Below are 56,288 nucleotides of genomic sequence, written 5' to 3'. Positions count from 1 at the left end.
CGCAGGCAGGCTTACGCGCCGCGCCGCTCCGCCCCGCCAGAGAGGCGGGGCGGGCGGTCTTCGCACCGGCTCGCACCGGCTCGCACCGGTTCGCGCCGGTTCGCGCCAAGAGGAGTGGCGCCGCCCGGGTCCGGGGTGTGGTCAGCCCAGGACCATGTCCCTGACGGTCTTCAGGGACGCCTCGTCGCGGGGGCCCATGACCAGGAGGTTGCTCACCGGGCTCTCGCGCCACAGCTGCAGGCGTTCGCGGATGCGGCCCACCGGGCCGACCAGGGAGATGCCGTCGGCCAGCTCGTCGGGAATCGCGTTGAACGCCTCGTCCCTGCGTCCGGCCAGGTAGAGGGCCTGGATCTCCTCGGCGGCCTCGGCGTAGCCCATCCTGCCGATGATGTCGGCGTGGAAGTTGCGGCTCTTGGCCCCCATGCCGCCGATGTAGAGGGTCAGCATCATCTTCACCCCGTCCAGCGCCGCCCTGACGTCGTCGGTGATCACGGTCATCACCATCGCGGCGATGTCGAAGCCGGGGCCGGCTCCGGCGAGCGAGGGGCCGTACATCCGCTCGATCTTCTCGGGGAACACGAACAGCGGCAGCCAGCCGTCGGCGATCTCGGCGGCGAGCGCGACGTTCTTCGGGCCCTCGGCGCCGAGGTAGAGGGGGATCTCGGCGCGTAGCGGGCGGGTGATCAGCTTCAGCGGCTTGCCGAGGTTCGCCCCTCCCGGGTAGGGGAGGGGGTAGTGCTCGCCGTCGCTCGTCACCGGCCCCTCGCGGCGCCACACCTTGCGCATGATCTCGACGTACTCGCGGGTGCGGGCGAGCGGCTTGGGGAACGGCGTGCCGTACCACCCCTCGACGACCTGGGGCCCCGACGCGCCGATGCCGAGCAGCAGCCGCCCGCCGGTGAGATGATCGAGCGTCATCGCGGTCATCGCGGTCGCCGCCGGGGTTCTCGCGGAGATCTGCACCACGGATGTGCCCAGTTTGATGCGGGACGTCCGCGCGCCGTACCAGGCCAGAGGGGTGAAGGCGTCGCTACCGTAGGCTTCCGCGGTCCAGACGGACTCGTACCCCAGCCGTTCGGCGGTCTGGACGAGTTCGGTGGCGTCGTCGGCGTTCCGTTGCCAGTAGCCGAGGTTCAGGCCGAGCTTCAGGTCGGTGCTCACGGGGGTCTCCTCGCGACGTGACGCCGGACGGGCTCCGCAATTAGAACACGTTCTATATTGGTCGGTCGAGTGTGAGGTGTCGAAATTCGGTCTCCCGGGAAGCGTGCACATGTGCTCAATGCCGCTCGCAAACTCCTCTCCCTGATCTCGCTCCTCGCCCTCGCCGCGATCGGAACGATCCCGGCCGTGGCGCACGCGGCGGGACGGCCCAACGTCGTGCTGATCCTCGTCGACGACCTGGAATCGGGTGATCTACAGAAATTTCCCAATATCTGGAGCCTGCTCGCCCAGGGTGGCACCAGCTTCGACAGGTTCTTCGTGCCCAACTCCTGGTGCTGCCCCTCGCGCGCGTCGATCATGCGGTGCCAGTACGTGCACAGCCATGGCGTGTACACCAACACCGCCCCCGAGGGGGGCTTCACCAAGTACTACACATCCGGCCTGGAACGTTCCAATATCGCGACGTGGATGAAGTCGGCCGGATACCGCACCGGGCTGATGGGCAAATACCTCAACCACTATCCCGGCGGCGCCACCTCCGCCACCCACGTGCCTCCGGGCTGGGACGAGTGGGACGTACCGGTGCGCAGGCTGTACGAGGAGTACGGCTACACGCTCAACGAGAACGGCATGCTGCGCGACTACGGCTTCGCGCCGCAGGACTATCTGACCGATGTGCTCAGCGCGAAGGCGGCGGCGTTCGTCTCCCAGCCCAGCCAGGATCCGTTCTTCCTCTACCTCGCCCCGGTCGCCCCGCACAACCCGGCCAACTACGCCCCCCGGCACCAGGCCGCCTTCGCCGGGGTGGTGGCCCCGCGCACCCCGTCCTTCAACCAGCCCGACGTCAGCGCCGAGCCGCTCTGGCTCAGGTCGCTCCCGCCGCTCGACGCCTCGAAGATCCGCAGAATCGACCGGCACTACCGGGACCGGCTCCGGGCGATGCTCGGCGTGGACGACATGGTGGGCACCCTCGTCGAATCTCTCAGGGCCTCCGGCAAGCTGGATGAAACGTATATCTTTTTCGCCTCCGATAACGGGTTCCACCTGGGCCAGCACCGGCTTCCCCACGGCAAGACCACGCCCTTCGACGAGGCGATCAAGGTGCCGCTGCTGGTCAGGGGGCCCGGTGTGCAGGCGGGCCGCGTCGTGGGGGACATGGCCGCGAGCATCGACCTGGCCCCGACGTTCGCCCAGCTCGCCGGGGCCACGCTCCCCGACTTCGCCGAGGGCCGCTCCCTGCTGCCGCTGCTGCGGGGCGAGAGACCTCCCTCGTGGCGCCAGAACGTGCTGCTGGAGTTCTACCGCCCGACCAGCCCGAGCTCGGCCCGCCAGACCCCGGTCCCGGCGTACCAGGGGATGCGGACCGCCCAGCACACCTTCGTCCGCTACTCCACCGGCGAGTACCAGATCTACGACCTCCTCAGGGATCCCTACCAGCTCCGCAACCTCGCCGCCGAGACGCCGCTCCCCGTGATCGCCGAGTTCAACCGGCAGCTCGACGCCCTGGTCTCCTGCTCGGGCGCCACCTGCCGCTCAGCCGACTCGGTCACTCCGCCCCTGCTGCCCTTCAAGCCCCTCGTCGTCCTCAGCCCCTGGGGGACGTGAGATGCCGGGGTAGGCCCGCCGCAGGTGGTCCTCGACGGCGGCCGAGGCCTCCGCCGCGTCCCCGGTGGCGATGGCCCGGTGGATCCGGCGGTGGTCGGCCATGAGCCCGGCCGTGCCGCCGAGGCGCTCGACCGCCTCGACCGCGTAGCGGCGGAGCGAGTCGCGCAGGGAGAGCATCATGGCGGTGGTCAGCCTGTTGCCCGACGCCTCGGCGATGGCCACGTGGAAGGCCGTGTCGTGCTCGACGAACTCCTCGGCCGTCGTCGTGGCGTCCATGCGCTCCAGCGCGGCGGTGAGTGCCGACAGGTCGGCCCCGTGGGCGGCGGCGTGCGCGGCCGACCACTTCTCGATCATCAGCCGGGCGTCGACGACCTCCTCCAGTGACAGGTTCGACAACCCGAGGTGGAGCCTCAGCAGGTCGCTCAGTGCCTCGGCGGGCCTGGAGATGAGGAAGGCCCCCGCGTCCGGACCCCGTCCGACCTGCGACGACACCACCCCCAGGGTCTCCAGAACCCGCATCGCCTCGCGTACCGACGACCGGCTCACCCGCAGCTGCTCGGCGAGCTGACGCTCGCCGGGCAGGCGGTCCCCGACCCGGAGCCCGTCACCCGCGATGCGCCGCTCGATCTGGGCGATCACGTCCTCGAACGCCCGGGTGCGCCGGACCGGCTGCCAACCGCTCAAGAGGACCTCCTCTTGTGGGGAAATGTGGTCAGACCATACTGTGGTCGGACCATTGAAAGGAAGGAGTGCCGTGCGCGTCGCCCTCTTCATCACCTGCGTGAACGACACACTGTTTCCCGGTACCGGGCGGGCGGTCGTCACGCTGCTGCGCCGCCTCGGGTGTGATGTCGAGTTCCCGCGGGCGCAGACCTGCTGCGGCCAGATGCACGTCAACACGGGATACCCCGAGGAGGGCAGGCGGCTCGCGCGGCACTTCGTGGACGTCTTCGCCGGGTACGACGCGGTCGTCGCGCCGTCGGGATCGTGCGCCGCGATGGTCCGCGAGCAGTACCCGAGGCTCGCCCGCACTTCCGCCACCCGCACTTCCGCCACCCCCGCCATGGCCGGGTCCGGCACCCCCGGGGGCCTGATCACCGGGACCACCGAGGCCGCCGCGGCCGGAGAGGCGCCCGGTTCCTTCGCCGCCGAGGTGGCCGAGATGGCACCCAAGGTTCACGACCTCTCCGAGTTCCTCGTCGACGTCCTCGGTGTCACCGACGTCGGCGCCTACTTCCCGCACCGGGTGACCTACCACCCGACGTGCCACTCGATGCGCGTCCTCCGGGTGGGCGACCGGCCCACCCGGCTGCTGGAGCAGGTCAGGGGGCTCGAGCTGGTCCCGCTCCCCGGAGCCGACGAGTGCTGCGGCTTCGGCGGCACCTTCGCGGTGAAGAACCCGGCGATCTCCGCGGCCATGTGCGCCGACAAGGTGCACAACGTCGCGACCACCGGCGCCGAGGTGCTGTGCGCCACCGACAACTCCTGCCTGATGCACATCGGCGGCACCCTGAAGCGCCAGCGCGCCGGCGTGCGGATCATGCATCTCGCCGAGATCCTCGCCGCCACGGAGGCCACCCGATGAGCGGCACGTTCCTGGGCATGCCCGCCTTCCCGGTGAACGCCGCGGTCGCCGTGCAGGACTCGCAGCTCAGATACAACCTCCGCAAGGCCACCCGCACGATCCGCGGCAAGCGGGCCTCCGTGGTCGGCGAGCTGCCCGACTGGGCCGAGCTCCGCCGGGCGGGCAAGGAGATCAAGGACCACACCCTGCGCAACCTGGAACGCTACCTCCTCCGGATGGAGGAGGCCGTCACCGCGGCGGGCGGCCACGTCCACTGGGCGGCCGACGCCGAGGAGGCCAACCGGATCGTCGCCGGCCTGGTCAAGGCCACCGGCGAGACCAGCGTGGTCAAGGTCAAGTCGATGGCCACCCAGGAGATCGGCCTCAACGAGGCCCTCCTGGAGGAGGGCATCACCGCGTACGAGACCGACCTGGCCGAGCTGATCGTCCAGCTCGGGGACGACTGGCCCTCGCACATCCTGGTCCCGGCGATCCACCGCAACCGCTCGGAGATCCGCGAGATCTTCCAGGACAAGATGGCCGACTGGGGCCGCGCGGCGCCCGAGGACCTGACCGACGAGCCCCGCGCCCTCGCCGAGGCCGCCAGGCTCCACCTGCGCGAGCGCTTCCTGTCGACCAAGGTCGCGATCTCCGGCGCCAACTTCATGATCGCCGAGACCGGCACGCTGGTGGTGCTGGAGTCCGAGGGCAACGGGCGGATGTGCCTCACCCTGCCCGAGACGCTGATCAGCGTGGTCGGCATCGAGAAGCTGCTGCCGAGCTGGCGGGACCTGGAGGTCTTCCTCCAGCTGCTGCCCAGGAGCTCCACCGGCGAGCGGATGAACCCCTACACGTCCACCTGGACGGGCGCGGTCGAGGGCCAGGAGTTCCACCTGGTGCTGCTCGACAACGGCCGCACGAACGTGCTGGCCGACGAGGTCGGCCGCCAGGCGCTGCGCTGCATCCGCTGTTCCGCCTGCCTCAACGTCTGCCCGGTCTACGAGCGCGCCGGAGGCCACGCGTACGGCTCGGTCTACCCGGGCCCGATCGGCGCCATCCTCACCCCGCAGTTGCGCGGGACCGCCTCGGAGCTGGACGCGTCGCTGCCGTACGCCTCGACCCTCTGCGGCGCCTGCTTCGACGCCTGCCCGGTCGCGATCGACATCCCCGAGGTCCTGGTCCACCTGCGCGGCAAGGTCCGCCACGCGCGTGCCGAGCGCATGGGCATGCGTGCCGCCGGGTGGGTGTTCGACCGCCCCGCGCGGCTGGCACGCGCCCAGCGGCTCGGCGGCCGCCTGCGCAGGTTCGTTCCCGGGCGCCTGCCGGGACCGCTGTCGGCCTGGACCGACACCCGCGACATTCCCGACATCCCCGCCGAGTCCTTCCGCGACTGGTGGAACCGTACCGACGGAGGTGCCCGATGACCGCCGGAGCAGCCACCCCGGAGCCCGGACCCGGACGCTCGTCCGGTGCGGGCGGCGTCTCCGCCGGTACCGGCGGCGTCTCCGGCACGGGCAGCAGGGAGCGGATCCTGTCGAGGATCCGCTCCGCCGTGGCCGGAGCCCCCGACGTCGAGATCACCCGGGCCTACCGCACGTCACCGCCGGCCGATCCGGAGGGCGTGGTGGAGTTGCTCGCCGAGCGTGTGGCCGACTACCGGGCCGTCGTGCACGTGGTCGAGGCGGCCGAGGTGGCCGCGACGATCGCGGCGGCGCTGGCCCGCCGGGGCGCCACCCGGCTGATCGTCCCGGACGGCCTGCCGCCGGAGTGGGTTCCGAACGCCCCGGTCACCGACGACCCCCCGCTGAGCGCGGCCGAGCTGGACGGGGCGGACGGGGTCGTCACCGGGTGCGCGGTCGCCGTCGCGGAGACCGGCACCATCGTGCTGGACGCCGGGCCAGGGCAGGGCCGGCGGGCGCTGACCCTGGTCCCGGACTACCACCTGTGCGTCGTACGGGCCGGGCAGATCGTGGCCGGCGTCCCGGAGGCCGTCGGCAGGCTCGACCCCTCCAGACCGCTGACCTGGATCAGCGGCCCCTCCGCGACCAGCGACATCGAGCTGAACCGGGTGGAGGGCGTGCACGGTCCGCGCACGCTGGAGGTCGTCATCGTCCGCTGAGCTCAGGCGTCGCTTGCGCGGGCGGGGCCGCTGGGATGAGGTTGGGGCCACACATCCCCCGGTCCCCGGCAAGGAGGGCGCGTGACCGCCTTCACCCCCGATCCGCCGATCCTGACCGGCCGGCTCGTGATCCGGCCCTTCCGGCCCGCCGACGCCGCCCGCGTCCGCTCGGTGATCAAGGCGCGTGCCAGGTTCCTGCCGCCCGGCGCGCCCGGTCATCCGTCGGGTGTCTCCCAGTGGCTCTCCCACGGTGTGCACGAGCTGGGCCGTTCCGGCCAGGGCGTGCACCTGGCCATGGAGGCCGGGGAACTGGTCGTGGGGGCGATCAGCCTCTTCAGGACCCTCTGGGGCGCCGGGACCACCGAGGTCGGGTACGGGGTGCACCCGCTGCACCGGGGCCGGGGCTACGCCACCGAGGCCCTGCTCGGCGTGGCGCGCTGGGTGTTCGAGACGACCGAGATGCGCAGGATCGAGCTCCGCGCCGACCTGACCAACACGGCCTCCCTCCGGGTCGCGGAGAAGGCCGGTTTCGTCAGGGAGGGCGTGCTGCGCGCCGCCGAGCTGGGGGAGGACGGACCGCGCGACATCGTGGTGTTCGGAATGCTCAGAACGGATCTGTCCTGATACACGCCGGATTTTCGTGTCGCGGGCGGCGCGATGGAAGACCTGCCTGGTCGGGAGAGGTGAACGGGCCGGGCGGGGTGCGCGGGGCGTGAAACACCGGCGTGGCCGTGCTGGACGTCTCCCGCGAGCCTGGCTACCGTGCCATGGCGTGTGATCCAGATGGCCCGGCCAGTGAGGGAGCATCGCCCGCCGCCGTCGGCCCGATCCTCGCGGCCCGTCACACTCGCGCGAGAAAAGACGGAATTTACCGATCCGTTACCTGTTCATGTGGTGCCGTCATCGGATATTGTCGCGAGTCGCCACTGCGTAACCCCAGGTCAAGGTCATTGGAGTCCTGTTTCCGTCAACGACCCCCTCCTGAAGGAGAGGGCTTGAGGTGTAGCGATGCGCTTCGAAGTCCCGCGTTGACCAGCCCGAGTCGATCATTGAGGAGGTGCATTCGATTGACTACGTTTCATGTGGGCCAGCAGACCCACCAGCGGGTGCTTCCTCAGCCCGCTGCTCTGGAATCCGCGTCAGCAGACACGCCCGAGGGTGGGCACGAAACGGGACGCGGACACCGCCTCGCGGCGGTAGCCGGCATGGAACATAGGCGAGGGGAGATCGGATCGGACGGCACCCGTCCGCTCCGGCGTCACCCCGACGGCGCCACGGCGCCCGAGGGAGTCAACCGTGAGGTTCACCCGGTCGTGTTCGTTCTGGACACACACGGCCAACCGCTGGATCCGTGCCATCCGGCCCGCGCCCGCCGCCTGCCGGCATCCGGTCGGGCCGTGGTCCACCGGCATACCTCGTTCGTCATCCCGTACTGCGGCAAGCAGGACGCGCCGCTCGACATCGACCACATCCACCCACGCTCCCGGGGCGGCTCCGAGCGCATCAGCAACCTCACCCTGGCGTGCGTCCCCTGCAATCAGGCCAAGAACGCCGCCTCGATCCAGGAGTTCCCCAAGGCCAAGCCCGCGCTCCTGACGAAGATTCTCAGGAAGACGAAGGCGCCGTTGCGGGATGCGGCGGCCGTCAACGCGACCAGGTGGGCGTTGTGGCGGGCGCTGAGCGCCACGACTCTGCCCGTGACCACCAGCTCGGGTGGTCGAACGAAGTGGAACCGTAGCCGGACCGGCGCCCCGAAGTCGCACAGCCTGGACGCGCTGCACGTCGGCGCGATGGAAGCCGTCACCGGCTGGCCGTCCAGGGTGCTCGTGGTCAAGGCGACCGGGCGTGGCACCTACTGCCGGACCCGTACCGACAAGTACGGGTCCCCCCGCCTGCGGCTTCCCCGGATCAAGACCGTACGCGGCTTCCAGACCGGCAACCTGGTCCGGGCGAACGTCCCGACCGGCAAGAAGGCCGGGGTCCACACCGGTCGGGTCGCGGTCCGCTCCACCGGCACGTTCAACATCACCACCCGGCACGGCACCGTGCAGGGCATCGGCCACCGCCACGTACATCTGCTCCAGAGAGCGGACGGCTACGGCTACACCCTCCGTTCAGAGGCGTGGCCTCGTGCCGCGTTTCCTCCCCCGCCTGAAGGCGTGGGTATCCACGCTGGAGAAATTTGATGAAACCGCCGCTGCTGCTCATCGGGCAGGGCTCGCACGACGACAATGGATCTGCTGAATTCGGCAGGTTCATCCATCGACTCCGCTGTCGCCTGGACCAGACGGCCGCGGACGTCTCCGGCGGCTACATCGCCAGGGCCAGGCCGCGCCTCAGCGACTCCGTCGCCTCCCTGGTCGCGCGCGGGCACCACCGGCTGGTGGCCCAGCCGATGAGCCTCACCGGCGACGTGTGGCTCGGCGCGGACATCCCCGCCGCGATGGCTCGCGAGCAGGAGAGGCACCCCATGCTGACCTGCGACTACGGCCGCCCCCTGGGCTCCGACCCCCGCATCCTCGCGCTGCTCGCCGAGCGTCTGGCCGACGCGGCCGCCGAGGTCGCCAGCCTCCGGCTGGTCCCGGCCGCCGCCGGGGCGCTCGACGAGGAGCCCGAGCACATCGAGATCGGCGAGACCGCCGTGGTGCTGGTCGGCGACGGCTCCACCAGTCCCGAGACGAACGCCGACGTGCACCGGGTCTCGCGCCTCTTCTGGGAGACCCACGCCCACGAGTACATGACCGTGGAGACGGCCTTCGTCTCCCTCACCCCGCCCGGCGTCCCCGGCGGCATCGAGCGCTGCCGCCGCCTCGGCGCCAAGCGCGTGATCGTCGTTCCCTACCTGCTGTTCGCCGGTGGCCTGCTCGACCGCGTCTGGGCGCAGGCCATGGCCTACGCCGCCGGTCACTCGAACCTGGACGTCCGCTGCGCCGACGTCATCGGCGACTGCGAGGGCCTGGCCGACGTGGTCATCGAGCGCTACGAGGAGGCGCTCAGCGGTATCGCCTGGTGATCCCCCTGCGGGTACGCCCTCGGTGACCGTGTGCAGCCGATGTACGACCTTTCGGCGCTTTTTCCGAAAAGCCGCTTCTCAAGGGAGACTGATCACATGACCATCCTTGAGGAGACCATCGCGGCGATCCGCCCCGCGGATCCGGCGGCCGTCGCCGAGGCCCGTGCCCACCAGGACCGCCTGACCAAGCCCCGTGGCGCGCTGGGCGCCCTGGAGGACGTGGCGGTACGGCTGGCCGGAGCCGCGGCGGTCAGCCCGCCCCCGCTCCCGGTTCCCGCGGCTCTGGCGATCTTCGCCGCGGACCACGGAGTCCACGCCAGGGGCGTGACCCCGTGGCCACGGGAGGTCACCCTGCAGATGGTCGGCAACTTCCTCGCGGGCGGTGCCGTGGCCAACGCCTTCGCGGCCCAGGTCGGCGCCTCGGTGACGGTCGTCGACGTCGGCGTGGCCGCCGACCTCGACCCCGCGCCCGGCCTGACGATCAGCAAGGTCGCGTACGGCACGGCCGACCTGTCCAGGGGGCCGGCGATGACCCCCGAGCAGGCGATCGCGGCCCTGGAGGCCGGGATGGCCGTGGCCCGCGACCTTGTCGAGGGGGGCGCCCGCTGCCTGGTCACCGGGGACATGGGCATCGCCAACACCACCGCCTCGGCCGCGCTGATCTGCGCGTTCACCGGTCACGACGCGGCCGTCGTGACCGGCAGGGGCGCCGGTGTCGACGACGAGACCCTGGCGCGCAAGGTCGAGGTGGTCCGCGAGGCACTCCGGGTGAACGGCCTGGAGCCCGAGTGGAACGGCGCCTCCGGGACGCTTGCCCCGGTCTCCGGGGTGCCCGCCCTGGAGACGCTGGCCGCGGTCGGCGGCCTGGAGCACGCGGCGATCGCCGGGTTCGTCCTCGCCGGCGCCGCTCTTCGCGTACCGGTCATCCTGGACGGTGTCATCGCGGGGGCGGCTGCGCTGGCGGCGGCGGCGCTGGCCCCGGGCGTCGTCGACCACTGCGTGGCGGGACACCGCTCGGCCGAGCCCGGCCACGCGGTCGCCCTGGACCACCTCGGGCTGCGCCCCCTGGTCGAGCTGGAACTCCGGCTCGGCGAGGGTACCGGCGGCCTGCTCGCCCACCCTCTCGTCTGCGCGGCGGTCAGGGTGATGCACGAGGTCGCGACCTTCGATTCCGCCGGTGTGACGGACAAGGAAGCCTGATCTACGGAAGTCTTGAGCCGGCAGGTTGACAGCGGTCAGCTCTTTCTTGACAGCTGTTAACACGGGAGCAGCGAAGAGGGCGCTGTTAGCCGGTAGGTTTACCTCTTAGCACGCCATGCTTCACAATTCCTCGCGAACGGGAGATCTGTCGCCATGTCGCCCTACCTGCTTGGCTTGCGCCTCTCCGGGCGGCGAGTGCTCGTCGTGGGTGGAGGACGCGTCGCCCAGCGGCGGGTGCCGGCGCTGCTCGACGCGGGCGCCCTGGTCACCATCGTCTCGACGAGCGTCACGCACGCCCTCGACGACCTCATCGCGACAGGCCGGGTGACCTGGGAGACCAGGCGCTACCAGGTCGGCGACGTCGACGGGGCCTGGCTGGTGCAGGCCTGCACGAACGACCGCGCGGTGAACGCCGCGGTGGCCGCTGAGGCCGAGGCCAAGCGGATCTGGTGCGTACGCGCCGACGACAAGGACGCCTCGGCGGCCTGGACCCCGGCCAGCGGCAAGGTGGACGAGATCAGCGTGGCGATCACCGCGGGAGGCGATCCCCGCCGCGCCGCCGGGATCAGGGACGCCGTCGTCGGAGCCCTCAGGGACGGTACGGTCGACGCCAGGCGCAACCGCAGCAAGCCGGTGGGTGTCGCCCTGGTCGGCGGCGGGCCCGGCGACCCCGGCCTGATCACGGTCCGCGGGCGGCAACTGCTGGCCCAGGCCGACGTGGTCATCGCCGACCGCCTCGCCCCGCAGGCCCTGCTCGACGAGCTCTCCCCGGACGTCGAGCTGATCGACGCCGCGAAGATCCCCTACGGCCGCTACATGGCCCAGGAGAGGATCAACGAGCTGCTGGTCGAGCACGCCAGGCAGGGCAAGTTCGTGGTCCGGCTCAAGGGGGGCGACCCGTTCGTCTTCGGCCGCGGCGGCGAGGAGATGCTCGCCTGCGCCCGCGAGGGCATCCCGGTCATCGTGGTTCCCGGCATCACCAGCCCGGTCGCGGTGCCCGCCGCCGTCAACGTGCCCGTTACACATCGCGGGGTGAGCCAGGAATTCCACGTGATCTCCGTACATGTTCCGCCGGGCGACGAGAGATCCACCGTCGACTGGCCCAATTTGGCCAGATCCGGCGGCACGCTGGTGCTTATGATGGCGGTCGAACGGATCGGAGTGATCGCCGAAACGCTGATCCATGACGGACGTTCGCCGGAAACTCCCGTAATGGTGGTACAGGACGGTACTCTTCCGACCCAACGCGCTCTTTACGCCACGCTATCCACCGTGGCGGAGCGCGTGAGCGCGGCTGGGATCCGGCCACCTGCGATCGTGATCGTCGGCGATGTCGTGAAGGTCGGCCAGGAGGTCGAGATGGTTCGAGCGGAGCGAGTACCGTGAAATCGGCGTCCAACAGGCCCCCCCACTCGGGTGGTGGCCGTGACCCTCGCCTTGCCGGCACCCCCCAGGAGCCACCCGACGACACCTCGTCGGATGACAAGGAATCCCCCGGCGAGCAGACGGTGACCTTCGGCGCCATCCGCGCCGACGACGACGCGGCCTCCATCCGCGCACGCGGACAGTCCCCCGGGACCCAGCCCGGGACGGCCGCTCCCGGAGCGCCCGGCGGTCCCGCCGCGCCTCGGGGCCGGGCGGCGGGGCCCGCGGCCCCGGGTGGCGTGACCGGTCCCGCCACGCCCGCGGGCAGAACGGCGGGCCCCGCCGGGCCAGGCCGGCCAGGTGGTTCCGCCGGTTCCGCGCCCCAGACCGGGGCGAGCGACCCTGCCTCCCCGCCCGCCTCCGAGGAGGCGATGGCGGCCTTCCGCGCCGCCGCCGCCGCTGCCCAGGCCAAGATCGAAGCCATCACCACCTCCCGTGAAGCGGCTCCCAACCCCACCTCACCGCGCGCCCAGGGCGGTCGTCCGGCGGGCCCCTCACGGGGCGGCCCCGCCGCGGCTCCACCCGGCGCGGCACCCGGCAGGGGTACGCCCGCCTCGCGCGGAGGTGCGCCCGCCTCGCCCGGTGCGGCCCCCGGTCAGGGCACTCCCACCTCCCCGGGTGCCCGCGGGGGCGCGCCCGCCTCGCCGAGCGCCTCGCGCGGGGGTGCCCCTGTCCCGCCGAACGCCTCCCGTGGAGGTGCGCCCGCCTCACCCGGTGCCGTCTCCGGTCCCGGCGCCCCCGCCTCTCACGGTGTCCCGGCCTCGCCGGGTGTTCCTCGAGGAGGTACCCCCACGGCTCCTCCGGGCGTTTCCCGAGGGCAGGGTGCTCCCGCGGGGGCTCCTCCGGGCGCCTCACGTGAGGACGCCGCCCCCGGCGCCCCCGGCGCGCTTTTCCGCCCGGGTGCCCCTGTCCCGCCGAGCGTTCCTCGCACCGGCGGCCCCGCCATGCCCTCCTCCGGTGCTCCCGGCGCTCCTGTCAGGCCTTCCTCCGGTGCCTCCGGTGCTCCTGCCTCCCCGGCCGCCATCCCCGGTGCGGCCTTCCGTCCGGGGACTCCTGCCTCTTCGAACGCTCCCCAAGACGGTGACACCGCCGGGGCCGCGCCCGGTGCTCTTTTCCGCCCGGGCGCCCCTGTTCCGCCGAGTGTCCCTCGTACCGGCGGCCCCGCCGTCCCCCCGCCCGGCGCCGCCGGAAGCGACACCCCGAGCCCCGCTCCTCGGGAGGCACCGAGTCCCGCCTCCAGAGAAGGCGCCGACGCCTCCCGTACGGCCGACGAGGGTTCCTCCCCCCGGTTCGAGAGCGGCGTTCCCGGCGGCGAGGACGAGCGGTCCCACGCCGAAGGCGCCCCGCCCCTTCGCGCGAGCAGGGCCGGGGAGGAGCGGGATGAGATCGTCATCCTCGGCACGACCCCGCAGGAGCGACGCGACGAGTCCGAGGACGGCGCGGAGAGCGGCGGCGGCACGCCGGGCACCGGCCAGGTCGAGGGCGAGGCCGGGCAGCGGCCCCTGACCACCGGAGAGGGCGGCAGGACCGGCGACGCCTCGCGGGCCGACGACGCTCCCCGGTCCGGTTCCGAGGGCGCCGACGGCGCCCGGAGCGACAGCGGTGGCGTTCTCGCGTCCCAGGACGAGGACGGGACCGCTGAGATCGATGACGACGGCAGGACCCGCCGCGGCGCCGAGACCGTTGAGGCCGAGATCGTTGACGCCGAGACCGGTGACGCCGAGGCAGATGACGCGGCCCCGCAGGCCGGTGACAACGCCTCGCGGACCGGCCAGACCGGCGCCGAGGCGGGGCACGACGCCGGTCCCGCCGGTATCGACGACGAGGCCGAGAGCGGCGGTGATGTCCGCCGCGATGCCGGTACCGACGGCACCGGTGCCACCGGCCGCCAGACCGCGAGTGAGGTCGAACTCGCCGACTCCTCCGAGCGCGCTGACGAGGCGCGGGGCGAGAACGAGAGCGACGACGAGGACGACGACAAGGACGACGACAAGGACGACGACGCGGCCGGTGGCGAGGTCCGGGACAAGACCGGAACCGCCGACGGCGGCACGGAGGCCGAGAACGAGAGGGTCCGCGGCGAGGACGACGAGACCCGGGACGAGGACGACGAGGTCCCGGACGGGAAGGACGCGGGGTCGCCGGGCGGCCGGACGCGGGAGACCCCCCTCCCCGAGGCCGTCTCCGAGGCGCTGAGCAGCGCGCTCACCGCCGTACGCACCGGTGTCACCGACCTCAGCTTCGGCCTGGACCTCCCCGGCGCGGACGAGGCCAGGCGGGTCCAGAGCGAGATCCTGGCCCAGCTCGACGACTACGTGATCCCTCGCATCCACACGAGCACGGCGCCCGCCCTCGTCGTGGTCGCGGGCTCCACCGGCGCGGGCAAGTCCACGCTCCTCAACACCCTGGCCAACGCCAAGGTCAGCGCGACCGGCGTGCGCCGCCCGACGACCGGCACGCCCGTTCTGGCCTGCCACCCCGACGACCACGAGTGGTTCGCCGAGGGTGACCTGCTCGGCAGCCTCCGGCGGCTCAGCGAGCCCGATCCCGAGGGTGCCTCCGGAGGCCTCGTGCTCGTCTCCACCGAGCGCCTTCCCCCCGGCGTGGCACTGCTCGACACGCCGGACATCGACTCGGTCGTCGAGGAGCACCACGAGATCGCCCACCGCATGCTCGACGCGGCCGATCTGTGGATCTTCGTCACCACCGCCGCCCGGTACGCCGACGCTCCGGCCTGGCGACTGCTCCGCCTGGCCAAGGAGCGCGGAGCCCGCCTGGCCATCGTGCTCTCCCGGGTTCCGCCCAGGTCCCAAGAAGTGATCAGCAAGCACTTCGTCAGGATGCTCACCGAGTACGGCCTCGGTGAGGTCGACCGGTTCGTCATCAACGAGAGCAAGGTCACCGACGGGATGCTTCCCGATCACGAGGTGAGCGAGCTGCGTCTCTGGCTGACCGAGCTGTCGGTCGACGACCGGCGCCGCGCGCAGGCCGTACGGGCGACCCTGGACGGAGTGCTGAACAGTTTCCGCACCCGTGTCCCCGCGCTGGCCAAGCAACTGGAGATCCAGGTCGCCTTCCGCAGGGACCTCCGCGGTGACGTGGACGGCGCCTACGCCCGCGCGCTGGCCGAGATCGACAAGAGCACCGGCGACGGTTCGCTGCTCCGGGGCGAGGTGCTCGCCCGCTGGCAGGACTTCGCCGGGTCCGGCGACCTCATGCGTACCCTCCACCTGCGCAGGCCGAGCCGTTTCGGCGGCAAGGCGAGCCAGCAGGCGCCCGAGCGGCTCAGCGCCCTGAAGTCCGCGCTGCGGGCGGGGCTGGAGTCGGCGGTCGTCTCGGCGGCGCACCGGGCCGCGGAGGAGGCCGCCTCGCGCTGGCTGAACCGTCCGGGCGCGCAGGAGGCCCTGGCGTCGGCACCCGGCCTCGGCCGCGCGTCCGACGAGCTCCTGCGCAGGACCGGCCGGACCATAGCGGCCTGGCAGGAGCACATCATCGAGCTGATACGCACCGAGGGGGTGACCAAGCGGTCGGTGGCCAGGGTGATCTCGTTCGACGTCGAGTCCCTGTCGCTGATCCTGACCATCGGGCTGCTCGGTTACGGTTCCTCGGACGCGCAGAACGGCACCGGGGCGCTGCCGCAACGGCTGGTGCACGCGCTGCTCGGCGCGGAGTCGCTGCGCAACATCGGCGTGAAGGCCCGGAGCGATCTCCGAGCCCGGATCGGCATGCTCTTCGACGACGAGATGGCGCGTTACACCCAGGCTCTCGACGGTGCGGGCATACCTGACGAATCCGCCGCCACCCGCCTTTACCAGGCAACGTACAACCTTGAGGTCGCCCGATGAGTGTTGGCACCACCCAGTCACGCCAGGGTCTCGGCAGCAGGCTCGCCGCGCTGGCTCGGATCGTGGAGCTGGGGCCGGGCAAGGTCGAGCCCAAGCTCCTCGCCGACTCGGGTCAGCTGCTGCTGCGCGCCGGTGACAGGCTCAAGCTCTCCTCCGACCACACCGTGGTCGCGCTCGCGGGGGGTACGGGCAGCGGCAAGTCGACACTGTTCAACTCGATCTCCGGCCTGGAGCTGTCGCCGACAGGGGTACGCCGCCCGACCACGGCCCGTACGCACGCCTGCGTCTGGGGTCTGGACGGCGCCGGCCCGCTGCTCGACTGGTTGCAGATCCAGTGGCGGCACCGCTTCGCGCGGGCCAGCGCCCTGGACCGGGGCGAGAGCCAGCTCCACGGGCTGATCCTGCTCGACCTGCCCGACCACGACTCCATCCGGGCGCTGACCGACACCGAGGCCGACCGGCTGATCCAGGTCGCCGACCTCGTCGTGTGGGTGCTCGACCCGCAGAAGTACGCCGACGCCTCCACGCACCGGCGCTACGTGACCGATCTGGCCGGGCACGAGGCAGTGACGATCTTCGTGCTCAACCAGGCCGACCGGCTCGACCGGGAGGAGCTGGCCGAGTGCGTCGCGGACCTGGACGGCCTGCTCCGCCGCGAGGGGGTCGAGGACCCCGTGATCGTCACCACCTCGGCGATCACGGGCCGGGGCGTCGACAACCTCAAGGGCGTCCTCGCCGAGACCGTTTCCAAGCGCAGGGCCGCGACCCAGCGGCTGGAGGCCGACCTCGGCCGGCTGACGCTCCGTCTCACGAAGATCATGCCCGTCGACGGCGCGTCCGCTCCGCCCTCCTCCATCGACGACGCCCGCAGGATCGGTCTCACCGACGCCCTCTGCGACGCGGTCGGCGTTCCCGCGGTCGGCGAGGCGATGGAGAACGTGTACGCCGCGAGGTCCGGCGAGTGGGTCGGCTGGCCCTACACCCGCTGGGCCGCCAAGCTCCGTCCCGACCCGCTGAACAGCCTGCGTCTGGGCGATCTGCGAGACGAGATCCACGGCCTGACCGGCGGTTCGGTGAGCGCGCAGCCCGCCGAGGTGGAGACCGCCGTCCAGGCGCTCACCGACGGCCTGAGCTCTGGCATGCACGAGGCGTGGCAGAACGGGATCAGGGACGCCGCGCGTTCCCGCTCCTCGCAGCTCCCGGAGGTGCTCTCCGAGGAGCTGTCGGAGGTCGCGCCGCGGCTGGACAGGGTTCCAGGCTGGTGGCGGTTGCTCCTGGCCTGGCAGTACTTCCTGGTCCTGCTCTTCGTCGCGGGCCTGGCCTGGGTCGGTGCGGCTCTCACCTACGGCGTGTTCGGCGCAGGGAGCCCGCCGGAAGGGCTGGAGGTGTTCGGCGACGCCGCCTCGCTGCCGTGGGTCGGATTGATGATCTTCTCCGTCCTGGGGCTCGGCCTGCTCACCGCGATGGCCAGCCGCAACTTCGTCGTGCTCGGCGCGGGCAACGAGCGTGACGCGCTGGAGCGCGAGATGCGCCGCAGGGTCGCCGGTGTCGCCGAGAGCATGGTGATCGAGCCGGTGGAGCGGGAGCTGACCCGTTATAACGAGTTCTATTCAGCCATGCGAGGTCTGCGCGGTTGATCCGCCTTCTTCTCCTCGCGCAGGGGTGAAGCCCCGTGCAGAGGTGAGCTCCGCGCAGGGGTGAGTTCCGCGCAGGGGCGAAGTCCCGTACGAGGTGAGCCTTGCGCTGGGGTGGGTCTCACTCAGGGGTGGCTGAGGCCGGGTTGTCCACAGTTTTCGCACGCGTCTTGGGCTTGTCCACAGAGCGCGATTCGGTAATCCGTGCGGGGGGTGGGCCGGGCCATCGTGTCTTCATGCCGCCGGCACTCAGCCGGCTCTCATGGGAGGCACGATGAACGACATCTACGTCACGCTGACCGGTAACGTCGCGGCCCCGCCGCGCCAGCACACCTTCCCCGACGGCTCCCGGGTGACCTCACTCAAGATCGCCTCAACGAGCCGTTACTTCGATCGTGAGAACCAGCAGTGGCGCAATGGTGAGACGACCTACTTCGGCGTCCGCTGCTTTCGCGGGCTGGCCGACAACGTCGCGCAGTCGGTCCATCTGGGCCAGCCGGTCGTGGTCCAGGGACGCCTGCGGATCCGCGAGTTCGCCCACGAGGGGGAGCGCCGGTTCATGCCCGAGGTGGAGGCCAACTCGCTCGGTCACGACCTGCGCTGGGGGCTCGGGAGTTTCACCAAGCCGCAGCGCGGCGGGCCGGTCGCGGCTCTCGGCAGCGCGGAGCGGATCGAGCTCGACAGGGAGACCTCCGACTGGGCGATGAGCGGTGGTGCCCCCGTCGCGGCCGGGGCCGTCGGTGCCCTGTCCCTGCTGAAGACCGGCTTCGACGACCCGAAGACCGGCCTCGACGGCCAGACGTCCACGCCGCGCGAGACGGAGATCACGCCGGGCGGTGAAGCGACCGGAAACGGTGCGATGCCCGGGGACATCACCCATCTCGGGGGCATCACCCATCCCGGAGACGTCATCGAACTCCGAGACGCCGTCGACCTCCGGGAGAGTGTCGATCCCGGAGAGGCCGCCGGGGTCACGCCACGCGGGGCGGATCACGAGCTCGCCGGACAGGATCACGAGCCCGCCGGGAAGGAGCCGGTGGAGGGAGAGACCGTGGCGAGGCGGGGGAGGACGGGGAAGAGCACGTCGACGAGGCGGCAGGACGCGGCGGGCAGGAGAAGCTCGGACACGGGGGAGGAGATGGCCGGGGGCGTGCCGGGTGCGATGAGGATCCGCCCGGATGCGAGCGATGAGACGCCCTGGCCGACGCGGGAGAGCGTGGCGGCCTGAGCCACTTTCCGCTGGGAGGCCCGGCCGCTGGGAGGTCTGGCCACTGGGAGGCCCGGCCACTGGGAGGTCCGGGCCGCGGGCCTCTCAGTAGCCGGCGTTCAAGCCTGGAGCGCCGGTGTGGAAAGCGTTCGAGGTGAAGAGGCGAGGAATAGGAGAGAGGGGAGAGACGGGAGAGACGGGGTGAGGGTTGGGGGATGAGGGTTTTGCCTGGGAAGAGCGTCTGACGAAGCAGGAGCCTCGCGGAGAGGGGGCCTGGTGCGGGCGGAGTGAGGGGGCATCGGCCGGACGCGGTCGGTGTCTCGCCGTGACAGCGCGGTGACGCCGAGATAACCGGCCGATGGTCTTGCCCGTGTCAGATGCCGAGACACCTGTTAGGTCCAGGTCACGCCCCGCAGCATGGCTTGCTCCTTTCCCACACGGCCCGCTCGCGAGCGAGCGGTTTCCAAGTCGTGGGTCAACCGGTGGGCTGACTCACTCTGCCAAAGGTAGCGGTTACCATCGCGCGTCGCACACTCCGCAACTATTGTGTTACACATCGTTAGTCGGAGAGGGGGACGACATGGCGGCTCCCAGTCACACCTCGGTCAAACCGCGCGACGGCATGACACCCTTGGTCGATCGGTGGCCCCTGCTGGGGCAGCGTCGCCCGCTGGTCGGCTACCTCTGCGGGTTGGTGGTGCTGGATCTCGCCGCGATCGTGTTTTTCTCGATATCCGGTGTTTTTCGCTGGTCCGATGTGCTGACCTTCACCGCGCTGATGGCGTGCGGAGCCGTGTGCATCGAGGCGACCCGGAGACTCGGCATGCCCGCGGGCGTCTACCGTGATCTGCTTTCCGCCTGGTGGCTGCCCGCCGCGCTGCTCCTCCCGCCCCTCTACGCGCTCCTGGCGCCCATTCCGCTCCAGTTCCTGTTGCAGAAGCGGGTGCGCGCGACGGTGGTCTACCGGCGGGTCGTCAGCTCCGCGGCGATCGGCCTGGCAGGATGCGCGGCCTCCCTGCTCTTCCACGCCGCGGTCGGCGACCTGAACGCGCTGACCAGGGGTGAGGGAGGACCGATCCTGGTGGCCATCGGCTGCGCGGTCCTGTTCACGGTGATCAACACCGCGCTGATCGCCGTCGCCGCGCACACCGCCGACCCCGACAGCCGCTGGCGGGAGGTCCTGTGGAACCGGGAGAACCTGCTCCTCGACGTCGTCGAGCTCTGTCTCGGCGTCCTCGTCTCCATCACCTGCGGACTCAACCTGGCCCTGCTGGTCCTGGCGCTGCCGCCGGTGGTGCTGCTGCAGCGCAGCCTGCTGCACGCCCAGCTCCAGGCGGCGGCCCGCACCGATCTCAAGACAGGCCTGCTGAACGCCGCGGCGTGGCAGCGGGAGGCCGACACCGAGATCGTCAGGGCGCGTCGCACGGGGGAGACGCTCGCGTTGCTGATCGTCGACATCGACCATTTCAAGAGGGTCAACGACACCTACGGCCACCTGATCGGCGATCAGGTGCTCGTGGGGGTGGCCGACACCATCCGCAGCCAGCTGCGCGACTACGACGTGGTGGGCCGGTTCGGCGGCGAGGAGTTCGTCGTCCTGCTGCCCAGGGCCGACGTGACCGAGGCCCGCAGGGTCGCCGAGCGGCTGCGTTCCCGGGTGGGAAGGATGGCGGTCCCCGCCGACGAGAACATGATCACCGTGACCATCTCGGTCGGTGTCGCGATCATGAGTGTGCACGGAGATGACCTGATCGAGCTGCTCGCCGCCGCCGACCTCGCTCTTTACCGTGCGAAGGAGCTCGGCCGCGACCAGATCTGCCTGCCCGCCACCGTCGTGCCCCCGGCCCGCCGGCCAGGATCCGACGCCACTCCCGGCTGAACTCCCGGGCCCTGTCCGAGGCCGCCCTAGCTGAACTCCCCAGGCCCTAAACTAAAGGCATGCCGGAGTACATCTACACACTGCAGCGCGTGCGCAAGGCGCACGGCGACAAGGTCGTCCTTGACGACGTGACGCTGTCGTTCCTGCCGGGCGCCAAGATCGGTGTCCTGGGCCCCAACGGCACCGGAAAGTCGACGCTGCTGAAGATGATGGCGGGCCTGGAGCAGCCGTCCAACGGCGACGCCCGGCTCATGCCCGGCTTCACCGTCGGCATGCTTCAGCAGGAGCCCCCCCTCAACGAATCCAAGACCGTCCTCGGCAACGTCGAAGAGGGTGTCGCCGAGACCAAGGCGATGCTCGACCGCTTCAACGAGATCGCCGAGCTGATGGCCACCGACTACAGCGACGAGCTCCTCAACGAGATGGGCAAGCTCCAGGACGCCCTCGACCACCGCAACGGCTGGGATCTCGACAGCCAGCTGGAGCAGGCGATGGACGCCCTCCGCTGCCCTCCGCCGGAGTCCGAGGTCACCCAGCTCTCCGGTGGCGAGCGCCGCCGGGTCGCCCTCTGCAAGCTGCTCCTGGAGCAGCCCGACCTGCTGCTGCTCGACGAGCCCACCAACCACCTCGACGCCGAGAGTGTCCAGTGGCTCGAGTCGCACCTGGAGAAATACCCGGGCACCGTCCTGGCCGTCACCCACGACCGCTACTTCCTGGACAACGTGGCCAACTGGATCCTGGAGCTCGACCGGGGGCGCTGTCACCCCTACGAGGGCAACTACTCCACCTACCTGGAGGCCAAGGCGGCGCGGCTCAAGCTTGAGGGCCAAAAAGACGCCAAGCGCAAGAAGCGCCTGGAAGAGGAGCTGGAGTGGGTCCGCTCCAACGCCAGGGCCCGCCAGACCAAGAGTCGGGCGCGTCTCCAGCGCTACGAGGAGATGGCCGCCGAGGCCGACAAGCACCGCAAGCTCGACTTCGAGGAGATCCAGATCCCGCCGGGCCCGCGCCTGGGGACCACGGTCATCCGGGCCGAGAAGCTCACCAAGGGCTTCGAGGAGCGGGTCCTGATGGAGAGCCTCTCCTTCGACCTCCCGCGTAACGGCATCGTCGGCATCATCGGCCCGAACGGTGTCGGAAAGACGACCCTGTTCCGGATGATCACCGGCAGCGAGACGCCCGACAGCGGCGAGATCGTCGTCGGCGACACCGTCAAGATCTCCTACGCCGACCAGAGCAGGGGCGGGATCGACCCGTCCAAGAACGTCTGGGAGGTCGTCTCCGACGGGCTCGACTACATCAAGGTCGGCCAGGTCGAGATGCCGTCCCGCGCCTACATCGCCGCGTTCGGGTTCAAGGGCCCGGACCAGCAGAAGAAGGCGGGCATCCTGTCCGGCGGAGAGCGCAACCGGCTCAACCTGGCGCTCACCCTCAAGCAGGGCGGCAACGTGCTGCTGCTCGACGAGCCCACCAACGACCTCGACACCGAGACGCTCTCCAGCCTGGAGAACGCGCTGCTGGAGTTCCCCGGCTGCGCGGTCATCACCTCGCACGACCGGTGGTTCCTCGACCGCATCGCCACCCACATCCTCGCCTGGGAAGAGGGCTCGAACTGGTTCTGGTTCGAGGGCAACTACGCCGACTACGAGAAGAACAAGATCGAGCGCCTGGGTGCCGACGCGGCCCGGCCGCACCGCGTCACCTACCGCAAGCTCACCCGCGACTGATCCCGGTCCCGGAGACCGCTCTGGTCTCCGGTCCGGGGCACCGCACCTGACCGGGCCCGCCCGCGACGGGTGTGGCCCGGGCCCGGTGTGGTCCGGTCGTGACAGGCCGCGCTTCCGACGAGCCCCCGGTGCCCCGCCGTACGGCGGGGCACCGGGGGCTCGCTACGGTTTCGGGTGTGTTTGAACAGAGAATCGCAGACGGCGTCGGCCGTGGTCATCGGCATGTGTTCCCCAGGTCCGTCAGGTTCGCCGACATCGACTCGCTGGGACACGTCAACAACGTGCGGTTTCTCGATTATCTGGAGGACGCGCGGCTGGCGCTGTTCCATGTCGACCCCCACCGCGAGGGCAACGAGCCGTTCAAGGGGCTTGTGATCGCCCGGCACGAGGTCGACTATCTGCGTCCCCTCACCTTCCGCCCCGATCCGGTCAGGGTGGAGTCGTGGGTGACGGAGATCCGGCCGGTGCGGTTCACCCTCGCGTACGAGATCCGCGACGATGAGGAGATCTTCGTCAAGGCCCGCTCGGTGCTCGTGGCCTACGACGTGGCGAGCGCCTCCCCACGGCGGTTGAACCAGGATGAGCTCGCCTATCTGGGCAGGTTCGCCGAGGCCTGAGGACCGGGGACGGGGGACAGGGGACAGGGAGCAGGGCGAAGGGACAAGGGAGCAGGACGAAGGCCGGAGGTGTGTGCCATCCGTCTCTGGAGCGCCCGCCGTCCCTCCTCGCGGAGCGGCTCGCCCCACTCCCACGGCACGTCCGCCTGTTCGCCCGTGGCGCGCTCGTCTGTCCGGTGCGCCGTCCGCCCGTGACGGGCGGACGGCCGCGCACCGGGAGCCTCAGGCGTCGGGGGTGTACAGCCAGGCCGCGGTGTCCGGCAGGAGCAGGTGACCGTCCACCGGGGCGCTGCCGATCAGGACGCGGTCGTGCGGCGGCAGTTGTACCGGCTCGGAACCACAGTTGATGACACAGGTCAGGGGGCCTCGGCTGAAGATGAGGGCGTCCTCGGGGGAGTCCAGCCAGGTGATCTCGTCGGGCAGTTTGCCGCGCAGCTCGCGGCGGGCGCTCAGTGCCTCCTGGTAGAAGCTCAGCGTCGAGCCCGGATCGTTCGCCTGACGCTCGGCGGAGAGCACGACCCACTCGACCGGCTGGGGCAGCCAGGGCCGTGTCCCCTCGGGCGAGAAGCCGTAGGGCTCGGCCACGCCGGACCAGGGGAGGGGGACCCGGCAGCCGTCACGGCCGGGCAGCTCTCCCTTGGAGCGGGCGAAGATGGGATCCTGGCGGGCCTCCGGGGGAAGATCCTTCACCTCGGGGAGGCCTAGTTCCTCCCCCTGGTAGATATATGCCGAGCCCGGTAGGGCGAGCATGGCGAGCAGGGCCGCCCGGGCCCGGGAGAGGCCCGTCGTGGAGTTGGTCAGGCCGTTGCCGTACCGGGTCACGTGGCGGACCACGTCGTGGTTGGAAAGCACCCAGGTGGGAGCGGTCACGGCGGCCAGCGTGTCATCAATGATCTTCTTGAACGCGGGCCCTGACCAGGGCGCCTCCAGCCAGGCGAAGTTGAAGCTCTGGTGCAGCTCGTCGGGGCGGACGTACAGCGCGAGATCCTCGGCGGAGTCGGTCCAGACCTCGCCGATCGCCATCCGCTCGCCCTCGTAGGAGTCGAGCACCTTGCGCCAGTCGCGGTAGATCTCGTGAACCTCAGGCTGCCCCCAGATCGGCGACACGGCCTTGAACGCCTGTCCCTCCGGAGAGGTGTCCGGCAGCCCTTCGGCCTTGTACAGGCCCATCGCCACGTCGATCCTGAACCCGTCCACCCCCCGGTCGAGCCAGAACCGCAGCACGTCCAGGAACTCGGAGTGCACCTCGGGGTTGCGCCAGTTGAAGTCGGGCTGCTCCGGGGCGAAGAGGTGGAGATACCACTGCCCGTCGGGTGTCTTGCTCCAGGCCGGGCCGCTGAAGGTCGACTGCCAGTTGTTGGGCGGCAGGTCCCCGCCGTCGCGGAAGATGTAGCGGTCACGTCCCTCGCCCCGCAGCGCGGCCTGGAACCACTCGTGGGCGGAGGAGCTGTGGTTCGGAACGATGTCGACGATCACTCGCAACCCGAGCCGGTGCGCCTCGGAGACGAGCTCGTCGAAGTCGGCGAGAGTGCCGAAGAGCGGGTCGACGTCGCGGTAGTCGGCCACGTCGTAACCGCCGTCGGCCATGGGAGAGCGGTAGAAGGGGGTCAGCCAGATCGCGTCCACGCCGAGTTCGGCGAGGTAGGGCAGGCGCTGCCTGATGCCGGGCAGATCGCCGACGCCGTCTCCGGAGGCGTCGGCGAAGCTGCGAACGTAGATCTCGTAGACGACGGCGTCACGCCACCAGGGGGTTTCCATGTGCATGGATTGCCCCCGCCCAGCGGTGTTTATGCGTCGCTGCCCTCGACCATGCGGTGTTTGTACGCGGGGGTCTCGACCATGCGGTGGTCCGCGTGTCGAGGGCCCCGATCATGCGGTGGTCCACGCGCGGGGAACCCCGACCGCGCGGTGATTCACGCGTCGGGAGCGTTGACCATGCTGTGCGCCGCGTACACGAGATAGTCCCAGAGACGCTTTTCCAGGTCGTCGGGGAGCTCCAGGGAGACCACCGCGTCGTGCATGCGCCGGAGCCATGCGTCGCGCTCGGCCGAGCGGATGACGAACGGGTTGTGCCGCATACGCAACCGAGGGTGGCCGCGCTGCGTGCTGTAGGTGTTGGGACCGCCCCAGTATTGGATGAGGAACAGGCGGAACCGCTCCTCGGCGCCTTCGAGGTCGTCCTCGGGGTACAGCGGCAGGAGGATCGGGTCGGCCGCCACCCCCTGGTAGAAGTGGTGCACTAGACGCCTGAAGGTCTCCTCGCCGCCGACGGCGTCGTAGAAGGACTGGGGTTCCTCGGGGGTAGCGGACACGTCTCCAGCCTAATTGACGTCAGGCGGCGATCGTGATGTCGGCCCGGTCGAGGGCGGACTTGATGCGAAGGCGCAGCTCGCGGGCGACCTCCGCCTGCCGGGAGGGGATGGTCTTGGCGCTGACCCGGAAGATGATGGCGGTGTCGGAGATCTGCTCGATGCCCCAGACCTGCGGCTCCTCGACGATGATCGAGTCGCGGAAGGCGGGCTCGTTCCACATCTCGTCGGCGACCTCCTTGAGCAGGTCGCGGACCACCGGGATCTCGGAGGCGTAGGCCACCGGCACGTCGACCGTGGCGCGCGACCAGCCCTGCGACTCGTTGCCGACCCGGGTGATCGTGCCGTTGCGGATGTACCAGACCCGGCCGTCGGCGTCGCGCAGGCGGGTGATGCGCAGGGTGACCGCCTCCACGGTGCCGATCGCGGCGCCCGCGTCGATCACGTCACCCACGCCGTACTGGTCCTCCAAGAGCATGAACATGCCGGCGATGAAGTCCTTGACGAGCTCCTGGGCGCCGAAGCCGATCGCCACGCCCAGGATGCCGACGCTGGTCAGCAGGGGGGCGATGGGGACGGAGAGGCGTTCGAGGACGGTCAGCACGGCGGTGCCCAGGATGATGATCGAGGCGATGTGCCTGAGCACCGAGCCGATGGTCTCCGCCCGCTGCCTGCGCCGCTCGGCCACGATCGCGTCGAGGCCCTCGGGGGTGATCGTCTCCCTGCCGCGCAGCCGCCCCGCCAGGGACGCGCGCTCGGTGGACGCCCTGCGCACCACCCGGCCGATCAGCCGGTGCGCCACGTTGCGCAGGATCAGCGCGATGACCACGACCAGCGTGATGGCGATCAGGCCCGCGATCACGGGGGCCACCCAGTCGACGGCCGCGGGCACGAGCATCTTCACGAAGTCGCAGACTACTCCCCCGCCGTCCCCGCATCCCCGTGTTAAGCCCGCGCTCGCGTCGAGAAGGTCCTCGACGACGACTCCCGGACCTGAGGTCGAGGTGACGCTGGGGGTGGGGGCGGGCGTGGGGGAAAGCAGGAACACGGAGTGGATCCCTCTCGGATCGGATCGACCGGCAGGCCGGATGAGTCATGCGACCCACCCATATTGCCGATCGAACCGGCCTCCGTCACATCACGCCGGGGAAGACGGGGACATCCTGGTCTAGGGCCGCGGGGGCGGACCCGGATGCCCCGGTGACGGGTGGCCCGGACGGGACACGCACCCGGAAGCGTGTCCCGTGCCGTTCCCGAAAGGGATCCCTCCGGTCACCGCCCGGACGAGAGACCGGACGGCAGCCTGTGCTTTACAGCAGTTTGTGGGCTTCGGCTCGCGAGAGCCTCCGCGTTCCGGCCGCGTTCTTCGAAGTTTCCGCAGGTGGGAGTTCGCGCGTGTCGGCCGGACGATTCGGAGCCGGCGGGGTGCCCAGCGTCCGAGGACGCTCCGCACCGGTCACCCCGCCGACTCCGTCGAGCCGCGGCAGGCGCGGCACAGCGGGCGGGAAGGCCCGTTGTGCCGCTCACCTCACTCTCCTACCGCGGCGAGTACGCGTGCGACCTTGGTCGCGGCACCGGCGGGATCTTCCACCGTGTGCATTCGTTCACCCCAGGACCACCAGTAATACCAATCCCGATGGCTGGGGGCGGCCTGTGCCCGGCAGGTGACGTTCTCCGCCAGGCTGGTCGCCTTCGGATTGATCACACGCACGAACGCCCGGCCCGAGTGGGTCCGCACCACACGGGCGTGCAGCCCGCGGCAGTCAAGCTCCGTCACCAGCCGCTCAAGGTGCCGGAAATCGTCTTCACCCACCTCGTCCCTCCTCGTGGTCTCGGCTTGCCGGCACCGAATCGTGTTCGTTCGATCACGCTTACGGTGCTGCTCGCCAAAGATGACTCACGGTGGCCCTACGGGTCAATTCGGGGAAAACCCAGTTCAGGGTGGGCGATGTGCCAAGTAGGTTGAAAGAAACAGTCCCTCGGGGGACGATTCTTAGCCAGTAGCTTTATTGGTGTGTTCCGGATGAGTCAAACATGGTCCATCATTCTCGGTAGGCGCAGTGCGACGGAAAGATCACACTGAGTCAAGGGAGAGAGGACCGGTCGGGACCAGTGTGCCAGCCAGCCCAGCTGGCCACGAGAGAGGGGCCGGTATGTCCGGCAGGCAGCACAGGGAGACAGAGTTAGCGCGGCAGGTCCGGGCCCGTGGCCTGGCCGCCGGGAAGTCCTCGGCGCAGATAGCCGAGGAAATCTACGATAAGTGTAGTTCGCAATTCGGGACCACTCGGATTAAAGGTCACCGCCTCGCGCATGGCGTCGCTCTCGCGGACGTCATCGAACAGATACGGGCGCTGTTCGAACGCGACGGCAAGTCGGCTCCCGGTATCGGTGAGACGCTCCTGTCCGCGTACGAGAGCGGGCTGAAGCGGCCCGGTCCCGAATACCTGCACTACCTGTGCTCCGCCTACCGGGTCGAACCCGCCTCCCTCGGGTACGACGGCCCGTGCATCTGCGGCCACGGCCACAAGATGCCCGGTGTCGTCCGAGGTGATCTCCAGGATGGAAGACCCGACACGTCCCCTGGTCCGCGTGAGCTGCTGATCCAGCCGATCGGCGTCGATCATTCCGCGGACGGGGGTGAGGAGGACGAGAACGTGCTACGCAGGACGCTCTTACAGCTCCTGGCCGGCAGCAGTGGCATCGCGCTGGACGGACAGGTGCTCGGATCGGTGGAGAGCATGCGCAGGAGGATGGACGACACGCTGGTCTCGGCCACCGTCTCGCCCGCGATGCTCGATCAGTGGGAGGAATCCACCATCGGCTTCGGCCGCCAGTACATGAACACCGCCCCGCTCAGGCTGCTGTGCGACGTGATGCTCGAATTCGGCGCGGTGCGCAAGGCCATGGAGCGGCGCCAGCCGGTCGACCTGCAGGAACGGTTGTGCCGTATGGCGGCGCAGCTCGCCGGTCTGAGCGGCATGATCATGGTCAATCTCGGCGACCACCGGCTCGCCCGGTCCTTCTTCAGGACCGGCAGGACCGCGGCGGACGAGACCGGCGACCGGGCGCTGAGGGCGTGGGTCATAGCCAGGGAGGCTCTGGTCCCGCTCTACTACGGCGATCCGCGCGAGGCTCTCAACCTCGCCAAGAAGAGCCGTGACCTGGCCGGGCAGACGCCCTGCGCGGCCCAGGCGATGGCCCCGGTGGTCGAGGCCCGCGCGCTGGCGATGATGTCGGGCTCGGGCAAGAAGGACGTGGTCGACCAGGCGAAGCGGGCGCTGTCGAGGGCGAGGGCGGCTTTCTCCCAGATGACCGCCGCGGACCAGGACGACTCGACCTTCGGCTACACCGAGCGCCAGCTCTACTTCCACCAGGGAGACGCGCTGGTCAAGCTCGGGCAGGCGATGGAGGCCGACCTCATCCTGGAGCAGGCGCTCACCAAGTACGGTCCGACCGACTGGCTCGATCCGACCTTCATCAAGTTCGACCGGGCCCAGTGCAAGATCCTTGAGGGTGACGTGGACGAGGCGCTGGAGATCGCCCAGCGTACGGTCTCGGGTCTCGACGAGGCCTGCCGGCCCGACATCCTCATGCAGCGCGCCCACGAGGTGGGCAAGCAGGTCGAGGTGAAGGCGCCCGGCCATCCCAAGCTCAAGACCTACATGGAGTCGCTGCGCAGCCGCAGCGCGTCGACGGATGATCCGGTGGCCGACAGGAGTGGCAGTTGAAGCCAAGGCTTCGGCGTTATCGCTGGTCCGACCTCGAATCGGTCTGGGCGCTCCACCAGATATGCCTGGCCCAGGTCGGTCTCGCGCCGGGGGACGGCGTCTACTACGAGGACGACTTCCCGAGGATCCACGAGATCTACCTCGCCGACCGGGGTGAGTTCCTGGTGGGGGAGATGCCCGCCGGGCGCGTCGTCACGATGGGCGGTCTCCGCCGCGTCGACGACCGGACCGCCGAGATGTGCCGCATGCGGGTCCATCCGGAGTTCCAGCGTCGCGGTTTCGGTGCCCAGATGGTCCTCGCGCTGGAGGCGCGGGCCGTCGAACTCGGCTATGCGCGCCTTCGTGGTGACACCACTCTGAATCAGCTCGCGGCGATGGAGCTCTATCGCAAGTTCGGATGGCGCGAGATCCGCCGGGAAGAACGAGGGGGATGTGTGGTGGTTTATGGAGAAAAAGACCTAGTAGCCGCTATGTCCTCTTTAACTCAATGACCTGAATTTTAAGTTGTTTTACTGCTAAGTGTTGCCTATTTCGGAGATGAGCGAATAATTGTTCTTCGTACCTACCGCTATTCTCTGGTGAGTGCGATGAAAAAGATCATTGTTCACAAAACCGGCGTGTCCAGGCTCGGTGGCGTCGCCAGCGTCATCCACAAGGGATGAGATTCCGCCCGAGCGGAAGAATCGGCTCTGACGGCCGCGGCCCTCGATCGGCGAGATTGAGGGCCGCGCGGGTTTCCACCCCTTGTCCATTCGGTCCCGGCCGTCTCCGGTGGCTCCGGTTCACCCCAGCCGGATGATCCGGGAGACGACCTCCGGCAGGTCCGGGGGCTCCAGGGCGCCGGGGAGATCGGCCATCTCCGCCGGTGAGAACCAGCCGGAGCCCAGGTAGGTGATGTTCTCCTCGGCGGTCAACGACCCCGGGCCCACCTCGGGGGTGTCCTCGAACCTGGCCAGATAGAACCGCTCGGTCTTGGCGTAGTGGACGCCGAGCCAGCGGAACTCCCGGCGCACCGGCACCCACCGGTCCAGCACCGCCTCGCCCGGCAGGTCCGTCTCCTCGGCGAGCTCGCGCCGCGCGGCGTCGAGGGGGGTCTCGCCCGGGTCGATCCCGCCGCCCGGCGGCTCCCACAGGGTCTGGCCCCCGATGGGGTCGCGCCAGTGCATGAGAAGCACCCGGCCGGACCCGTCCACACAGATCACCCGGGCCGCGGGCCGGTCGTTCGGCTGAGGGTCGTCCATAGGCCAGGGACGCTACCACCCGCCGTCACGTCCGCCGGTTCCGCGTTTCCGGCGGCCTCGGCGCCTCCTGCCCGCCGCCTGCTTGCCACCTACCGGACCGCCGGGTGTGGCGGCGGGATTCGCTGTACTCTGCCGACGTCAGGTTGAAGCATCGTACGATCCGACCTCTCAAGCTCAAGGGTGAAGGCATGACTTCCAGGGCCGAGTTTGTGTTGACGCTGTCCTGTCCGGACCGTCCCGGGGTGGTGGCCGCGGTCTCCGGTCTCCTGGCCGGGCGGGGATGCAACATCATCGAGAGCCAGCAGTTCGGTGATGTCGTGTCCGAGCGGTTCTTCATGCGGGTGCAGTTCGCCTCCTCGCTGCCCGACGAGGAGCTGCGCGAGGCCTTCGCCGCGCTCGCCCCCGAGTTCGGCATGGATTTCAAGCTGCGTGAGGTCTCCATCAAGCCGCGCGTGCTGGTGATGGTCAGCAAGTTCGGCCACTGCCTGAACGATCTGCTCTACCGGATGCGCTCCGGCCTGCTCGACATCGAGATCGTCGCGGTCGTCTCCAACCACCCGGACCTTCGGCCGCTGACCCAGTCGTACGGCATCGACTACCACCACCTGCCGGTCACCTCCGAGACCAAGCCCAGGCAGGAGGCGGAGATCCTTACCCTGGTCGACCACTACCGGGCCGATTTGGTGGTGCTCGCCCGCTACATGCAGGTGCTGTCGGAAGACCTCTGCGTGAAGCTCGCGGGCAACGTGATCAACATTCACCACTCGTTCCTGCCGTCGTTCAAGGGTGCCAAGCCCTACCACCAGGCGCACTCGCGCGGCGTGAAGCTGATCGGCGCGACCGCGCACTACGTGACCGCCGACCTCGACGAGGGCCCGATCATCGAGCAGGAGGTCGCCCGGGTCAACCACACCCACTCCGCGGAGGACCTCGCCGCCATCGGCCGCGACGTCGAGTGCCAGGCCCTGGCGCGCGCCGTCCGCTGGCACACCCAGCAGCGCGTCCTGCTCGACGGCCACAAGACGATCGTCTTTCCCCGCTAGCGCGGCGACCGGCGGCGTGTCCTGCCCGACGGCGACGAGACGGCGGGCTTTCCCTCCGGCGCGGTGACCGATCACCCTGGGCGGCGGCCGGGTTTCCGCGGGCTGACGCCGGTGACGTCCTCGGGGTGGGAGACGCCGTAGGGGCGTCCCCGCTCGTCGGTGCCGACCTTCTCGCGGCCCCGTTCCTTCCGCCGGGAGGCGATCCTCTCGGCGCCGCGGTTCTCGCTGGTGCCGACGCCGAGGGGGGACCGGGCCTGGGTGTCGGTGGAGGGGACGCCCTCGCGCTCCGCGCCGGACACCACGCGGGGCGGTCCCTTGTCGTCCGGAGGGGGCCCGAAGGCCAGGTTGCCCGACCGCACGACCTCCTCGCTCGCGTGACCCACGTCGCGGGAGTAGCCGTGCTTCGCCTTCTTGCCCTTGTGCTTGGGTTCGTGTTTGTCGTTCATGTCCGGTACCTCTGGATTCGTTCGGTGGTCAGCAGATTCTCGGTAGCGGGTCGCCGACCAGCAGGTCGACGATGCGGGTGCCGCCGAAGGAGGTCCTGAGCAGGACCAGTCCCGGCGGGTCGTCGTTGATCCGCCCGATGACCGCCGCCTCGGAGCCGAGTGGGTGGGAGCGGAGGGCGGCCAGAGCCGCGTCGGCGGAATCCCCGGCGACCACCGCGACCATCCGCCCCTCGCAGGCGACGTAGAGCGGGTCGATCCCCAGCAGCTCGCACGCCCCCCGTACGGCGGGACGGACCGGCACCGCGTCCTCGTCGAGGACGACGGCGACCCGCGAGGCCTCCGCTATCTCGTTGACGATCGTCGCCACCCCGCCCCGGGTCGCGTCGCGCAGGCAGCGCACCGCGCCGTTGCCGTCGCCTGCGTCCGCACCGCCGCCGCAGGCGTCCAGCAGCACGTCGACGAGGGTGTTGAGCGCGGCGGTGTCGGAGCACAGCTCGGCCTCGATGTCGAGTTCTCCGCGGGCGAGCATGATGGTGATCCCGTGCTCGCCGATCGGCCCCGACACGATGACCGCGTCTCCCGGCCGTGCGGAGGCGGCGCTCAGCCGGACGGGCCGGTCGAGCGTCCCGATGCCGGAGGTGGTGACGTAACAGCCGTCCGCCTTGCCCCGCTCCACGACCTTGGTGTCGCCGGTGACGATCCACACGCCCGCCGCCCGTGCCGCCTCGGCCATCGAGGCGGTGATGCGCCGCAGGTCGGCGACGGGGAAGCCCTCTTCGAGGATGAATCCGGCCGAGAGGTAGCGGGGGCGGGCCCCGCACATGGCCAGGTCGTTGACGGTGCCGTTGACCGCGAGGTCGCCGATGTCGCCGCCAGGGAAGAACAGTGGCGTGACCACGAACGAGTCGGTGGTGAAGGCGAGCCCGTCGGCGACCGCGCCGTCCTCCAGAGGCGCCAGCATCGGGTTGCGGAACGACTCCAGGAACACCGCCTCGATCAGGGTGTGCGTGGCCTTGCCGCCCGCGCCGTGCGCCAGGGTGATGCGGTCCTCCCGCACGCGCGCCCCGCGCCGCCGCACCCGCTCGATCCGGTCCAGCACCTGCTGCTCCCGGTCGCGTGCGCTTTCCCTCAGGTCCGGTACCCGGTCATGGTCGTGTGTCCTTTCCTTCAGGTCCGGTATCCGGCCGTGATCGTGTGCTTCTTGCCTCAGGTCCTGTACCCGGCCACGGGCGTGTGCCTCTTCCCTCAGGGCCGGTGCCTGCCGCTCCTCGCCGCGTGGTCCCGGCGGATCCATCTCCCGCACGCCGTGTTCCCCGCCCCGTCCGGTGCCGTTTTCCCCGTCGTTCACCTCCGGGTCGCCTCCTTGACGCGCTCGCGCGAGAACCGGCCGAAGTCGTAGTACGCCGCGCAGGCGCCCTCGGACGACACCATGCACGTGCCGATCGGCGTCTCCGGGGTGCACGCGGTGCCGAACACCTTGCACTCCCAGGGTTTGAGCACTCCCTTGAGCACCTCGCCGCACTGGCACGCCTTCGGGTCGGCCACCCGCCCGCCCGGAATCCGGAAGATCCGTTCGGCGTCGAAGGCGGCGTACCGCTCCGCGATCCTGAGCGCCGACTGCGAGATGAAGCCCAGCCCCCGCCATTCGAAGTACGGCCGTAGCTCCATCACCTGGCCGATGACGCTCAGGGCCTTGGGGTTGCCGTCCCACGGGACCACCCGGGAGTACTGGTTCTCCACCTCGGAACGGCCCTCGGACAGCTGTACGAGGATGCGGTAGACCGTGTGCAGCACGTCCAGCGGCTCGAAACCGGCCACCACCATGGGCTTGCCGTAGCCGCGCGCGACGAACCCGTACGGCCGGCAGCCGATCACGGTGGAGACGTGGCCCGGCCCGATGAACCCGTCCAGGCGCAGGTCGGGAGAGTCCAGGATCGCCTTGATGGCGGGAATGATCGTCACGTGGTTGCAGAAGACCGAGAAGTTCTCGATCCCCTCAGCCTCGGCGCGCAGGACCGTCATCGCCGTCGAGGGCGCGGTGGTCTCGAACCCGATGGCCATGAAGACCACCTGCCTGCCGGGGTTCTTTCTGGCGATCTTCAGGGCGTCCAGCGGGGAGTACACCATCCGGATGTCGGCTCCCCGCGCCTTGGCGTCGAGGAACGAGCCGTTCCCGCCGGGCACCCGCATCATGTCGCCGAACGACGTCATGATCACGTCCGGCTGCTCGGCGATGTGGATGGCGTCGTCCACCCGTCCCATGGGGATGACGCAGACGGGACAGCCGGGACCGTGCACCAGGGTGACGGCCTCGGGCAGGTAGTCCTCCAGGCCGTGCTTGTAGATCGTGTGGGTGTGCCCGCCGCACACCTCCATGAACTTGTAGTCGCGGCCGGGCTCGCACAGCGCGGCGATCCGCGTGGCGAGCATCCGGGCCTTCCCGGCGTCGCGGTACTCGTCGACGAAACGCATCAGCCCTCACCTCTCTTCGATCATGGATTCTCGGAGGGCCGCGATCTCGTCCTCGTACGCCTGGCCGATGCTTTCGAGGAAGTCGAGCGCGGCCCTGGCCTCCCCCTCGTCGATCTTCGACATCGCGAACCCGACGTGGATGAGGATCCAGTCGCCGGGCCCGACGCTCCGGTCATCGAGCAGGCCGACGTTGATCGCGCGCTTGACGCCGCAGACGTCGACCATGGCCAGGTCAGGACGGTCCGACAGGATTTCCACGATCTCGCCGGGAATTCCCAGGCACATGAGAGGCCTCCGCCATCTGGATGGATTCGAGGACGAGGTCGTCGCCGCCCTCGGCGTGAACATCGGTGTCGCCGCACCCCGCGCAGACGGCGAAGGGTTCGACGGAGGTGGACGTGCTCCCGCAGGAGCGGCAGGTCATCCGCACCGGGACGATGACCAGGTCCACGTGGGCGTCCTCGGCCACGGACCCTTCGGAGATCGAGGAGAACGCCTGGTTGATCCCCTGCTCCGTGACGCGGAGCAGGGCGCCCGCGTGGACTCGCGCCCGCCGTACCCGCCTGCCGTCCGCCCGCTTCTCCACGGCGGTGAGGATCGCCTCGGCGATCCCGAACTCGTGCATGGTCGTTCCCTTTCGTCGCGCTTGGAATTCCTGTCGTTCCGGCGTGTGCGACCGGACACGATCCGCCCGGCCCCGCTGTCCGGGCGGCCCGGCGGCCGCAGGGGCCCCCGGGTCGTGTTCCACCCCGGCTCGGCCCGTGGTTCGCGTGGTTCGCCGAGCCGCGTATCCCCGGCTCTCCGGTGCGGGCCCGCTACATGTTCCGCATCCTCAGGTAGCGCTTGATGTCGGGGAGCGACTGGTAGACCAGTACGGCGACCCCCGCCAGCACCGCCCCGGCCAGCAGGCGTTTCAGCATGTCCGTTCCTCCTCGTGAACCGCGGCGCCGGCGGCCGTCGTGATCTGTTGTCCCGCGAGCTCGGTGACCAGGTCCGCCGCCATGCCGACGGCGCCCGCGACCGGCGGGCTGAGCTCCATGCCCGGCGAGGTGTCGGCGGGCTGGCAGCCGACGAGCAGGACGCGACCGGCCTCGCCGCCGAGCGTGCCCACCAGCGAGAGCACGCTCTCGGGCGTCATCGAGTGCGCGTCGAGGAAGGATCCCGGCGCGCCGCCCGCCGACGGTTCGAGGACGTACAGGGTGCCGGGCGGGCCGTCGCGGGAGACCGCGTCGACCAGGATCGTGGTGTCGTACCGTCCGCCGGTCAGCTCGTACGCCAGGTGGATGGCCCGGATGCCGAAGTCCCTCACCTCGACCCCGCCGGGCAGGTCGGCACCGGCCAGGTGCCTGACCACCGCGACCCCGAAGCCGTCGTCGCCGAGGAAGACGTTTCCCACCCCGGCCACCAGGACCCTCACGCGCCCACCTCCCCGTCGGCGGCGGAACCGCCCGCCGGTGAGCCGTCCGTGAGCGGCTCGACCTCGTCTGGGGCGAAGTAGAGGAAACGGCCGTGCGACCGGCGCAGGTCGGCGCCTGGATCGTCGTCGAGGGTGACGGCCAGGTGGTGGGCGCCGTCGAGGTCGAGGAGCACCGCCTCGACGTGGGCGGTCCTGCCGGCCAGGAACATGTCGTGGGCGTCGGCGCGCCGCCGGCCGGGCACCAGCCTGACCCTGCTGCCCCTGGAGACGGTCACCCCGGCGACCGTCACGCTGTCGGTCTCCGGGGAGACCGCCGCGTCACCCGCCGGATCCCACCAGGGCACGGGTGCGTCCTGGCGGCTCGGGGAGTCCCCGGCCTCCGGGGACGCGGGGGACTGCCGGTCGGTGCGGTCGGTGCGGTCGGTGGCCGCCTCCACCGAGCGGATCGCGCCGTGGAGCCGTTCCAGCAGTTCGGGGGGCATGCTGCCGACCATGTCGATGAGCTCGGTCACCCGGGGATCGGTCTCCCGCGCCTCCAGGGTCTCCTCGTCGGTGAGGGTGAGCGTGCGCAGGTGGAGCATCTCGTCGATCTCCGTGGAGTCGAACAGGGGGCCGGGGCTCTCCGGCGCGATGTCCGGGTGGTCGTAGAGGATGATCGGGGAGGAGAGCACGACGTCCCGGTGACCGGGCTCGCCCACGAGTACCGGCCAGGTGTGCTCGTTGCGGCAGGTCTCCACGGCGGGCCGCGCCCATTCCGGCGGGTCGAGCAGCGAGACGAAGGCCCCGGCGGTCACCGCGATGAGCAGGTGCGCCGAGACCAGCGAGTGCCGCAGCGCCTGCTCGCGCGGCGCGCCCAGCGGTTGCCAGTCGTCGGTGTTCTCCACCCGGGCGCGCAGCTTGACCAGGTCGTACGGTCCGGGCACCAGCTCGGCGGAGACCCTGAGCGCGGCGCGCAGCGGCAGGTGCTCGGAGACGAGACGCCCTATCACCTCTCCGGACGGCGCCACGATCGGCTCGACCACGCGGTCTCCGGGAATGCGTACCTCGATCACCCGCTCGGGGGCGTCGAGCAGGCCGGCGATGGGGAGTGTCACCTCCGCCTCCCGCTCGGTCGCCTCGTCGAAGGTGAGATAGGTACGGTGGCCGTTCCGCAGCTGCTGGACCGGCCAGTAGCCGTCGTCCTCGGCGCGCTCGACGCCGCGCGTCCTGACGTGCAGGAAACGCAGGTTCAGGTGCGCCACGGCGTACGCGGCCCCTTCGAGGAGGCATTCGGTCACGCTGGCCGGATGCTCGGCGGTCGCGGTGAACCCCGGTGGTACGAGCACCCCGAACTGCCAGCGCACCTGGTTCTTGGTCGCCGAGGCGCGGTAGGGGTAGAGAAGGTAGCCCTCGTACAGCACCGCGTCCGCCACCCGGCGCGCGATGTCCATCGGAACGCTCATCGCCGCGTCTCCTTGAGCAGTAGTTCCAGGGTCTCGTCCCAGGTCGCCAGGGCGCGCCCGGACTTGAACCTGCTGAGTTCCCGCAGCGTGTCGCGATGGAGCCGCAGCCAGCCCGAGTTCGGGAAGTAGCGGTCCATCAGCTCCCGCCACACCGCCACCGGCGGCCGGCAGCGGGCCTCGCGGTGCCACGGCACCTGGCTCACCGAGAAGCCGTCCCGCGCCCTGGCGAACACCGTGCCGCTGAAGAGCATGACCATCGGGATCTCGCCGTCGTCCAGGGCGGCGAAATACCTGCCCGCCGACACCTCCAGGTCGTAACCGCACGGCACCGGTACGTCGATCTCGGTGCTCCCGGTGAACGCCGGGACCATGACGGAGACATCGGCGAACCGCAGGGGTTTCAGCGTGTCGCCCCATCGGGCCCGGTCCCCGAACAGGTCGCCGAGCAGCTCGGCCTCGGTGTCGCCGTAGCGCCGCAGATGGGGCTCGACCCGGATCTGGCAGCGCAGTGCGATGGTGTGCACCCCGCCGGGGGAGGGGTCGGTGACGCGCAGCCGGAAGATCAGCGTCGGGAAGGCCGCGTACGCCTCCGCCCGCACGTCCACGCAGTCGAACGCGAGCTCATCCACCGTCATCACCACCGCCTTCATCGGAGGCGGGCGGTACGGTGCGGCTGCGCTCGCGCAGGCCGGCGAAGAAACCCTCGATGGCCTCCCGCGCCTCCTGGCCGCCGCCGAAGCCCTTCCAGCGCATCCGCACCAGGCCGACCAGCTCGTAGCAGGCGTCGATCGGCACCAGGTGGCAGGCGAAGCCGCCGTCGGGGCGGCGGTCCACCAGGAGCGCCTCCACGTCGGGCTGGACGTCGGCCATCGCCGGGTTGGCCGCCAGGACGCGCTCCCACGTCTCCAGCGGCAGCAGCGACTCGGTGGCCCCGGCCGGGCTCGGGTAGAACGCCACGGTCCGATCCGTCGCGGAGTTGCGGAAGAAGAAGGCCGTGCGGACCGGGATCTGCATCTCGTCCCAGTCGGCCGCGCCCAGCAGGAACCGCGGGGCGTGCAGGTAGCGTCGCGGGACGGCCCGGTAGCGTGCCCGGCCGGTCGTGTCGCGGGTGAACAGCAGGTGGCAGGCCCGGCAGGCGCACAGCAGTCCTCGCCTCTCGACGTTCACGACGTGGCCGTGGTCCTCGCCCGCGGGTGCCGCGCACAGCTCGCAGAGCGTCACCGGAGGCGCGCCGGACCGGCCCGCCCGAGGCGGCTCGCGGAACCTGCGCAGCCCGGTGGCCGTCACGGCGCCGGCTCCGGCTCCGACACCGGCTCGGGGACAGCCTCCGGTTCCCGCCTCGACGCCGACGCCGACGCCGGTCCCGGTTCCGGTTCCGGTTCCGGTTCCGGTTCGGAGAGCGACGTCCGCTCGGGCACCGGGCACGGACCGGGCGGGCGGTGCTGGATCTGCAGCACCCCCGGCCGGTCGCCGCTCACCCCCTCGACCTCCACCCGCGACACCTCGGGCGCCGCCTGGGCGATGGCCCGTTCGATGGCGTCGGTCACGGTGAGCCGCGAGGACGGGCAGCCGTGGCAGGTCCCCTCCAGGCGGAGCCGCACGATCCCGTCCTCGTCCACGCCGAGCAACTCCACGCCGCCCTCGTGCGACCCCAGGTGGGGGCGTACGGTGTCCAGCGCGTCGCGGACGCGTTCGGCCGTGCTCAGCGGGTGCAGGTCGTGCAGGACCAGCAGCCCGGCCACGAGCGGGTCGCCGACCATGCGGCCCAGCACCTCGGCGGCCCCGGCCTCGGTGACGATCTCGACGACGCGTTCCAGGCCGGCGCCGTACAGCTCGACGAGGGCCCGTACGAGATCCTCGGCCTTGGCGCGCGTCACGGCGTCGCTCAGCGCGCCGAGGTCGGCGATCAGCGCCTCGACGCGATCGCCCGTCGCCCGGACGTCATGGGCTTGCGGCATCTGCCCGGGCCCCCTTTCCGGTGCCGGGAAACGGTCGGCTCACGTGGCGTCGAAGGCGTGGGGGGTGTGCACCCGGCGAAGCTCCTCGCCGCCGCCGAGGTACATGTGCACCCCGCACGGCAGGCACGGATCGAAGCTCCGCACGGTGCGCATGATGTCGATGCCCTTGAAGTCCGCGGGCGGGTTCTCCTCGAAGATCGGCGTGTTCTGCACCGCGTCCTCGTACGGTCCCGGCGTGCCGTGCACGTCGCGGACGCTGGCGTTCCAGGGCGTCGGCGGGTACGGATGGTAGTTGGCGATCTTCCCGTTCCTGATCACCATGTGGTGGGAGAGCACGCCCCGCACGGCCTCGGTGAAGCCGCAGCTGATCGCCTCGTCGGGAACCGTGAACGGCTCCCAGGTCTGGGTGCGGCCCGCCCGAACCTCGGCCAGGCCCTGCTCGACGAAGTAGAGCGCGCACGCCGCCGCGTAGGCCTGGAAGTAGGTGCGGGCCCGGTTGCGCTCCAGGGCGTTGGACAGCGGCTGCCCCCTGAACTCGGGGATCTTCCACTCGAACGTCTTCTCCGGCCTCAGCGCCGTCTTCGGCAGGTTGATCTGCACGCTGTGGCCGGTCGATCTGACGTAGCCGATGTCGACCTTGCCGGACAGCGCCGTCGACCAGAGCCTGGCGATGGGCCCGCCGCCGGTGTCGAGCGCGAGCGCGTCCTGCCCGTCGAACCAGCGGGGGGACATGACCCAGCTGTACTTGTCGCTGAAGTCGCGCTTCTGCGGGTGCGGGATGGTGTGCTGGTTCCACGGATGCCGGATGTCGACCGGGTTGCCCAGCGGGTCGTGGGTGACGAACGGCTCCTGGTCCTTCCAGTCGTCGTAGTAGGAGCTGCCCAGCAGGATCCGGATGCCGAGGTTGATGTCGACCAGGTCGTTGGTGATCAACTTGCCGTCGACGATCACCCCCGGCGTGACGTACATCTCGCGACCCCAGTGGCTCATGTTCCGGTAGGTGAAGTCGCAGTGCTCGGGGTTCTGGAAGCTGCCCCAGCAGCCGAGCAGCACCCGCCTGCGGCCGACCTCCTCGTAGCCGGGCAGCGCCTGGTAGAAGAAGTCGAACAGGTCGTCGTGCATGGGCACGACCCGCTTCATGAACTCCACGTAGCGCATCAGCCGGGTCAGGTAGTCGGTGAACAGCTGTACGGTCGCGACCGTGCCCACCCCGCCCGGGTAGAGCGTCGAGGGGTGGACGTGCCTGCCCTCCATGAGGCAGAACATCTCGCGGGTGAGGCGGCTCACCGCCAGCGCCTCGCGGTAGAACTCGCCCTCCAGCGGGTTCAGCGAGCGCATGATGTCGGCGATGGTCTTGTAGCCGTGTTCGCCCGCGTGCGGCGCCTCGGTGCGCTCGGCCATCGCCAGCACCCCGGGATTGGTCTCGCGGACCATCTTCTCGCAGTAGTCGACCCCCACCAGGTTCTCCTGGTAGAGGTTGTGGTCGAACATGTACTCGGCGGCCTCGCCGAGGTTGAGGATCCACTCGCCCAGGGCCGGGGGCCGCACTCCGTACGCCATGTTCTGCGCGTAGACCGAGCAGGTCGCGTGGTTGTCGCCGCAGATCCCGCAGATGCGGCTGGTGATGAAGTGGGCGTCGCGCGGGTCCTTGCCCTTCATGAAGATGCTGTAGCCGCGGAAGATCGACGAGGTGCTGTGACACTCGGCGACCCGCCGGTTCTTAAAATCGATCTTGCAGTAGATGCCGAGACTCCCGACGATCCTGGTGATGGGGTCCCAGGCCATCTCCACGAGGTCGGGGTTCTGCTCCGATGTCGTCATGTCAGCTCCAGGGCGCCTTGTAGCCGGTCAGCAGCTCGCGCCCCTTGTGGCGCCACTTCGGTTCCTTGTCGACGGTCCGCAGGGTGATGCCGCGCAGCGCGCGGACGACGGTCCCGTACGCGCCGCTCACCGCCGAGGAGACGTGGGCGCCGGGTGGCTCGTCCATGAACGGCATGAACTTGTCGGGGAAGCCCGGCATCGTGCAGGCGATGCAGATGCCCCCGACGTTCGGGCAGCCGCCGATCCCGTTCATCCAGCCGCGCTTGGGGACGTTGCACCGGACGACCGGCCCCCAGCAGCCGATCTTGACCAGGCACTTCGGCGAGCCGTACTCGGTGGCGAACTGGCCCTGCTCGTAGTAGCCCGCCCGGTCGCACCCCTCGTGCACGGTCTGGGTGAACAGCCACGTCGGGCGCAGCTCCTCGTCCAGCGGGATCATCGGTGCCTGCCCGGCGACCTGGTAAAGCAGGTAGAGGAGCGTCTCGGAGAGGTTGTCCGGCTGCACCGGGCAGCCCGGCACGTTGACGATCGGCAGCCCCGCCTTGGACTTCCAGTCCCAGCCCAGATAGTCGGCCACGCCCATGGCCCCGGTCGGGTTCCCCGCCATGGCGTGGATGCCGCCGTACGCCGAGCAGGTGCCCGCGCACACGATCGCGGTCGCTTTGGGCGCGAGCAGGTCCAGCCACTCGCTGGTCGTCATGGGCTGGCCGGTCTCGGGGTTGTTGCCGAACCCGGACCAGTAGCCCTCCTGCTTGAGCGCCTCGTTCGGAATCGAGCCCTCGACGACCAGCACGAACGGGTCCAGCTCGCCACGCTTGGCCTTGAAGAACCACTCGATGAAGACGTCCGCGCCCTGCATCGGCCCGGACTCGAAGTCGATCAGCGGCCAGTGCACGGCCACCTTGGGAAGCCCGGGAAGCGCTCCGAGCACGATGTCCTCGATGCTCGGCTGGGTCGCCGCGGTGAGCGCGACGGAGTCGCCGTCGCAGCTCAGTCCGGCGTTGATCCACAGTATGTGGACGACGGGTTCCTCCTGCTCCTGAGGTCTGCTGCTCGTTGCGTCCGTCGGCGCTGTCATGACGCCTCCCACTCCTGGTGGATGTCTGCGGAACGTGAAGGGGGAGGACCTGCGCGGGTGGGCGGGCTCTCCCTCACCCGGGGCTGTGCGCCCGCGGTGTCGGCGCCGGCCCGAGCGCGTGCCAGGTGAGTTCCCGAAGGACGTGGTAGAGGGTGGTCTGCGCCTCCTGGATCCGGTGCACCGAGGAGGAGGGGACGACGAACAGGTGGTGCAGGACGCCCCGCTCGGACAGCTCGGCCAGCCTGCCGCCCCCGCCCCCGGCCAGCCCGACGGTGAGCATGCCCCGCTCGGCCGCCTCCTCGAACGCCCGGACGACGTTGGCCGACCCACCGCTCGTGGACAGGCCGACGGCGATGTCCCCCGGACGGCCCAGCGCCGCGAGTTGCCTGGCGAAGACCACCTCGAAGCCGACGTCGTTGGAGAGCGCGGTGACCACGGCGACGTCGCCGGTCAGGCAGAGGGCGGGCAGGGCCGGGCCGTCGCAGGGCTGCAGGAAGGCGGTGGCGACCTCCTGGGCGTCGGTGCTGCTCCCGCCGTTGCCGAAGCTGAACAGCCGCCCGCCCGCGGCGAACCGCGCGGCCATCTCCTCGGCGCACGCCGCCAGTTCCGCCGCCGATTCGGCACCCATCCGCTCGCGCAGCCGTACGATCTCGCCGGTCTTCTCCGCGGCCGATCGCACGGCCTCCGCTTCCACCTCCGCTGTCCCGAGGCCGTTCCGGCCGGTGGTCCGGCCGGTGGTCTGGTCGGTGCGCCCGTCGTGGTCATGGTCATGGTCATGGCCGTGGTCGTACAGGAAGGGGTAGAGGCCGCGCATGACCTCCGCGGGTGTTCCGTCAGGCCTGCTCATCGTCGTCCTTCCCTCCGTCGCCGTCGCCGTCGCCGTCGCCGTCGCCGTCGCCTTCGCCGGTGCTCCCGCGCGCGATCACGGCGATCGCCTCCCGGGCGTGGACGAGGACGGTGTCGCCCACCACCGGGTCGACCAGCGCCACGCTCACCTCTTCGAGGACCCCGCCCGCGTCGACGATCGCCAGCTCTCCCTCCAGCAGCCTGACCACGCTCATCGGCAGCGCCTGGTCGGAGCAGGTGACGCAGACACCGGCGGTGCAGTCCTCGGGCCCGTTCACCGGCCCGCCCCTCGCGCGGGCGGGCCGAGCCGGTCGAGGAAGACGTGGACCAGCTCCCACAGCAGGTGGTAGGCGGTGACGTGAACCTCCTTGACCACGGCGGGGTCGTCGGACGCGGCGACCAGGACGTGGTCGGCCGGGAGGCGGCCGGTCATGGTGTGGCCGGCCGGGAGGCGGCCGGTCATGGTGTGGCCGGCCGGGAGGCGGCCGGTCAAGGTGCGGTCGGCCGGGAGGCCGCCGCTCGCCGTACCATTCGCGATGCCGTCCCCCTCCCCGCGGCCTCCGCCGCCGGTCAGGGCGATGGTCAGCAGGCCCAGTTCCCCGGCGGTCTCCAGCCCTCGCAGGACGCTCGGGCACCGGCCGTCACGGGAGATCCCCAAGGCCGTGTCGGCGGCGTCCGCCCAGTGGCGCACCTGGTGGGCGAAGACTTCGGCGACCTCGGTACTCCCCTCGCCGTCCCCGCCTTTCCGGAGGTTCCCGCTTTTTTGGAGGTCCCCGCTTTTTTGGAAGCCCCCGTCGCTCCCGGAGCCGTCCCCGTTCCTTCTGCCCGCCTGGTCGCTCACCCGGCCGGCCGCCGGGGCGCCGTTGCTCAGCGCCACCGCCGGGAGCGCCCTCTTGCCCACGATGACCGGGTGCATGAACTCGACCGCGATGTGCGCGGCATCCGTGCCCGTGCCGCCGAACACGATCAGCTTGCCGCCGAGGCGGAATCCGGCGGCCATGGCCCGGGCGGCACACGCGATGCGTTCCACGTCACCCGCCAGGGCGTGCCCGGCGTGGTCCCGCCGTGCGAAGGCCGCGATGACGGCCGCCTCCGTGACCGGTATGACGGCCGATGGCGAAAGAGGCGTTGTTTGCTTACTCAGTGTGCCAGACATGTCGACGCTCCGTATTTTTCACGGTAGTCGCCACATTACGATTGGCCCTTTCAGGCCCGACACCCTCGGCTCGACAACCAACGGCAAAGCTCTGATCATTGACGTAACCTTCCCGTCCAGATCATGCGAGCCCCCGAGGCGTTCCCGCCGGTCGCGGGAAGGATGGCGGGATGGGCACGGGACGCGCACGGGCACGGATCCGGGTCAGGATCAGGGTCGAGGGAATCGTGCAGGGGGTGGGATTCCGCCCCCACGTCCACTCCCTGGCGCGGCGCCTGGGGCTGTCCGGGTGGGTGGGCAACGACGACCGGGGCGTGTTCATCGAGGCCGAGGGGGAGCCCGGCGACGTCGCGCGCTTCCGGGAGGCCCTGCGGGACCAGGCCCCGCCGCTGGCGGCGATCCACCGCGTGACGGCCACCGCGATACCGGCGTGCGGGGACCGGGGGTTCCGTATCGCGGCCAGCCGAGGGGGGACCCGGCGCGTCACCCTTGTCTCACCCGATGTCGCGACGTGTGACGACTGCCTGGCCGAACTGTTCGACCCCGCCGACCGGCGTCACCGCCACCCCTTCGTCAACTGCACCAACTGCGGGCCGAGGTTCACCATCATCCGGGACGTCCCCTACGACCGGCCCGCAACCACGATGGCCGGGTTCGCCATGTGCGGGGAGTGCGAGAGGGAGTATCTCGACCCGTCGGACCGCAGGTTCCACGCCCAGCCGATCTGCTGCCCGGCCTGTGGCCCGGTCCTTCGTCTTCTCGACGGCGGCCTTCTCGAAGGCGACCTTCGCGGCGAGGATTCGCCTGCCCACGGTCCGGACGCCGGTCGTCCCTGCGACGGCCCGGACCCCCGTGGCCGGGGCGGCGACGGCTCGTACGCCCACGGCCCGCATCCCCGTGACCGGGAGGGCGACGGCTCGCACGCCGGTCGTCCCGGTGCCGGCCCGGGCGGCGGTGCCGATCCGATCGCGGCCGCGGTGGAGGTGCTGCGAGCGGGCGGCGTCCTGGCCGTCAAGGGGCTCGGCGGGTATCACCTGGCGGTCGACGCCACCGACGAGGAGGCCACCCGGACCCTCCGCTCCCGCAAGCACCGCGAGGACAGGCCGTTCGCGGTCATGGTCCCCGACCTGCGTGCCGCGCGGGCACTGTGCGAGCTGGACGCCGAGGGGGAACGGTTGCTCACCGGCTCCCGGCGCCCGATCGTGCTGCTGCCCCGCCGCCCCGGAGCCGCGGTGGCCGGGGCCGTCGCGCCGGGCGACCGCCGCCTCGGCCTCATGCTGCCGTACACGCCGATCCACCACCTGCTCGCCGCCGAACTCGCCCGCCCGTACGTGCTCACCAGCGGAAACCTCTCCGACGAGCCCATCGCCTACCGCGACGGCGACGCGCTCGCCCGGCTCGCCGGGGTCGCGGACGCCTTCCTGACCCACGACCGGCCGATCCACGTCCGCGCCGACGACTCCGTGCTCCTCGCCGCGCGAGGGAGGACGGTGCCGCTGCGCAGATCCCGGGGGTACGCCCCGGAGCCCCTGCGGCTCTCACCGCCCGCCCGGCGGGCCGTGCTCGCCTGCGGCGCCGAGCTGAAGAGCACGTTCTGCCTCGCGAGACAGGGGCACGCCTTCCTCTCCCACCACATCGGCGACCTGGAGAACTACGAGACGCTGCGCTCCTTCACCGAGGGGATCGAGCACCTCCGGCGCCTGCTCGGCATCACCCCGGGGCTGGTCGCCCACGACCTCCACCCCGAATACCTGTCCACCAAGTACGCCCTCGACCTGGAGGTGCCGGGATCGGTGGACCTGACCGGGGTCCAGCACCACCACGCGCACATCGCCTCCTGCCTGGCCGACAACCGGGAGACCGGCCCGGTCATCGGGGTGGCCTTCGACGGCCTCGGCTACGGCACCGACGGCACCATCTGGGGCGGCGAGTTCCTGGTGGCCGACCTGGCGGGCTTCACCCGCGCCGGGTGCCTGGCCCGGGTGCCGATGCCCGGTGGCACCGCGGCGATCAGGCAGCCCTGGCGGATGGCGGCCGCGCACCTGTACGCGGCGTACGGTGACACGCTTCCCGGGAACCTACCAGTCAGGGCCCGTCACGGCTCGCGCTGGGACGAGGTGGTCGCGGTGGCCGGGGCCGGGACGAACTCCCCCCTCACCTCCAGCGCCGGGCGCCTGTTCGACGCGGTGGCGGCGATCCTCGGACTCCGCGACACCGCCACATACGAGGGACAGGCCGCGATCGCCCTGGAACAGTGCGCCGACCCCGCGGAGAAGGGCGCCTATTCGGCCAGGGCCGTCGACGAGGGGGCACTCGTGACGATCCAGGCCACGGACCTCGTCCGGGCGGTCGTCGAGGACACGCGCGCCGGGGCGGTTCCGGCGCTCGTCTCGGCCCGCTTCCACAACGGGCTCGCCGCCGCCACCGCCCGGGTGTGCGCGCGGCTCCGCGAGGACACCGGCCTCGGCACGGTCGCCCTGTCGGGAGGGGTCTTCCAGAACAGGCTGCTGCTGGAGGGCCTCGTCGCCGCCCTCGGGCTCCGCGGCTTCCGGGTCCTGACCCACCGCGCCGTCCCCCCGAACGACGGCGGCGTCAGCTTCGGCCAGGCCGCCGTGGCCGCGGCCCGCGACACCCTCGGCCTCGTCTAGGGAAGTGTCGTCACGGCGGGGGCACGGTGGCCGGGAGATGTGGATCGCGCGGGTCGTGGCCGGCCGTCACGATCTGCCCGGTGCCGGTCAGATCCAGCCCTCCTCCCAGGCGCGGTGCGCGGCGGCGTGGCGGGAGCCGGCGCCGAGCTTGGCCATGGCCGCGGAAAGGTAGTTCCGCACCGTGCCGGGGGCGAGGTGGACCTGCGCCGCGATCTCGTTAATCGAGGCGCCCGTCCGTGAGGCCCGCAGCACCTCCAGCTCCCGTTCGGACAGCGGGCAGTCGTCCTCCGACAGGGCGGAGGCGGCGATGTCCGGGTCCACGTAGCGCCGGCCCGCGGCGACGTCGCGGATGATCTCGGCCAGCCGGCTGGCGGGCGTGGTCTTGGGCACGAACCCGCTCACCCCCGCCGCCAGGGCGCGGCGCAGCACGCCGGGCCGGGCGTGCCGGGTGACGAGGACGATCCGGGTGGGCAGCTCTGCGCGGATCGCCTGCGCGGCGCGCAGCCCGTCGGCGGGCGGCATCTCCAGGTCGAGTACGGCGATGTCCGGCCGCCGCTCGCGTGCCAGGCGCACCGCGTCCGTGGTGGTGGCCGCCTCGGCGACGACGTCCAGGTCATCCTCCAGCGCGAGCAGTGCCGCCAGGGCTCCCCTGATGAGGTCCTCGTCGTCGGCGATCAGCAGCCGGATCACCGCGCGCCCGCCTCGGCCGGGTACGCGCGCGCGTCGGCGGGCAGCGAGGCCACCACCTCGAACCGGTCACCCTCGCATCGCCAGCCCAGCGTGCCGCCGGCCCGCTCCAGCCGCTCTGCCAGGGAGCGCAGACCGGTGCCGGCGCCCGTCCCCGCCCCGGGCCGCTCGGCGTCGCCACCGGCCCCCCGCCGGGCACCACCACCCGTCACGCCCTCGTCATCGCCCTCCGGCCGGGCGCCGTCACCCGCCGGGCCCTCGCCCTCCTGCCGGGCACGACCGTCCTCGACGCCGTCGTTGCCGACCCGGAGGCGGGCACGACCGTCCTCGACGTCGTAGGCGATGTGCGCCCGGCGGGCCCGGCTGTGGCGCAGCACGTTGGTGGTGGCCTCGCGCATCACCAGGCCAAGGACGTGGCGGGCGGGCTCCGGCAGCGTGTCCGCCCCGGTGGCCGGGCCGTGGTCCACGCCCGTGTCGATGCCGGCGGCGGCCAGCACCTTCGCGGCGTTGGCGATCTCGTCCTCCAGGGTCGTGCGCCGGTATCCCTGCACCACGGCACGCGTGTCGCGGAGCGCGTCGGCCGCCAGCCGCCGCACCTCCCGCATCTCCGCGGCGGCCCGGACGGGGGCGGCCTCGGCGAGCCTCTCGGCCAGCTCGCTCTTCAGCGCGATCACCTGCAGGTGGTGTCCCTGGATGTCGTGCAGGTCCGCGGCGAACCGCAGCCGCTCGTCCTTGACCGCCACCTCGGCGGCCAGGAGCCGTGCCCGGTCCAGCCGGTCGGCGACGTCCCAGGCCCACAGCGTGCCCAGCGCCATCCAGGCGACGGAGGCGACCATGCCGGCGGGGAAGGCCCCCGCGAGGAGCCACTCGCCGTTCCCCGAGGCGAGGGCCACGGACCCGCCGAGCGCCGCCGCGACGACCACCGCGCCGGCGATGAGGGTACGCCGGTGCGCCGGCCGCAGGAACATCGCGGTGATCGACACCATCACCGCCGGGGCCACCGCCCACAGCCCGTCGTCGCGCAGGGCGAGCGGGACCGCGCCCAGCACGGCCGCCGCCAGGCCCCCCGCCACCAACCAGCCCACCGGCGGCCCGCCGGTCCCTTCGCGCGTACCCGAGGCGCCGGCCCGGTCCCGCGCCTCGCCGGGTGAGCGCGGCAGCCGGCGGCCGAACAGCACGATGACGGCCACGACCAGCACGGCCAGGGCCAGGCCGGTGACGCCCCTGACCCAGGGGGCCACGCCCTCGTCCATGGCCCAGGCCCTGACGAAGAGCACCAGGGAGACCGTGATGCTCCCGGTGAGGCTCCACCACGTGTAGCGGCGGAAACCGCTCAGTCCCGTCCCGCGCTCGCTCGGCCTGTCACGCACGCGGTCATTGTCCCCCGCGCCATCGGGGGTATGGAGCACCCCAATGACAAATGTCACGAGATTTCGTGACATGACCATGCGGGGACCTGCCGTTTCGGCACTACTGGCGGCTTCTGCCCTCCCGCAGTCTGGTGTCGCATACCCCAACCCCGTACCACGGAGGAGCGACATGACAGCGAGAGCCGCCCATACCCACGGCTGGTGGCCCTTCTTTCGCCACTATCTGGAGATGCTCGCGGCGATGGTCGTCGGCATGGCGGTGTTCGGCGCCGCCGTGCGCGCCGGCCTGGCGCTCGCGGGCCTGGAGTTCCCGGCGAGACCGGAGGTGGTAGCCCTGGAGATGGCCGTCGACATGTCCGCCGGGATGATCGTCTGGATGCGCTACCGGGGCCACGGCTGGGCCGCGACGCTGGAGATGGCCGCATTCATGATCGTCCCCGCCCTCGCGCTGCTCCCGCTGCTGTGGACGGGCGTGATCTCGGGCGACGCGCTCCTCCTGCTGGAGCACGTCGTGATGCTCCCGCTCATGCTCCTGGTGATGCTCCGCCGCCGCGACGAGTACGGAGGTCCCTCCCGTGTCTGATGTCACGACGAGGTCTGGCGTCACGACGAGCCGTTCCCGCTGGAAGGCCGTGCTGCGGCGCTGGCCGATCGCCCTCGCCGTCGGGCTGTTGGCGGCGAGGCTGGCCGCGGGCTCCTCGACGGGGGAGGTCACCTCGCTCGCCGAGATCCTCCCGCTGCTGGCCCTGCTCTATCTCCTGGTGGCCAAGATCCGGCGGCCGGAGGCGTCGTGGCCGCTGCTCCTCGTCCTCGTCGTCCTCTACCTGGTCCTTCGGGTACTGGACGTGGTCGCCGTACCGGTCGTGTTCGCCGCCCTGGCGCTGGCTGTCATGGTGTGGGGCGTCGTCGCCGGTGACCTGCGCCGCTCGGGCGAGTTCCGGGCGCAGGCCCTGGGGATGATCGGGTTCGGGGCGCTGGCGCTGGCCGCGCTGGTCGTGGAGCCCGACCTGGGCCGCTATCTGGTGGCGGCCGGCTGGTTCCTGCACGGCCTCTGGGACTTCGTCCATCTCAGGAGGAAAGCGGTCGTGTCGCGCTCGTACGCGGAGTGGTGCGGCGTCTTCGACATCCTCCTCGCCGCGCAGCTCGTGTTCCTCGCATGAGTGGCGTGCGCGGGTCCGGACCCGCGCACGCCACCCGAAACCGTCAGGGCCGGTACGTTCCGAAGTACCAGTCGTTGCCCTCCGGATCCCTGCAGGCGTAATCGCGCGAGCCGTAGTCCTTGTCGGCCGGCTCACTGGTGATCTCCGCCCCGGCCGCGACGGCCCTGGCGTGGTGGGCGTCGGGGTCGTCCACGACGACGTAGATCCCGGGCCCGCCGGGCTCGCCCGTACCGGTCATGATCATTCCAGTGCCGACAATCAGCTCGCCGTGACCGACGCCCCCGTCGGCGGTCGTGACGAGCTCGTGGACCTCGAACCCGAACGCCTGGACCAGCCAGTCGACGGCCTTGCCCGGGTCGCGGTAATGGACCAGCGGATACACCGTTCGCATGCTCTCTCCTCCCCTGCGGTGATCACCACGATGTCACCGGCGGGAGCGTCGAGGCTTGGAAAAATCTGACCTGATCACCCGATGACGCACGGGGACGGCACCAGCTCGCGGGGAGTGGCGCCCGCCATGATCCTGAAATCGCGGTTCATGTGGGCCTGGTCGTAGTAGCCGCAGACGGCGGCGGTGTCGGCCAGGGACATGCCGGACCTCAGGCGGCCGGTGGCGTGCTCGAAGCGCAGCACCCTGGCCGCGACCTTCGGCGCCAGCCCGATCTGGTCGTGGAAGCGGGAGACCAGGTGCCGGCTGCTCCACCCCAGCTCGGCGGCTATCGAGGCCACGGACACCGTGCCGCGGGTGGCGACCAGGCGCTGCCACGCCCAGCCGACGCGGCGGTCGGGCGGCGGCGCCTCGCCGATGCGCCCGCTGAGCGCCCCGTCCAGCAGGGCGATCCTGGCGGCCCTGCCGGGGGCCTCCGCCAGCCGCTCGAGCGTGGTCGTGGCCCAGCCGCCGAGCACCTCCTCCAGGGAGACCACCCGGTTGGTCAGCTCCCGCAGCGGCATCCCGAGCAGCCGCCTGGCCCCGAGCGGTGTGAGGTTGACCTGCACCCCCTCGGCGATCCCGGCCGTGGTGGTGTCGACATAGGTGTCATGCAGGCCACCGGCGAAGGAGGCCAGCAGCCGGGACCCCCCGGGGCCGCTCAGCGCGAGCGGCGCACCGAACCCGAAGATCATGACGACCCCGGCGAACGGCGGCCGCCGCTGGGCCATGGGATCGGCGTGACGCTCGGTGTAGGCCGACAGGTGTGTGACGTGGGGCCGCAGAAAGGCCCCCGGGTCGCTCTCCGTGAAGGTCAGGCCCTCGGCCACCGCCGCGTCGTTCACGCCCCGACCATAGCCGCCGCCCCCGACAATCCGGCCGCCGAGACCGCCGAGACCGCCGGGGGGCACCCGGAGTCCCGGATGCGCCCGCGCCTCCGCGATCCGTACTACTTCGACCCGCGCCTCTCGGGCCGCGCCTGCCGAGCCGTGCCTCTTCGCCCCGTCCTCTCAAGCCTTGTCCTGCCGCGCCTTCAGGAGGTCAGCCCGGTGTGGTGGGCGAGGAAGGTGAGCTGGTCGGCGGCGAGCTCGACGGTCTTGCTCACCGCGCGGGCCCCGTGACCGGCCTCCGCCTCGTTGCGGAGCAGGATCGGCCGATCCGAGGCCTGGGCGTGCTGCAGGGCGGCGCACATCTTCCAGGCGTGCAGCGGGTGGACCCGGGTGTCGGACTGGAAGACGGTGAACAGCGTCGCCGGATAGGACACGCCCTCCCGCACGTGGTGGTAGGGAGAGTAGGAGTGCAGCCAGGCGAACTCGTCGGGCTTCTCGGCGGAGCCGTACTCGACGTTCCACGTCGCGCCCAGGCCGAACAGCTCGTAGCGGATCATGTCGAGCAGCGGCGCCGAGCAGACCACCGCGGCGTACAGCTCGGGGCGCTGGGTCAGGGCCGCGCCGACCAGCAGGCCGCCGTTGGAGCCGCCGGAGATGGCCAGCTGCGAGGACGTGGTCACGCCGGTGGCGATGAGGTGCTCGGCCGCCGCGTGCAGGTCGTCGAAGACGTTCTGCTTGTGGGAGAGCATCCCGGCCCGGTGCCACTCCTCGCCCTGCTCGCCGCCGCCGCGCAGCTGGGCGATGGCGTACGTGCCGCCCGCCTCGACCCAGCTCAGGATGGACGCGGAGTAACCGGGGGTCATCGAGATGCCGAAGCCGCCGTAGCCGTACAGGACGGTGGGGCGCGGGCCCTCGGCGCCGGGAGGGGAGATCACCAGCATGTGGACCTCGCTGCCGTCGGCCGAGCGGTAGGTCACCTGCTCGGTGTCGACGGCGGGCACCTCGACGGCGCCGGGGGAGGCGGCCCAGAGCGTCGTCTCGCCGGTGCGGGCGTCGTAGCGCTGAATGCTCGGCGGCATGGTGTTGTCGGTGTAGCCGAACCAGGCCTCGTGGCCGCCCTCGGGACGCTCGCTGATGCCGCCGATGGTGCCCAGCCCCGGGGTCGGCACCTCGCCGACGCGCTCGCCGGTGACCAGGTCGTGCACCGAGATCTCGCTGATCGCGTGGCGGGTCCAGCCGACGAGCATGACCGGCCGGTCGAGGTCGTCGAGGATCGCGAAGTCCGTCAGCACGGCCTCGTGGTCCTGCGGGATCAGGTCGCGCCAGTTCTCGAACCGCGGGTCGGACGGGTCGGTCACGCAGACGCGGGCACGAGGGGCCTCCCGGTCGGTGAAGACGTACAGGCGGCCGTCGCGGCCGAAGTGCAGGGCGCTCTGGGCGTCGACGCCCTCCTGGACGACGACCAGCTCGGGCGAGGAGTGGGAGGACGCCTGGAGGTCGGCCACCCACAGGTCGTTGCGCGGCGCCGTACCCCTGGAGGCGGAGATCTGCAGCCAGCGACCGTCGAGGGAGACCGCCACACCGTAGTAGTTGGTCTTCTCCAGGCCCTCGCCGAAGATCAGGACGTCCTCCTCGGTGGAGGTGCCGACCCTGTGAAGGTAGACCCGGCGGTGGTACTGCTCCTCACCCTCGGGCACCTCGGTGGCGGGCAGTCTGCGCACGTAGTAAAAAGCCTCACCGCCGGGCAGCCACGCCACGGGGGAGTAGCGGCAGCGGTCGATCGGCCCCTCGATCCGGTCGCCGTACGCGACGTCCATCAGGTAGAGGCTCGACTCCTCGTCACCGCCCACCGAGACCTGGTATGCGAGCAGGCGGCCCTCCTTGTCGGGCTGCCAGGAGTCGAGGGTGGTCAACCCGGTCGGGTCCAGCGCCATCGGGTCGAGCAGTGCCCGCTCGGCGCCGCCGGGGTCCACGGTGTAGAGCACGGCGTGCTCCTGCCCGGGGGTGCGCCGCATGAAGAACCGCCGCTCCCCGCGCCACGTCGGCGCGCCGATCGACCCCGAGCCGAGCAGCTCCGCGATCCGGGCCTTGAAGCCCTCACGCCGGGGAAGGGCGTCCAGCTCGGTCTCCAGCAGTCTCTCCTGCCCCACCAGCCAGTCCTTCGTCGCCGGGTCGTCCGGGTCCTCAAGCCAGCGGTAGGGGTCGGGAACAGGCACACCGTGGAGCTCCTCGACGAGCTCGAGACGGCTGGCTGGAGGGTATGGCTGTCGCGTCATGGCTGGAACCCTACGACGTCAGGACCACGGGACGGGCGCATTGCGCGGGGGGCGTATCTGATCTGCGGCGGGAGGAGTTAAGAACTGGTAATGCGGGCATAAAACGTATCAGGTGTCTCTCCAGTCATTTATGGGTGGCGAGAACTACGTTGCAGCAGCCAAACTTGGTGAAGGACGGTGCCGTGGTGAGCATCCGCTGGGCCGTCCGGCGGAGGTCCTCGTGACGGAAGCGCCCGGGCCCCAGGAGGGGCCGCCAGCCGGGGCACGCATCGGCGTGCCCCCTCGATTGACGTGTCGTGCGGCGGGAGAGGCTCGCTGATGCGCCAGGTCCTGCTCTTGAACGCCACCTACGAACCCCTGACCACGCTCTCCCTGCACCGGGCCGTCGTGCTCGTGCTCAGGGAGAAGGCGGACGTCGTGCACCGTGACGGGCGGGGCGCCGTGTTCCGCTCGGCGAGCCGCACGCTCGACGTCCCCTCGGTGATCAGGCTTCGAAGATATGTCCGGATCCCCTACCGGTCGCGGATCCCGCTGACCCGAACCGCGCTGATGCGCCGGGACGACTACCGGTGCGCCTACTGCGGCCAGCGGGCCGAGACCATCGACCATGTCATCCCGCGCTCGCGAGGCGGCCCCCACACGTGGGAGAACTGCGTCGCGTCGTGCACGACGTGCAACCACCGCAAGGCCGACCGCATGCTGGAGGAACTGGGGTGGACGCTCAACGTCGCCCCGGTGGTGCCACGCGGCGTCCACTGGCGGTTGATCGGCGCGCACATCGTCGGCGACCCCCAGTGGGCGCCCTACCTCGCGGAGAGCGCGGCCTGAGGGCTGGGGTCCGATGACGGGGCCCGCCGCGGCCGCCTTCCCGGAGGCGGCCGCGGTGGCCACGGACGCCTGCCATGCCCGCGCGCCAGGCCGTATCCGCTGGCGCGGAAGATCCACGATCGGCACAATCACCTCATGACATGGATCTTCACCTCCGATGTCGAGGCGTACACGGGCGTGGCGGAGCCGTGGCTGCTGCGGGACCCGGTTCGCAACACCGTCCCCCTGACGGTCCTGCGTGCCGTACGCAACGGCATGTGGGGCGACGACCCGCTGCTGGGACGGCTGGAGCGCGACGGCGAGGTCGTGGCGACGGCCATCCAGACGCCTCCCCACTTCCTCCTGCTCCCGGCGATCCCCGCGGACGTCGTGCCCGAGCTGGCCACCCACCTGATCGAGGCGGAGAGGGCGATCCCCGGTGTGAGCGGGCCGCTCCCGCCGGCCGAGGCGTTCGCCGCCTCCTGGTGGCGGCCCGAGGCGGGGCGCCGCGCCGAACGCCTCTACCGGCTCGACACGCTGGTCTCCCCGGAACCCCTCGCGGACGGGGCCTCCCGCGTCGCCGGCCCCGCCGATCTCGACCTCCTGGTCCGGTGGGGCGAGGAGTTCCAGGCCGAGGCGGAAGGCATCGCCCACGTCGGCCTGACCGCGCTGGTGGCCAGCCGGATCGCCAGGCGGGAGCTCATTGTGTGGGAGGCGGGCGGGCGGCCCGTCGCGTTCGCCGGGGCCTCCGTGCCCCTCGGCGGGATGTCCCGGGTCGGCCCGGTCTACACGCCCCCGGAGTTTCGCGGGAAGGGCTACGGCACCGCGATCTCGCACGCGGTGAGCGCCAAGGTGAGTGCCGAGGGCGCCACCGAGGTGCTGCTCTTCACCGACCTGTCCAACCCCACCTCCAACTCGATCTACCGGGCGATCGGCTACCGGCCGGTCAGCGACTACGCCTCCATCACCTTCGCGTGAGTGATCCGGGCAATCTGGGTAACCTTGGAGTCATGCCCCGATACGACTTCCGCTGCCGCGCCTGCGGGTCCACCTTCGAGATCTCCCGCCCGATGGCCCGCTCCGGTGAGCCCGCGCTCTGCCCCGACGGCCACGACGACACCGTCAAACTGCTCTCCACGGTCGCCGTGACCGGCGGCTCCGCGGGCTCCGCCGCCGCGCCCCGGCCCTCCGGCGGTGGCGGCGGGTGTTGCGGGGGCGGCTGCTGCGGCTAGGCACCGCCGTCGGCGGAGCCCCGGCCCGGAACCGTCGCGGCAGGGAATCCCCGCCGGGATCCGCCACCCGGGTCGGCTCGCGCCGCCGGGTGACAGATCGGATGACCACGGCCGCTCCGGGCCTGCTCCCTGATCGGCCGTGTGCGAGCGGTCAGGCGGCGCGCTTGCCCTGGAAGGGCAGGAACGCCTCGGCCCGGTGCGGGCGGGCCGGCACGAAGGTGGGCTCGGTGGCGATGATCCGGTCGAACCTGAACGCCCGGATCGCGCCGCGCAGGCGGCACATCCCGACGAGATACCAGTATTCGCGGTGGACCATGCAGGTCACCGGGTCGACGTCGCGGACGGTGACCCGCCCGGAGACGTCCTGGTAGTGGAGGCGGATGACGAGGCCTGAGGTGATGGCGGTGGCGATCGTGCGGGCTCGGTCGGCGATCTGGGGGGGCATCGGCTCGGTGAGGGTCGCCAGGGTGGTGGCGACGATGTCGTCGTCGAGCTCCATCTGCTCGAAGGCGTGGCGCAGACCGCTGCGGGCGGCGTTGGCCTGCGGACCCGACCCCAGATGTGCCATCGACAGGGCGAGGGCGGCGATCTCGGCGGTCGTCAGCGGGGCGGTGAGCTTCATGACATCAGCCATACCCTGATAATACGGCCGAGTACCGACATTTTTTCGAACTTCCTGTCGGGTAAGGCATCTCTACCCGACAGGAAGCCCAGGTCAGCGGGACAGCTGTGACAGGTCGCGCGAGGCGCCGGTCGAGGCGGAGGTGGTGAGCGCGGCGTACGCCTGGAGCGCGGCGCTCACCTGGCGCTGGCGGTCGCGCGGCCGGTAGCCGCCCAGGTCTGCGAGGAGCTTCTCGCGGCGGGCGGCCAGCTCCTCCTCGGCGACCTTCAGCTCGATCGA

Annotated in this window: 55 protein-coding genes (1 of these 55 cut by a window edge); 24 read left to right on the top strand and 31 right to left on the bottom strand. The window is 71.0% G+C overall.

Annotated features, from left to right (window positions below):
* Positions 1-141 precede the first annotated feature (141 nt).
* On the bottom strand, positions 142-1,161 hold the full coding sequence (locus ACTOQ2_RS03480) for an LLM class F420-dependent oxidoreductase (RefSeq protein ID WP_440098205.1): 1,020 nt from the start codon (positions 1,159-1,161) through the stop codon (positions 142-144).
* A gap of 111 nt (positions 1,162-1,272) precedes the next feature.
* Here ACTOQ2_RS03480 and ACTOQ2_RS03475 point away from each other — a divergent pair, with 111 nt between their 5' ends.
* The gene (locus ACTOQ2_RS03475) at positions 1,273-2,766 is read left to right on the top strand and encodes a sulfatase family protein (protein WP_440098204.1); all 1,494 of its coding nucleotides are present in this window, start codon (positions 1,273-1,275) and stop codon (positions 2,764-2,766) included.
* Here the strand turns inward: ACTOQ2_RS03475 and ACTOQ2_RS03470 are convergent.
* A complete protein-coding gene (locus tag ACTOQ2_RS03470) occupies positions 2,695-3,450 on the bottom strand; it encodes a FadR/GntR family transcriptional regulator (RefSeq protein WP_440081311.1) in 756 nt (251 codons plus the stop codon). The genes ACTOQ2_RS03475 and ACTOQ2_RS03470 overlap by 72 nt on opposite strands.
* A gap of 70 nt (positions 3,451-3,520) precedes the next feature.
* On the opposite strand from ACTOQ2_RS03470, the gene ACTOQ2_RS03465 reads away from it, so the two are divergent.
* The 14 genes from ACTOQ2_RS03465 to ACTOQ2_RS03400 all read left to right on the top strand — a co-directional run bounded on the left by ACTOQ2_RS03465 (position 3,521) and on the right by ACTOQ2_RS03400 (position 22,993).
* The gene (locus tag ACTOQ2_RS03465) at positions 3,521-4,351 is read left to right on the top strand and encodes a (Fe-S)-binding protein (RefSeq protein ID WP_440098203.1); all 831 of its coding nucleotides are present in this window, start codon (positions 3,521-3,523) and stop codon (positions 4,349-4,351) included.
* Positions 4,348-5,754 (top strand): lactate utilization protein B, encoded by a 1,407-nt coding sequence (locus ACTOQ2_RS03460; protein ID WP_440098202.1) that lies wholly within the window; start codon positions 4,348-4,350, stop codon positions 5,752-5,754. Before ACTOQ2_RS03465 ends, ACTOQ2_RS03460 begins: the two co-directional genes overlap by 4 nt.
* The gene (locus ACTOQ2_RS03455; RefSeq protein WP_440098201.1) at positions 5,751-6,449 is read left to right on the top strand and encodes a LutC/YkgG family protein; all 699 of its coding nucleotides are present in this window, start codon (positions 5,751-5,753) and stop codon (positions 6,447-6,449) included. Before ACTOQ2_RS03460 ends, ACTOQ2_RS03455 begins: the two co-directional genes overlap by 4 nt.
* Positions 6,450-6,530: 81 nt before the next feature.
* Positions 6,531-7,073, top strand: a complete 543-nt coding sequence (locus tag ACTOQ2_RS03450; RefSeq protein WP_440098200.1) for a GNAT family N-acetyltransferase — start codon at positions 6,531-6,533, stop codon at positions 7,071-7,073.
* Positions 7,074-7,216: 143 nt separating this feature from the next.
* Positions 7,217-8,635, top strand: a complete 1,419-nt coding sequence (locus ACTOQ2_RS03445) for an HNH endonuclease (RefSeq protein ID WP_440098675.1) — start codon at positions 7,217-7,219, stop codon at positions 8,633-8,635.
* The gene (locus tag ACTOQ2_RS03440) at positions 8,635-9,462 is read left to right on the top strand and encodes a sirohydrochlorin chelatase (RefSeq protein WP_440065891.1); all 828 of its coding nucleotides are present in this window, start codon (positions 8,635-8,637) and stop codon (positions 9,460-9,462) included. Before ACTOQ2_RS03445 ends, ACTOQ2_RS03440 begins: the two co-directional genes overlap by 1 nt.
* Before the next feature lie 96 nt (positions 9,463-9,558).
* On the top strand, positions 9,559-10,662 hold the full coding sequence (gene cobT, locus ACTOQ2_RS03435; protein WP_440098199.1) for a nicotinate-nucleotide--dimethylbenzimidazole phosphoribosyltransferase: 1,104 nt from the start codon (positions 9,559-9,561) through the stop codon (positions 10,660-10,662).
* Positions 10,663-10,815: 153 nt separating this feature from the next.
* Positions 10,816-12,048: a uroporphyrinogen-III C-methyltransferase gene (gene cobA / locus ACTOQ2_RS03430; protein WP_440065893.1), complete on the top strand. Its 1,233-nt coding sequence runs from the start codon at positions 10,816-10,818 to the stop codon at positions 12,046-12,048.
* Positions 12,049-13,031: 983 nt separating this feature from the next.
* Positions 13,032-15,932, top strand: a complete 2,901-nt coding sequence (locus ACTOQ2_RS03425; RefSeq protein ID WP_440098198.1) for a GTPase — start codon at positions 13,032-13,034, stop codon at positions 15,930-15,932.
* Positions 15,929-17,569 (top strand): GTP-binding protein, encoded by a 1,641-nt coding sequence (locus ACTOQ2_RS03420; RefSeq protein ID WP_440098197.1) that lies wholly within the window; start codon positions 15,929-15,931, stop codon positions 17,567-17,569. The genes ACTOQ2_RS03425 and ACTOQ2_RS03420 overlap by 4 nt, the downstream gene beginning before the upstream one ends.
* Before the next feature lie 271 nt (positions 17,570-17,840).
* Complete coding sequence (locus tag ACTOQ2_RS03415; RefSeq protein WP_440098196.1) at positions 17,841-18,794, top strand: single-stranded DNA-binding protein; 954 nt, start codon at positions 17,841-17,843, stop codon at positions 18,792-18,794.
* Positions 18,795-19,353: 559 nt separating this feature from the next.
* Positions 19,354-20,652 carry a GGDEF domain-containing protein gene (locus ACTOQ2_RS03410; protein WP_440098194.1) on the top strand — a complete coding sequence of 433 codons (1,299 nt, stop codon included), beginning with the start codon at positions 19,354-19,356 and terminating at the stop codon, positions 20,650-20,652.
* A 59-nt stretch (positions 20,653-20,711) separates the two neighbouring features.
* On the top strand, positions 20,712-22,376 hold the full coding sequence (gene ettA / locus ACTOQ2_RS03405; RefSeq protein ID WP_440098193.1) for an energy-dependent translational throttle protein EttA: 1,665 nt from the start codon (positions 20,712-20,714) through the stop codon (positions 22,374-22,376).
* 224 nt (positions 22,377-22,600) lie between these two features.
* Entirely contained in the window at positions 22,601-22,993 is a 393-nt protein-coding gene (locus ACTOQ2_RS03400) for an acyl-CoA thioesterase (RefSeq protein ID WP_440098191.1), read from the top strand.
* 222 nt (positions 22,994-23,215) lie between these two features.
* Here ACTOQ2_RS03400 and ACTOQ2_RS03395 read toward each other — a convergent pair whose 3' ends face one another.
* From ACTOQ2_RS03395 to ACTOQ2_RS03375, 5 genes are all read right to left on the bottom strand, one after another.
* Complete coding sequence (locus ACTOQ2_RS03395) at positions 23,216-24,757, bottom strand: glycoside hydrolase family 13 protein (RefSeq protein ID WP_440098189.1); 1,542 nt, start codon at positions 24,755-24,757, stop codon at positions 23,216-23,218.
* Between the two features lie 149 nt (positions 24,758-24,906).
* The gene (locus tag ACTOQ2_RS03390) at positions 24,907-25,305 is read right to left on the bottom strand and encodes a globin (RefSeq protein WP_440098188.1); all 399 of its coding nucleotides are present in this window, start codon (positions 25,303-25,305) and stop codon (positions 24,907-24,909) included.
* A 19-nt stretch (positions 25,306-25,324) separates the two neighbouring features.
* Complete coding sequence (locus ACTOQ2_RS03385) at positions 25,325-26,350, bottom strand: mechanosensitive ion channel family protein (RefSeq protein WP_440098187.1); 1,026 nt, start codon at positions 26,348-26,350, stop codon at positions 25,325-25,327.
* Between the two features lie 480 nt (positions 26,351-26,830).
* On the bottom strand, positions 26,831-27,115 hold the full coding sequence (locus ACTOQ2_RS03380; protein WP_326643182.1) for a hypothetical protein: 285 nt from the start codon (positions 27,113-27,115) through the stop codon (positions 26,831-26,833).
* 370 nt (positions 27,116-27,485) lie between these two features.
* Positions 27,486-27,926: a hypothetical protein gene (locus tag ACTOQ2_RS03375; protein ID WP_440098185.1), complete on the bottom strand. Its 441-nt coding sequence runs from the start codon at positions 27,924-27,926 to the stop codon at positions 27,486-27,488.
* Between the two features lie 30 nt (positions 27,927-27,956).
* On the opposite strand from ACTOQ2_RS03375, the gene ACTOQ2_RS03370 reads away from it, so the two are divergent.
* Both ACTOQ2_RS03370 and ACTOQ2_RS03365 read left to right on the top strand, forming a co-directional pair.
* Positions 27,957-29,030: a hypothetical protein gene (locus tag ACTOQ2_RS03370; protein ID WP_440098184.1), complete on the top strand. Its 1,074-nt coding sequence runs from the start codon at positions 27,957-27,959 to the stop codon at positions 29,028-29,030.
* Complete coding sequence (locus ACTOQ2_RS03365; protein ID WP_440098182.1) at positions 29,027-29,521, top strand: GNAT family N-acetyltransferase; 495 nt, start codon at positions 29,027-29,029, stop codon at positions 29,519-29,521. Before ACTOQ2_RS03370 ends, ACTOQ2_RS03365 begins: the two co-directional genes overlap by 4 nt.
* Before the next feature lie 291 nt (positions 29,522-29,812).
* On the opposite strand, the gene ACTOQ2_RS03360 is transcribed toward ACTOQ2_RS03365, so the two are convergent.
* Entirely contained in the window at positions 29,813-30,271 is a 459-nt protein-coding gene (locus ACTOQ2_RS03360; RefSeq protein ID WP_440098181.1) for an NUDIX hydrolase, read from the bottom strand.
* A gap of 188 nt (positions 30,272-30,459) precedes the next feature.
* On the opposite strand from ACTOQ2_RS03360, the gene purU reads away from it, so the two are divergent.
* The gene (gene purU, locus ACTOQ2_RS03355; RefSeq protein WP_440065906.1) at positions 30,460-31,314 is read left to right on the top strand and encodes a formyltetrahydrofolate deformylase; all 855 of its coding nucleotides are present in this window, start codon (positions 30,460-30,462) and stop codon (positions 31,312-31,314) included.
* Positions 31,315-31,385: 71 nt separating this feature from the next.
* On the opposite strand, the gene ACTOQ2_RS03350 is transcribed toward purU, so the two are convergent.
* From ACTOQ2_RS03350 to ACTOQ2_RS03275, 16 genes are all read right to left on the bottom strand, one after another.
* Positions 31,386-31,760 (bottom strand): hypothetical protein, encoded by a 375-nt coding sequence (locus tag ACTOQ2_RS03350; protein WP_440098179.1) that lies wholly within the window; start codon positions 31,758-31,760, stop codon positions 31,386-31,388.
* A gap of 28 nt (positions 31,761-31,788) precedes the next feature.
* A complete protein-coding gene (gene hypE, locus ACTOQ2_RS03345; RefSeq protein ID WP_440098178.1) occupies positions 31,789-32,859 on the bottom strand; it encodes a hydrogenase expression/formation protein HypE in 1,071 nt (356 codons plus the stop codon).
* Positions 32,860-33,104: 245 nt separating this feature from the next.
* Positions 33,105-34,232, bottom strand: a complete 1,128-nt coding sequence (gene hypD / locus ACTOQ2_RS03340) for a hydrogenase formation protein HypD (protein WP_440098177.1) — start codon at positions 34,230-34,232, stop codon at positions 33,105-33,107.
* A gap of 6 nt (positions 34,233-34,238) precedes the next feature.
* A complete protein-coding gene (locus ACTOQ2_RS03335; RefSeq protein ID WP_440098175.1) occupies positions 34,239-34,490 on the bottom strand; it encodes a HypC/HybG/HupF family hydrogenase formation chaperone in 252 nt (83 codons plus the stop codon).
* Positions 34,465-34,857 carry a hydrogenase maturation nickel metallochaperone HypA/HybF gene (locus ACTOQ2_RS03330; protein ID WP_440098174.1) on the bottom strand — a complete coding sequence of 131 codons (393 nt, stop codon included), beginning with the start codon at positions 34,855-34,857 and terminating at the stop codon, positions 34,465-34,467. Before ACTOQ2_RS03330 ends, ACTOQ2_RS03335 begins: the two co-directional genes overlap by 26 nt.
* A 190-nt stretch (positions 34,858-35,047) precedes the next feature.
* Positions 35,048-35,152: a DUF6893 family small protein gene (locus tag ACTOQ2_RS03325; protein WP_440065912.1), complete on the bottom strand. Its 105-nt coding sequence runs from the start codon at positions 35,150-35,152 to the stop codon at positions 35,048-35,050.
* Positions 35,146-35,649 (bottom strand): hydrogenase maturation protease, encoded by a 504-nt coding sequence (locus ACTOQ2_RS03320; protein ID WP_440098172.1) that lies wholly within the window; start codon positions 35,647-35,649, stop codon positions 35,146-35,148. Before ACTOQ2_RS03320 ends, ACTOQ2_RS03325 begins: the two co-directional genes overlap by 7 nt.
* The gene (locus ACTOQ2_RS03315) at positions 35,646-37,091 is read right to left on the bottom strand and encodes a hypothetical protein (RefSeq protein ID WP_440098171.1); all 1,446 of its coding nucleotides are present in this window, start codon (positions 37,089-37,091) and stop codon (positions 35,646-35,648) included. Before ACTOQ2_RS03315 ends, ACTOQ2_RS03320 begins: the two co-directional genes overlap by 4 nt.
* On the bottom strand, positions 37,088-37,726 hold the full coding sequence (locus tag ACTOQ2_RS03310) for a DUF6084 family protein (RefSeq protein ID WP_440098170.1): 639 nt from the start codon (positions 37,724-37,726) through the stop codon (positions 37,088-37,090). The genes ACTOQ2_RS03315 and ACTOQ2_RS03310 overlap by 4 nt, the downstream gene beginning before the upstream one ends.
* Positions 37,713-38,378 (bottom strand): DUF5947 family protein, encoded by a 666-nt coding sequence (locus ACTOQ2_RS03305; protein ID WP_440098168.1) that lies wholly within the window; start codon positions 38,376-38,378, stop codon positions 37,713-37,715. The genes ACTOQ2_RS03310 and ACTOQ2_RS03305 overlap by 14 nt, the downstream gene beginning before the upstream one ends.
* Complete coding sequence (locus ACTOQ2_RS03300) at positions 38,375-39,049, bottom strand: NifU family protein (protein ID WP_440098167.1); 675 nt, start codon at positions 39,047-39,049, stop codon at positions 38,375-38,377. The genes ACTOQ2_RS03305 and ACTOQ2_RS03300 overlap by 4 nt, the downstream gene beginning before the upstream one ends.
* Positions 39,050-39,088: 39 nt before the next feature.
* A complete protein-coding gene (locus tag ACTOQ2_RS03295; RefSeq protein WP_440098166.1) occupies positions 39,089-40,870 on the bottom strand; it encodes a nickel-dependent hydrogenase large subunit in 1,782 nt (593 codons plus the stop codon).
* 1 nt (position 40,871) lies between these two features.
* Positions 40,872-41,948, bottom strand: a complete 1,077-nt coding sequence (locus tag ACTOQ2_RS03290; RefSeq protein WP_440098165.1) for a hydrogenase expression protein HypE — start codon at positions 41,946-41,948, stop codon at positions 40,872-40,874.
* A 73-nt stretch (positions 41,949-42,021) separates the two neighbouring features.
* The gene (locus ACTOQ2_RS03285) at positions 42,022-42,795 is read right to left on the bottom strand and encodes a D-sedoheptulose-7-phosphate isomerase (RefSeq protein WP_440098163.1); all 774 of its coding nucleotides are present in this window, start codon (positions 42,793-42,795) and stop codon (positions 42,022-42,024) included.
* Positions 42,782-43,072 (bottom strand): HypC/HybG/HupF family hydrogenase formation chaperone, encoded by a 291-nt coding sequence (locus tag ACTOQ2_RS03280; protein WP_440098162.1) that lies wholly within the window; start codon positions 43,070-43,072, stop codon positions 42,782-42,784. The genes ACTOQ2_RS03285 and ACTOQ2_RS03280 overlap by 14 nt, the downstream gene beginning before the upstream one ends.
* Complete coding sequence (locus tag ACTOQ2_RS03275; protein WP_440098161.1) at positions 43,069-43,950, bottom strand: hypothetical protein; 882 nt, start codon at positions 43,948-43,950, stop codon at positions 43,069-43,071. Before ACTOQ2_RS03275 ends, ACTOQ2_RS03280 begins: the two co-directional genes overlap by 4 nt.
* Before the next feature lie 170 nt (positions 43,951-44,120).
* Between ACTOQ2_RS03275 and hypF the strand changes: the two genes are divergently transcribed.
* Positions 44,121-46,598, top strand: a complete 2,478-nt coding sequence (gene hypF, locus ACTOQ2_RS03270) for a carbamoyltransferase HypF (RefSeq protein ID WP_440098160.1) — start codon at positions 44,121-44,123, stop codon at positions 46,596-46,598.
* Between the two features lie 87 nt (positions 46,599-46,685).
* Here the strand turns inward: hypF and ACTOQ2_RS03265 are convergent, their stop codons facing one another.
* Positions 46,686-47,288 (bottom strand): response regulator transcription factor, encoded by a 603-nt coding sequence (locus ACTOQ2_RS03265; protein WP_440098159.1) that lies wholly within the window; start codon positions 47,286-47,288, stop codon positions 46,686-46,688.
* Positions 47,285-48,655, bottom strand: coding sequence for a sensor histidine kinase (locus ACTOQ2_RS03260; protein WP_440098158.1), 1,371 nt, complete (start codon positions 48,653-48,655; stop codon positions 47,285-47,287). The genes ACTOQ2_RS03265 and ACTOQ2_RS03260 overlap by 4 nt, the downstream gene beginning before the upstream one ends.
* A 169-nt stretch (positions 48,656-48,824) precedes the next feature.
* Here ACTOQ2_RS03260 and ACTOQ2_RS03255 point away from each other — a divergent pair, with 169 nt between their 5' ends.
* Positions 48,825-49,238 carry a hypothetical protein gene (locus ACTOQ2_RS03255; protein ID WP_440098157.1) on the top strand — a complete coding sequence of 138 codons (414 nt, stop codon included), beginning with the start codon at positions 48,825-48,827 and terminating at the stop codon, positions 49,236-49,238.
* Complete coding sequence (locus ACTOQ2_RS03250) at positions 49,231-49,815, top strand: hypothetical protein (protein WP_440098156.1); 585 nt, start codon at positions 49,231-49,233, stop codon at positions 49,813-49,815. The genes ACTOQ2_RS03255 and ACTOQ2_RS03250 overlap by 8 nt, the downstream gene beginning before the upstream one ends.
* A gap of 43 nt (positions 49,816-49,858) precedes the next feature.
* Here ACTOQ2_RS03250 and ACTOQ2_RS03245 read toward each other — a convergent pair whose 3' ends face one another.
* From ACTOQ2_RS03245 to ACTOQ2_RS03235, 3 genes are all read right to left on the bottom strand, one after another.
* Entirely contained in the window at positions 49,859-50,206 is a 348-nt protein-coding gene (locus tag ACTOQ2_RS03245) for a VOC family protein (protein ID WP_440098154.1), read from the bottom strand.
* Positions 50,207-50,280: 74 nt separating this feature from the next.
* Positions 50,281-51,087, bottom strand: coding sequence for a helix-turn-helix domain-containing protein (locus ACTOQ2_RS03240; RefSeq protein ID WP_440098153.1), 807 nt, complete (start codon positions 51,085-51,087; stop codon positions 50,281-50,283).
* Positions 51,088-51,275: 188 nt separating this feature from the next.
* Positions 51,276-53,348: a prolyl oligopeptidase family serine peptidase gene (locus ACTOQ2_RS03235; RefSeq protein ID WP_440098152.1), complete on the bottom strand. Its 2,073-nt coding sequence runs from the start codon at positions 53,346-53,348 to the stop codon at positions 51,276-51,278.
* Between the two features lie 318 nt (positions 53,349-53,666).
* Here ACTOQ2_RS03235 and ACTOQ2_RS03230 point away from each other — a divergent pair, with 318 nt between their 5' ends.
* The 3 genes from ACTOQ2_RS03230 to ACTOQ2_RS03220 all read left to right on the top strand — a co-directional run bounded on the left by ACTOQ2_RS03230 (position 53,667) and on the right by ACTOQ2_RS03220 (position 55,387).
* Complete coding sequence (locus ACTOQ2_RS03230) at positions 53,667-54,176, top strand: HNH endonuclease (RefSeq protein ID WP_329084484.1); 510 nt, start codon at positions 53,667-53,669, stop codon at positions 54,174-54,176.
* A 135-nt stretch (positions 54,177-54,311) separates the two neighbouring features.
* Positions 54,312-55,133, top strand: a complete 822-nt coding sequence (locus tag ACTOQ2_RS03225; RefSeq protein ID WP_440098150.1) for a GNAT family N-acetyltransferase — start codon at positions 54,312-54,314, stop codon at positions 55,131-55,133.
* Positions 55,134-55,165: 32 nt separating this feature from the next.
* On the top strand, positions 55,166-55,387 hold the full coding sequence (locus ACTOQ2_RS03220; RefSeq protein WP_440081265.1) for an FmdB family zinc ribbon protein: 222 nt from the start codon (positions 55,166-55,168) through the stop codon (positions 55,385-55,387).
* A gap of 151 nt (positions 55,388-55,538) precedes the next feature.
* On the opposite strand, the gene ACTOQ2_RS03215 is transcribed toward ACTOQ2_RS03220, so the two are convergent.
* The gene (locus ACTOQ2_RS03215; RefSeq protein WP_440098149.1) at positions 55,539-56,021 is read right to left on the bottom strand and encodes a helix-turn-helix transcriptional regulator; all 483 of its coding nucleotides are present in this window, start codon (positions 56,019-56,021) and stop codon (positions 55,539-55,541) included.
* 81 nt (positions 56,022-56,102) lie between these two features.
* A protein-coding gene (gene ilvD, locus ACTOQ2_RS03210; RefSeq protein WP_440098148.1) for a dihydroxy-acid dehydratase crosses the window boundary here: on the bottom strand, positions 56,103-56,288 show its final stretch. It continues 1,653 nt past the right edge of the window; 186 of the gene's 1,839 nt are visible here — the last part of the coding sequence; its start codon lies off the right edge, out of view; it ends in the stop codon at positions 56,103-56,105.

The organism is Streptosporangium sp. H16 (assembly GCF_051918855.1).
Lineage (GTDB): Bacteria > Actinomycetota > Actinomycetes > Streptosporangiales > Streptosporangiaceae > Streptosporangium.
This window is presented reverse-complemented; position numbering and strand designations above follow the sequence as displayed.

Bases quoted from the DNA above. Each gene is read 5' to 3' on its own strand.
- ACTOQ2_RS03410 (WP_440098194.1), top strand. From the start codon at position 19,354: ATGGCGGCTCCCAGTCACACCTCGGTCAAACCGCGCGACGGCATGACA.
- ACTOQ2_RS03215 (WP_440098149.1), bottom strand. From the start codon at position 56,021: ATGGCTGATGTCATGAAGCTCACCGCCCCGCTGACGACCGCCGAGATC.
- ACTOQ2_RS03245 (WP_440098154.1), bottom strand. From the start codon at position 50,206: ATGCGAACGGTGTATCCGCTGGTCCATTACCGCGACCCGGGCAAGGCC.
- ACTOQ2_RS03300 (WP_440098167.1), bottom strand. From the start codon at position 39,049: ATGCCGCAAGCCCATGACGTCCGGGCGACGGGCGATCGCGTCGAGGCG.
- ACTOQ2_RS03375 (WP_440098185.1), bottom strand. From the start codon at position 27,926: ATGATCGACGCCGATCGGCTGGATCAGCAGCTCACGCGGACCAGGGGA.
- ACTOQ2_RS03440 (WP_440065891.1), top strand. From the start codon at position 8,635: ATGAAACCGCCGCTGCTGCTCATCGGGCAGGGCTCGCACGACGACAAT.
- ACTOQ2_RS03235 (WP_440098152.1), bottom strand. From the start codon at position 53,348: ATGACGCGACAGCCATACCCTCCAGCCAGCCGTCTCGAGCTCGTCGAG.
- ACTOQ2_RS03315 (WP_440098171.1), bottom strand. From the start codon at position 37,091: ATGAGCGTTCCGATGGACATCGCGCGCCGGGTGGCGGACGCGGTGCTG.
- ACTOQ2_RS03225 (WP_440098150.1), top strand. From the start codon at position 54,312: ATGACATGGATCTTCACCTCCGATGTCGAGGCGTACACGGGCGTGGCG.
- ACTOQ2_RS03325 (WP_440065912.1), bottom strand. From the start codon at position 35,152: ATGCTGAAACGCCTGCTGGCCGGGGCGGTGCTGGCGGGGGTCGCCGTA.
- ACTOQ2_RS03255 (WP_440098157.1), top strand. From the start codon at position 48,825: ATGACAGCGAGAGCCGCCCATACCCACGGCTGGTGGCCCTTCTTTCGC.
- hypD (WP_440098177.1), bottom strand. From the start codon at position 34,232: ATGCGTTTCGTCGACGAGTACCGCGACGCCGGGAAGGCCCGGATGCTC.
- ACTOQ2_RS03460 (WP_440098202.1), top strand. From the start codon at position 4,348: ATGAGCGGCACGTTCCTGGGCATGCCCGCCTTCCCGGTGAACGCCGCG.
- ACTOQ2_RS03425 (WP_440098198.1), top strand. From the start codon at position 13,032: ATGCCCTCCTCCGGTGCTCCCGGCGCTCCTGTCAGGCCTTCCTCCGGT.
- hypF (WP_440098160.1), top strand. From the start codon at position 44,121: ATGGGCACGGGACGCGCACGGGCACGGATCCGGGTCAGGATCAGGGTC.
- ACTOQ2_RS03415 (WP_440098196.1), top strand. From the start codon at position 17,841: ATGAACGACATCTACGTCACGCTGACCGGTAACGTCGCGGCCCCGCCG.
- ACTOQ2_RS03220 (WP_440081265.1), top strand. From the start codon at position 55,166: ATGCCCCGATACGACTTCCGCTGCCGCGCCTGCGGGTCCACCTTCGAG.
- ACTOQ2_RS03455 (WP_440098201.1), top strand. From the start codon at position 5,751: ATGACCGCCGGAGCAGCCACCCCGGAGCCCGGACCCGGACGCTCGTCC.
- ACTOQ2_RS03330 (WP_440098174.1), bottom strand. From the start codon at position 34,857: ATGCACGAGTTCGGGATCGCCGAGGCGATCCTCACCGCCGTGGAGAAG.
- ACTOQ2_RS03310 (WP_440098170.1), bottom strand. From the start codon at position 37,726: ATGACGGTGGATGAGCTCGCGTTCGACTGCGTGGACGTGCGGGCGGAG.
- ACTOQ2_RS03290 (WP_440098165.1), bottom strand. From the start codon at position 41,948: ATGACAGCGCCGACGGACGCAACGAGCAGCAGACCTCAGGAGCAGGAG.
- ettA (WP_440098193.1), top strand. From the start codon at position 20,712: ATGCCGGAGTACATCTACACACTGCAGCGCGTGCGCAAGGCGCACGGC.
- ACTOQ2_RS03350 (WP_440098179.1), bottom strand. From the start codon at position 31,760: ATGAACGACAAACACGAACCCAAGCACAAGGGCAAGAAGGCGAAGCAC.
- ACTOQ2_RS03275 (WP_440098161.1), bottom strand. From the start codon at position 43,950: ATGTCTGGCACACTGAGTAAGCAAACAACGCCTCTTTCGCCATCGGCC.
- ACTOQ2_RS03445 (WP_440098675.1), top strand. From the start codon at position 7,217: ATGGCGTGTGATCCAGATGGCCCGGCCAGTGAGGGAGCATCGCCCGCC.
- cobT (WP_440098199.1), top strand. From the start codon at position 9,559: ATGACCATCCTTGAGGAGACCATCGCGGCGATCCGCCCCGCGGATCCG.
- ACTOQ2_RS03285 (WP_440098163.1), bottom strand. From the start codon at position 42,795: ATGAGCAGGCCTGACGGAACACCCGCGGAGGTCATGCGCGGCCTCTAC.
- ACTOQ2_RS03420 (WP_440098197.1), top strand. From the start codon at position 15,929: ATGAGTGTTGGCACCACCCAGTCACGCCAGGGTCTCGGCAGCAGGCTC.
- ACTOQ2_RS03295 (WP_440098166.1), bottom strand. From the start codon at position 40,870: ATGACGACATCGGAGCAGAACCCCGACCTCGTGGAGATGGCCTGGGAC.
- ACTOQ2_RS03230 (WP_329084484.1), top strand. From the start codon at position 53,667: ATGCGCCAGGTCCTGCTCTTGAACGCCACCTACGAACCCCTGACCACG.
- ACTOQ2_RS03360 (WP_440098181.1), bottom strand. From the start codon at position 30,271: ATGGACGACCCTCAGCCGAACGACCGGCCCGCGGCCCGGGTGATCTGT.
- ACTOQ2_RS03395 (WP_440098189.1), bottom strand. From the start codon at position 24,757: ATGCACATGGAAACCCCCTGGTGGCGTGACGCCGTCGTCTACGAGATC.
- purU (WP_440065906.1), top strand. From the start codon at position 30,460: ATGACTTCCAGGGCCGAGTTTGTGTTGACGCTGTCCTGTCCGGACCGT.
- cobA (WP_440065893.1), top strand. From the start codon at position 10,816: ATGTCGCCCTACCTGCTTGGCTTGCGCCTCTCCGGGCGGCGAGTGCTC.